The 56,504-nt window shown below is 71.3% G+C and carries 53 protein-coding genes (2 of these 53 cut by a window edge); 18 read left to right on the top strand and 35 right to left on the bottom strand.

Features of this window, described 5'->3' with window-relative positions:
* The 4 genes from KZC56_RS11895 to KZC56_RS11880 form a co-directional block, all read right to left on the bottom strand.
* A protein-coding gene (locus KZC56_RS11895; RefSeq protein WP_136036873.1) for a GNAT family N-acetyltransferase crosses the window boundary here: on the bottom strand, positions 1-463 show its 5' portion. The gene continues 155 nt to the left of window position 1, outside the view; the window shows 463 of its 618 coding nt (coding positions 1-463); the start codon lies at positions 461-463; the stop codon falls past the left edge of the window.
* 4 nt (positions 464-467) lie between these two features.
* On the bottom strand, positions 468-1,184 hold the full coding sequence (locus KZC56_RS11890; RefSeq protein WP_247638623.1) for a uracil-DNA glycosylase: 717 nt from the start codon (positions 1,182-1,184) through the stop codon (positions 468-470).
* The gene (locus KZC56_RS11885; protein ID WP_247638622.1) at positions 1,184-1,966 is read right to left on the bottom strand and encodes an SDR family oxidoreductase; all 783 of its coding nucleotides are present in this window, start codon (positions 1,964-1,966) and stop codon (positions 1,184-1,186) included. Before KZC56_RS11885 ends, KZC56_RS11890 begins: the two co-directional genes overlap by 1 nt.
* A 63-nt stretch (positions 1,967-2,029) precedes the next feature.
* Positions 2,030-2,632: a hypothetical protein gene (locus KZC56_RS11880; protein ID WP_247638621.1), complete on the bottom strand. Its 603-nt coding sequence runs from the start codon at positions 2,630-2,632 to the stop codon at positions 2,030-2,032.
* Positions 2,633-2,841: 209 nt separating this feature from the next.
* Here KZC56_RS11880 and KZC56_RS11875 point away from each other — a divergent pair, with 209 nt between their 5' ends.
* Both KZC56_RS11875 and metX read left to right on the top strand, forming a co-directional pair.
* Positions 2,842-4,164 carry a bifunctional o-acetylhomoserine/o-acetylserine sulfhydrylase gene (locus KZC56_RS11875; RefSeq protein WP_247638620.1) on the top strand — a complete coding sequence of 441 codons (1,323 nt, stop codon included), beginning with the start codon at positions 2,842-2,844 and terminating at the stop codon, positions 4,162-4,164.
* A 106-nt stretch (positions 4,165-4,270) separates the two neighbouring features.
* Positions 4,271-5,476, top strand: coding sequence for a homoserine O-acetyltransferase MetX (metX, locus tag KZC56_RS11870; RefSeq protein ID WP_136044555.1), 1,206 nt, complete (start codon positions 4,271-4,273; stop codon positions 5,474-5,476).
* Positions 5,477-5,478: 2 nt separating this feature from the next.
* Here the strand turns inward: metX and KZC56_RS11865 are convergent, their stop codons facing one another.
* Genes KZC56_RS11865 through KZC56_RS11845 form a run of 5 tightly spaced genes read right to left on the bottom strand, consistent with a single transcriptional unit; the run spans position 5,479 to position 9,741 of the window.
* Positions 5,479-6,084 carry an NUDIX hydrolase gene (locus KZC56_RS11865; protein ID WP_247638619.1) on the bottom strand — a complete coding sequence of 202 codons (606 nt, stop codon included), beginning with the start codon at positions 6,082-6,084 and terminating at the stop codon, positions 5,479-5,481.
* Between the two features lie 9 nt (positions 6,085-6,093).
* Positions 6,094-7,323, bottom strand: coding sequence for an MFS transporter (locus KZC56_RS11860; RefSeq protein WP_206251449.1), 1,230 nt, complete (start codon positions 7,321-7,323; stop codon positions 6,094-6,096).
* Between the two features lie 9 nt (positions 7,324-7,332).
* A complete protein-coding gene (locus KZC56_RS11855; protein ID WP_136036879.1) occupies positions 7,333-7,668 on the bottom strand; it encodes a thiamine-binding protein in 336 nt (111 codons plus the stop codon).
* A gap of 4 nt (positions 7,669-7,672) precedes the next feature.
* A complete protein-coding gene (locus KZC56_RS11850; RefSeq protein WP_247638618.1) occupies positions 7,673-8,911 on the bottom strand; it encodes a hypothetical protein in 1,239 nt (412 codons plus the stop codon).
* Complete coding sequence (locus KZC56_RS11845; RefSeq protein ID WP_247638617.1) at positions 8,908-9,741, bottom strand: ADP-dependent NAD(P)H-hydrate dehydratase; 834 nt, start codon at positions 9,739-9,741, stop codon at positions 8,908-8,910. Before KZC56_RS11845 ends, KZC56_RS11850 begins: the two co-directional genes overlap by 4 nt.
* A gap of 55 nt (positions 9,742-9,796) precedes the next feature.
* Here KZC56_RS11845 and KZC56_RS11840 point away from each other — a divergent pair, with 55 nt between their 5' ends.
* The gene (locus tag KZC56_RS11840; protein ID WP_206251452.1) at positions 9,797-10,864 is read left to right on the top strand and encodes an NADH:flavin oxidoreductase/NADH oxidase; all 1,068 of its coding nucleotides are present in this window, start codon (positions 9,797-9,799) and stop codon (positions 10,862-10,864) included.
* Between the two features lie 69 nt (positions 10,865-10,933).
* On the opposite strand, the gene KZC56_RS11835 is transcribed toward KZC56_RS11840, so the two are convergent.
* The 3 genes from KZC56_RS11835 to guaB1 form a co-directional block, all read right to left on the bottom strand.
* The gene (locus KZC56_RS11835; protein WP_136035230.1) at positions 10,934-11,995 is read right to left on the bottom strand and encodes a hemolysin family protein; all 1,062 of its coding nucleotides are present in this window, start codon (positions 11,993-11,995) and stop codon (positions 10,934-10,936) included.
* Positions 11,992-13,311 (bottom strand): hemolysin family protein, encoded by a 1,320-nt coding sequence (locus tag KZC56_RS11830; RefSeq protein WP_136030868.1) that lies wholly within the window; start codon positions 13,309-13,311, stop codon positions 11,992-11,994. Before KZC56_RS11830 ends, KZC56_RS11835 begins: the two co-directional genes overlap by 4 nt.
* Positions 13,312-13,422: 111 nt before the next feature.
* Positions 13,423-14,877 (bottom strand): GMP reductase, encoded by a 1,455-nt coding sequence (gene guaB1 / locus KZC56_RS11825; protein ID WP_247638616.1) that lies wholly within the window; start codon positions 14,875-14,877, stop codon positions 13,423-13,425.
* 162 nt (positions 14,878-15,039) lie between these two features.
* On the opposite strand from guaB1, the gene KZC56_RS11820 reads away from it, so the two are divergent.
* Entirely contained in the window at positions 15,040-18,732 is a 3,693-nt protein-coding gene (locus KZC56_RS11820; protein ID WP_206251454.1) for a multifunctional oxoglutarate decarboxylase/oxoglutarate dehydrogenase thiamine pyrophosphate-binding subunit/dihydrolipoyllysine-residue succinyltransferase subunit, read from the top strand.
* Between the two features lie 69 nt (positions 18,733-18,801).
* Here the strand turns inward: KZC56_RS11820 and KZC56_RS11815 are convergent, their stop codons facing one another.
* The 11 genes from KZC56_RS11815 to KZC56_RS11765 all read right to left on the bottom strand — a co-directional run bounded on the left by KZC56_RS11815 (position 18,802) and on the right by KZC56_RS11765 (position 30,030).
* Positions 18,802-19,818 (bottom strand): N-acetylglucosamine kinase, encoded by a 1,017-nt coding sequence (locus KZC56_RS11815; protein ID WP_206251455.1) that lies wholly within the window; start codon positions 19,816-19,818, stop codon positions 18,802-18,804.
* A complete protein-coding gene (locus KZC56_RS11810) occupies positions 19,815-21,071 on the bottom strand; it encodes a family 4 glycosyl hydrolase (protein ID WP_206251456.1) in 1,257 nt (418 codons plus the stop codon). The genes KZC56_RS11815 and KZC56_RS11810 overlap by 4 nt, the downstream gene beginning before the upstream one ends.
* Positions 21,072-21,106: 35 nt before the next feature.
* Positions 21,107-22,237 carry an ROK family transcriptional regulator gene (locus KZC56_RS11805; RefSeq protein WP_206251457.1) on the bottom strand — a complete coding sequence of 377 codons (1,131 nt, stop codon included), beginning with the start codon at positions 22,235-22,237 and terminating at the stop codon, positions 21,107-21,109.
* 27 nt (positions 22,238-22,264) lie between these two features.
* A complete protein-coding gene (locus KZC56_RS11800) occupies positions 22,265-23,119 on the bottom strand; it encodes an ABC transporter ATP-binding protein (protein WP_206251458.1) in 855 nt (284 codons plus the stop codon).
* On the bottom strand, positions 23,116-23,967 hold the full coding sequence (locus tag KZC56_RS11795) for an ABC transporter ATP-binding protein (protein WP_206251459.1): 852 nt from the start codon (positions 23,965-23,967) through the stop codon (positions 23,116-23,118). The genes KZC56_RS11800 and KZC56_RS11795 overlap by 4 nt, the downstream gene beginning before the upstream one ends.
* Positions 23,964-24,956, bottom strand: coding sequence for an ABC transporter permease (locus KZC56_RS11790; protein ID WP_136032931.1), 993 nt, complete (start codon positions 24,954-24,956; stop codon positions 23,964-23,966). Before KZC56_RS11790 ends, KZC56_RS11795 begins: the two co-directional genes overlap by 4 nt.
* Entirely contained in the window at positions 24,949-25,953 is a 1,005-nt protein-coding gene (locus tag KZC56_RS11785) for an ABC transporter permease (RefSeq protein WP_136032929.1), read from the bottom strand. The genes KZC56_RS11790 and KZC56_RS11785 overlap by 8 nt, the downstream gene beginning before the upstream one ends.
* 41 nt (positions 25,954-25,994) lie before the next feature.
* On the bottom strand, positions 25,995-27,659 hold the full coding sequence (locus KZC56_RS11780) for an ABC transporter substrate-binding protein (RefSeq protein ID WP_136035800.1): 1,665 nt from the start codon (positions 27,657-27,659) through the stop codon (positions 25,995-25,997).
* Positions 27,660-27,781: 122 nt separating this feature from the next.
* Complete coding sequence (locus KZC56_RS11775) at positions 27,782-29,083, bottom strand: GNAT family N-acetyltransferase (protein ID WP_247638615.1); 1,302 nt, start codon at positions 29,081-29,083, stop codon at positions 27,782-27,784.
* A gap of 42 nt (positions 29,084-29,125) precedes the next feature.
* Complete coding sequence (locus tag KZC56_RS11770; RefSeq protein ID WP_136032923.1) at positions 29,126-29,371, bottom strand: zf-HC2 domain-containing protein; 246 nt, start codon at positions 29,369-29,371, stop codon at positions 29,126-29,128.
* Positions 29,368-30,030, bottom strand: a complete 663-nt coding sequence (locus KZC56_RS11765; protein WP_136032921.1) for a sigma-70 family RNA polymerase sigma factor — start codon at positions 30,028-30,030, stop codon at positions 29,368-29,370. The genes KZC56_RS11770 and KZC56_RS11765 overlap by 4 nt, the downstream gene beginning before the upstream one ends.
* A gap of 71 nt (positions 30,031-30,101) precedes the next feature.
* Between KZC56_RS11765 and aroA the strand changes: the two genes are divergently transcribed.
* From aroA to bcp, 3 genes are read left to right on the top strand one after another with little or no spacing between them, the layout of a single operon-like run.
* Complete coding sequence (gene aroA, locus KZC56_RS11760; RefSeq protein WP_247638614.1) at positions 30,102-31,418, top strand: 3-phosphoshikimate 1-carboxyvinyltransferase; 1,317 nt, start codon at positions 30,102-30,104, stop codon at positions 31,416-31,418.
* A 2-nt stretch (positions 31,419-31,420) separates the two neighbouring features.
* Positions 31,421-32,488, top strand: coding sequence for a ribosome small subunit-dependent GTPase A (gene rsgA, locus KZC56_RS11755; protein WP_136032917.1), 1,068 nt, complete (start codon positions 31,421-31,423; stop codon positions 32,486-32,488).
* Between the two features lie 9 nt (positions 32,489-32,497).
* Positions 32,498-32,971, top strand: coding sequence for a thioredoxin-dependent thiol peroxidase (gene bcp / locus KZC56_RS11750; protein WP_136032915.1), 474 nt, complete (start codon positions 32,498-32,500; stop codon positions 32,969-32,971).
* Positions 32,972-32,989: 18 nt separating this feature from the next.
* Here the strand turns inward: bcp and KZC56_RS11745 are convergent, their stop codons facing one another.
* Positions 32,990-33,376, bottom strand: a complete 387-nt coding sequence (locus KZC56_RS11745; protein WP_136045625.1) for a hypothetical protein — start codon at positions 33,374-33,376, stop codon at positions 32,990-32,992.
* Between the two features lie 229 nt (positions 33,377-33,605).
* Here KZC56_RS11745 and KZC56_RS11740 point away from each other — a divergent pair, with 229 nt between their 5' ends.
* Positions 33,606-33,854 (top strand): WhiB family transcriptional regulator, encoded by a 249-nt coding sequence (locus KZC56_RS11740; protein WP_017203224.1) that lies wholly within the window; start codon positions 33,606-33,608, stop codon positions 33,852-33,854.
* A gap of 60 nt (positions 33,855-33,914) precedes the next feature.
* Here the strand turns inward: KZC56_RS11740 and KZC56_RS11735 are convergent, their stop codons facing one another.
* Entirely contained in the window at positions 33,915-35,399 is a 1,485-nt protein-coding gene (locus KZC56_RS11735; RefSeq protein WP_136032911.1) for a sensor histidine kinase, read from the bottom strand.
* Between the two features lie 25 nt (positions 35,400-35,424).
* Entirely contained in the window at positions 35,425-35,811 is a 387-nt protein-coding gene (locus KZC56_RS17875) for an Rv3235 family protein (protein ID WP_136032908.1), read from the bottom strand.
* A gap of 127 nt (positions 35,812-35,938) precedes the next feature.
* Here KZC56_RS17875 and KZC56_RS11725 point away from each other — a divergent pair, with 127 nt between their 5' ends.
* Positions 35,939-36,550 (top strand): hypothetical protein, encoded by a 612-nt coding sequence (locus KZC56_RS11725; protein ID WP_136032906.1) that lies wholly within the window; start codon positions 35,939-35,941, stop codon positions 36,548-36,550.
* Here KZC56_RS11725 and KZC56_RS11720 read toward each other — a convergent pair.
* Positions 36,538-36,816, bottom strand: a complete 279-nt coding sequence (locus KZC56_RS11720) for a helix-turn-helix domain-containing protein (RefSeq protein WP_136032904.1) — start codon at positions 36,814-36,816, stop codon at positions 36,538-36,540. The two genes, KZC56_RS11725 and KZC56_RS11720, sit on opposite strands and share 13 nt — an antisense overlap.
* Before the next feature lie 97 nt (positions 36,817-36,913).
* Between KZC56_RS11720 and KZC56_RS11715 the strand changes: the two genes are divergently transcribed.
* Together KZC56_RS11715 and KZC56_RS11710 are read left to right on the top strand one after the other, a co-directional pair.
* Positions 36,914-37,534, top strand: coding sequence for an SAF domain-containing protein (locus tag KZC56_RS11715; RefSeq protein WP_206251465.1), 621 nt, complete (start codon positions 36,914-36,916; stop codon positions 37,532-37,534).
* Positions 37,534-38,811, top strand: a complete 1,278-nt coding sequence (locus KZC56_RS11710; RefSeq protein WP_136045627.1) for a CpaE/TadZ family protein — start codon at positions 37,534-37,536, stop codon at positions 38,809-38,811. Before KZC56_RS11715 ends, KZC56_RS11710 begins: the two co-directional genes overlap by 1 nt.
* Here the strand turns inward: KZC56_RS11710 and KZC56_RS11705 are convergent.
* The gene (locus KZC56_RS11705) at positions 38,702-39,928 is read right to left on the bottom strand and encodes a pyridoxal phosphate-dependent aminotransferase (RefSeq protein WP_136035790.1); all 1,227 of its coding nucleotides are present in this window, start codon (positions 39,926-39,928) and stop codon (positions 38,702-38,704) included. The two genes, KZC56_RS11710 and KZC56_RS11705, sit on opposite strands and share 110 nt — an antisense overlap.
* Positions 39,929-39,997: 69 nt before the next feature.
* The gene (secA, locus tag KZC56_RS11700) at positions 39,998-42,802 is read right to left on the bottom strand and encodes a preprotein translocase subunit SecA (RefSeq protein ID WP_136032896.1); all 2,805 of its coding nucleotides are present in this window, start codon (positions 42,800-42,802) and stop codon (positions 39,998-40,000) included.
* 185 nt (positions 42,803-42,987) lie between these two features.
* Here secA and KZC56_RS11695 point away from each other — a divergent pair, with 185 nt between their 5' ends.
* Positions 42,988-43,605, top strand: coding sequence for a PadR family transcriptional regulator (locus KZC56_RS11695; RefSeq protein ID WP_136032894.1), 618 nt, complete (start codon positions 42,988-42,990; stop codon positions 43,603-43,605).
* A gap of 79 nt (positions 43,606-43,684) precedes the next feature.
* A complete protein-coding gene (locus KZC56_RS11690) occupies positions 43,685-45,013 on the top strand; it encodes a coiled-coil domain-containing protein (RefSeq protein WP_136032893.1) in 1,329 nt (442 codons plus the stop codon).
* Between the two features lie 66 nt (positions 45,014-45,079).
* Here KZC56_RS11690 and hpf read toward each other — a convergent pair whose 3' ends face one another.
* The 5 genes from hpf to mtrA all read right to left on the bottom strand — a co-directional run bounded on the left by hpf (position 45,080) and on the right by mtrA (position 50,690).
* Positions 45,080-45,736, bottom strand: a complete 657-nt coding sequence (hpf, locus tag KZC56_RS11685; protein ID WP_136032892.1) for a ribosome hibernation-promoting factor, HPF/YfiA family — start codon at positions 45,734-45,736, stop codon at positions 45,080-45,082.
* 131 nt (positions 45,737-45,867) lie between these two features.
* Positions 45,868-46,515 (bottom strand): ComF family protein, encoded by a 648-nt coding sequence (locus KZC56_RS11680; RefSeq protein ID WP_247638613.1) that lies wholly within the window; start codon positions 46,513-46,515, stop codon positions 45,868-45,870.
* Between the two features lie 92 nt (positions 46,516-46,607).
* Positions 46,608-48,326 carry an LpqB family beta-propeller domain-containing protein gene (locus KZC56_RS11675; protein ID WP_247638612.1) on the bottom strand — a complete coding sequence of 573 codons (1,719 nt, stop codon included), beginning with the start codon at positions 48,324-48,326 and terminating at the stop codon, positions 46,608-46,610.
* Positions 48,323-50,002: an MtrAB system histidine kinase MtrB gene (gene mtrB / locus KZC56_RS11670; protein ID WP_136032890.1), complete on the bottom strand. Its 1,680-nt coding sequence runs from the start codon at positions 50,000-50,002 to the stop codon at positions 48,323-48,325. Before mtrB ends, KZC56_RS11675 begins: the two co-directional genes overlap by 4 nt.
* A 7-nt stretch (positions 50,003-50,009) precedes the next feature.
* A complete protein-coding gene (gene mtrA / locus KZC56_RS11665) occupies positions 50,010-50,690 on the bottom strand; it encodes an MtrAB system response regulator MtrA (protein ID WP_136032889.1) in 681 nt (226 codons plus the stop codon).
* Between the two features lie 95 nt (positions 50,691-50,785).
* On the opposite strand from mtrA, the gene KZC56_RS11660 reads away from it, so the two are divergent.
* Genes KZC56_RS11660 through KZC56_RS11640 form a run of 5 tightly spaced genes read left to right on the top strand, consistent with a single transcriptional unit; the run spans position 50,786 to position 56,349 of the window.
* Complete coding sequence (locus KZC56_RS11660) at positions 50,786-52,195, top strand: hypothetical protein (protein WP_247638611.1); 1,410 nt, start codon at positions 50,786-50,788, stop codon at positions 52,193-52,195.
* Entirely contained in the window at positions 52,192-52,833 is a 642-nt protein-coding gene (locus tag KZC56_RS11655) for a DUF4129 domain-containing protein (RefSeq protein ID WP_247638610.1), read from the top strand. Before KZC56_RS11660 ends, KZC56_RS11655 begins: the two co-directional genes overlap by 4 nt.
* Positions 52,830-54,017 carry a DUF4350 domain-containing protein gene (locus tag KZC56_RS11650; RefSeq protein WP_247638609.1) on the top strand — a complete coding sequence of 396 codons (1,188 nt, stop codon included), beginning with the start codon at positions 52,830-52,832 and terminating at the stop codon, positions 54,015-54,017. Before KZC56_RS11655 ends, KZC56_RS11650 begins: the two co-directional genes overlap by 4 nt.
* Positions 54,018-54,069: 52 nt before the next feature.
* Complete coding sequence (locus KZC56_RS11645; protein WP_136035405.1) at positions 54,070-55,041, top strand: AAA family ATPase; 972 nt, start codon at positions 54,070-54,072, stop codon at positions 55,039-55,041.
* Positions 55,042-56,349 (top strand): DUF58 domain-containing protein, encoded by a 1,308-nt coding sequence (locus KZC56_RS11640; protein ID WP_136035404.1) that lies wholly within the window; start codon positions 55,042-55,044, stop codon positions 56,347-56,349.
* A 12-nt stretch (positions 56,350-56,361) separates the two neighbouring features.
* Here KZC56_RS11640 and KZC56_RS11635 read toward each other — a convergent pair whose 3' ends face one another.
* Positions 56,362-56,504, bottom strand: the final stretch of a protein-coding gene (locus KZC56_RS11635; protein ID WP_247638608.1) for a stage II sporulation protein M. 850 nt of this gene lie beyond the right edge of the window; the window shows 143 of its 993 coding nt (coding positions 851-993); its start codon lies beyond the right edge, outside the window; its stop codon occupies positions 56,362-56,364.

The following is a 56,504-nucleotide window of genomic DNA, read 5'->3' as shown; positions in this document are numbered from 1 at the left end:
ACGCCTCGGCCCCGCGGTCGCTGATCACCGCGACCATCTCGCGGATGCCGCGCTGCTCGCACGCCTCGATGAGCGCCTGCAGGAGCGCCGACCCCAGCCCCTTCCCGCCCGCCCCCGGGCCGAGGTAGATCGAGTCCTCGACCGTGTAGCGGTACGCGTTCTTGCCCGCCCACGGCTGCGCCACCGCGTAGCCCAGCACGGCCCCCGATGGCGACACCGCCACCAGGAACGGGAGCCCGAGACGGTCGAGCAGCGCATACTTCTCCCGCCAGGACGGGATCGTGCTGCGGCGCTCGTCGAGCGTGACCGCCGAGTTGCTCACGAAGTGGTTGTAGATCTCGCGCACGTGAGGGAGGTCGGCGGGACGCGCGGGCCGGATGGCGTACGCGAAGACCTCGGGAGCCGGTGCCGGTCGCAGATGGCGCGGCAGCACCCGGCGACGGTCCCCCGGCTCGAACTGCATGCGCTCAGCTTAGGGACGCCTCCGCCTCGCCCTCCACCCGCCAGTCCACCGGGTCGCCGCCCGCCTCCGCCAGCAGCGCGTTGGCGCGGGAGAAGGGCCGCGAACCGAAGAAGCCGCGGCTCGCCGAGAGCGGCGACGGGTGCGCGGATTCGATCACCGGCGTGTCGCCGAGCAGCGGACGGAGGTTCGCGGCGTCCCTGCCCCACAGCACGGCGACGAGCGGCTGGTCCCGGGCGACGAGCGCACGGATCGCGAGCTCTGTCACCTCCTCCCAGCCCCAGCGGCGGTGCGAGCCCGCCGCGCCCGGCTGCACGGTGAGCACCCGGTTGAGCAGCAGCACGCCCTGGTCGCTCCACGCCGTGAGGTCGCCGTGCGGCGCGGGCGGGAGACCGAGGTCGCTCTCGCGCTCCTTGTAGATGTTCGTCAGACTCCGCGGCAGCGGTCGCACGTGGCGGTCCACCGCGAACGACAGCCCGATCGGATGCCCCGGCGTGGGGTACGGGTCCTGCCCCGTGATGAGCACCCGCACCTCCGACAGCGGCCGCTGGAACGCCCGCAGCACGTTCTCGCCCGCGGGAAGGTAGCCGCGACCGGCCGCCTGTTCCGCACAGAGCCGCTCGCCGAGCGCGGTGATCCGCTCCTGCGCGGGAGCCAGAGCCTCCGCCCAGCCCGGATCGATCAGTCCGTCGCGCGCGAGCTCGGCGAGGCCGCGGCCCGCCATCACTCCGCGGTCCGCACGCGCAGCGGACCCCGCGCGAGCAGGTGCTGGGCGGACTGCGCCACCGGGCGCATCGTGATCAGGTCGAGATTGACGTGTGCGGGAGCCCCCAGCGCGTAGGCGATCACATCGGCGACGTCGTCGGCCAGGAGGGGCGCCTCCACCCCGGCGTACACCGCCTCCGCCGCGACCGCGTCGCCGCCGAGACGGTTGAGCGTGAACTCCTCCGTGTGCACCATCCCCGGCGCGACCTCCACGACCCGGATGGGCTCGCCGTTGAGCTCCTGGCGCAGGGCCCGCACCAGCATCGCCTCGGCCGCCTTCGCCGCGTTGTACCCCGCCCCGCCCGGATACGCCGTCTGCGCGGCGGTCGAGGTCACGAACACCGTGTCGGCGTGCCCGTCCACCTCGGCCGTCGCCCGCAGGAGGGGCAGGAGGCCCGCGACCAGGCGCTGCGTGGCCAGCACGTTCGCGTCGAACATCCACTGCCAGTCGTCGATCGCGGCATCCTCCACGCGGTCCGTCCCGCGCGCGCCCCCGGCGACCTGCACCAGCGCGTGCAGCGGACCCGAACGCTCGAGCTCTCCGACCAGGGCCGACACGGCGGCACCGTCGGTCAGGTCGCACGCGATCACCGAGGCCCCGGTCTCCGCCGCCAGGGCCCGCAGGCGGTCCTCCCGGCGGGCGACGCCGACCACGTCCCATCCCCGCCCCCGCAGCGCGCGCACCGTCGCCGCGCCGATCCCGGAACTCGCCCCTGTCACCACTGCACGTCTGTTCGCCATGCCCTCCACCGTACGATGTCCTCACCCGATTCCCGAGCGACGATCGCCGTGGTGCCGCGAACGTCAGAACAGCGTGGCGGTGCGCGTGTGCACGGTGCCGTCGCTGGGGCTCCCCGTCGAGGTGACCGTCACGGGGATACCCGAGTTCAGCGGCGTCGGACCGAGGATGCCGAACGTGACGTGCGTGACCCCCTGCCCCGCGACGCTGCCCACGTACGCCAGTGTGTACGTCACGGTGCCGTCGCCGTTGTCGGTCACGCCCCCCGCGGTCCAGGTCGGGTCGGTCGCCGGGAGCGCGGGAACGGACGGGCTCGACCCGCCGGCGTTCGCGATGACGACCGGTTGCAGCGCGCCGACGTCGGCTCGATTCATGGTGACGGTGACCGTGCCGCTGGTGATGTCCGCCACCGGGATCGTGGCCGCCTGCGTGTCGTCGTTGCGCAGCTGGATCGATGCGCCGTAGTACTGCGGGTCCACCCAGGTGCCGCCCTGCATGGTCTCGATCACGAATCGGCCCAGCCCTTCGGCCGACGCCGCCGCGGCCGGCGCGGCGGTCACCAGCGCGATCACCGGCACGGACCAGACCGCGCCCGCCAGCACGGTCCGGCGGGGCAGGCCCCGGGGTTCGTCATCGTGTGCGCCCGCACCGAGGTGGTCGACAGTCATGGGGGTCTCCTGTCCGCCGGCCCGTCGGCCGCGCCTGGCAGGTACGGTAACCGGCACGGCGGCCGAGCGGAAGACCTGCGTCCTCCGCTCGAGGTGAGGAGCGCTGTGTTACGTCACATTTCCCGGCCGCTGTTGACAGCGGGGGAAGTTCCGTACTCTCGCTGCAAGGGCACCAGCCATCCGACTTCCGACCGTTCCAGGGGGAACACATGTCCGCACCCGAGACCTGGCGTTTCGAGACCAAGCAGATCCACTCGGGCGCCGCACCCGACCCGGTCACGAAGGCGCGTGCGACGCCGATCTACCAGACCACGTCGTACGTGTTCGACAACGCCGACCACGCCGCGAACCTGTTCGCGCTGGCCGAGTTCGGCAACATCTACACCCGCATCCAGAACCCGACCCAGGACGTGCTCGAGCAGCGCCTCGCGGCCCTCGAAGGGGGCACCGGCGCCCTCGTCCTGTCCAGCGGCCAGGCCGCCTCGACCTTCGCGATCCTCAACATCGCCCAGGCCGGCGACCACTTCGTCGCCTCCAGCTCGATCTACGGCGGCACCTACAACCTCTTCAAGTACACGCTCGCCAAGCTCGGCATCGAGGTCACGTTCGTCGAGAACCAGGACGACCCCGAGGAGTGGCGCCGCGCCGTCCGTCCGAACACCAAGCTGTTCTTCGCCGAGACGATCGGCAACCCGCAGATCAACGTGCTCGACATCCGCACGGTCGCCGACATCGCGCACGAGAACGGGGTCCCCCTGATCGTCGACAACACGATCGCGACGCCCTACCTCATCCGCCCGTTCGAGCACGGCGCCGACATCGTCGTCCACTCGATCACCAAGTTCCTCGGCGGCCACGGCACGACCATCGGCGGCGTCGTGATCGACGGCGGCCGCTTCGCGTGGTCGGAGAACGTCGAGAAGTTCCCCGGCCTCACCGAGCCCGACCCCTCGTACCACGGCGCGAGCTACACGGCCGCGGTCGGCGACGCGCTCGCCTACATCATCAAGGCCCGCGTGCAGCTGCTGCGCGACCTCGGCTCCTCCATCGCGCCGCAGAGCGCGTGGAACCTCATCCAGGGCGTGGAGACCCTGTCGCTGCGCATCGAGCGCCACGTGCAGAACGCCCAGGAGATCGCCGAGTGGCTGGACGGCCGCGACGACGTCGCGTCGGTCAACTACTCGGGTCTGCCCTCCTCGCCGTGGTACGCCAAGGCGAACGAGTACGCGCCGAAGGGCGTCGGCGCGGTCCTGTCGTTCGAGCTCAAGGGCGGCGTGGAGGCCGGTCGCGAGTTCGTCAACAGCCTGTCGCTGTTCAGCCACCTCGCCAACATCGGCGACGTGCGCTCGCTCGTCATCCACCCCGCCTCCACGACGCACGCGCAGCTCACGCCCGAGCAGCAGCTCACGGCGGGTGTCACGCCGGGCCTCGTGCGTCTGTCGGTGGGGCTCGAGAACATCGACGATCTGAAGGCCGACCTCGACCAGGCCCTCGCCGCCGCGCGCGCCGTCTCGGAGGCCGCCCGCGCCTGAGCGGACCGTCTCGCACGGATGCCCCGGACCACGCGGTCCGGGGCATCCGTCGTCCCCGCCGCGTAACCTGCCGCCGGAGCGCCGCCCGCCAGGCGAGAATGGGGGGATGGACTGGCAGACGACCTCCGAGGACACGGTGCCGTCGGCACCCGTGACGGAGGCCGACGTCCGTCTGCTCCGTGCCCGACCGCCCGCGACCGGCGCGTGGCGCGACGGAGACCCCGTGGGCGGGCGCCGCTTCGCCGCCTTCGGGTCGTTCCGCACCGAGAGCGGGGCCGAGCTCCCCGGCATCCGGCTGGCGTACGAGACCTGGGGCGAGCTGAACGCCGCACGGGACAACGCCGTGCTCGTGCTCCACGCGCTCACCGGCGACAGCCACGTGCGCGGCGAGGCAGGGGCCGGACACCCCACGGCCGGCTGGTGGGAGGACATCGTCGGGCCGGGCGCGGCGCTCGACACCGACCGGTGGTTCGTGATCGCGCCGAACATGCTCGGCGGCTGCCAGGGCTCGACCGGACCGGCAAGCATCGCCCCCGACGGCTACGAGTGGGCGTCGCGCTTCCCCTACCTCACGATCCGCGATCAGGTGGCCGCGCAGGTGCGCCTGGCCGACGCGCTCGGCATCGACACCTGGGCGGCGGTGATCGGCGGCTCGATGGGCGGCATGCACGCGCTGGAGTGGGCGGTCACCCATCCCGCCCGCGTCGAGCGGCTCGCCGTGCTGTCCTCGCCACCGGTGACGACGGCCGACCAGATCGCCCTGAACACGGTGCAGCTCGAGACCATCCGCATGGATCCGCGCTTCCAGGGCGGCGAGTACTACGACCTCTCCGACGGCGACGGCCCCCACCGCGGCCTCGCCCTCGCCCGGCGCATGGCCCTGCTGAACTACCGCAGCCCGATCGAGCTCAACCAGCGGTTCCAGCGGTCGTGGCAGTCCGACGTGTCACCGCTCGGGCACGGCGGACGCTTCGCGGTGGAGTCGTACCTCGACTTCCACGGCAACAAGTTCACGCGCCGGTTCGACGCCAACAGCTACATCACCCTGGTCGAGGCCATGAACTCTCACGACGTGGGGCGCGGTCGCGGTGGTGTGGAGGAGGCGCTGCGCGCGGTGACGGCCACGACCCTCGTGCTCGGCATCGACAGCGACCGGCTGTTCCCCGTCGACGGCCAGCAGCGTATCGCCCGCAGCATCCCCACCGTGCTCGACGACGACGCGGTGGTGCTGGCGAGCGACTTCGGCCACGACGGCTTCCTGATCGAGACCGACGCGGTCGGCACGCAGCTGCGACGCCTCCTCGACGCCTGAGCTCACGCCGGGGCGAAGCTCCACGGACGTGCCGCGGCGTGCAGCGTGCCCTGCTCCCACGCGAAGGCCCGCCCGCCGTCGAGCACACGCGTCTGGAACAGCTCCGCCGCCCCGGCCGACGCGAGCGCCGCGGAGGCCCGGTCGTGCATCGACAGCCGGTGCAGCGTGACCCAGGTGGGCGGGAACAGCGTCCACTCCCCCGACGCGTGTCGGCCGAGGGCCTCCGCCGGGGTGACCCAGGCGAGCTCCGCGACCTCCGCCTCGGACGGCACGGCCTCGGCCCGCGGGGCCTCGGCGAGGAAGAACCAGGTGCGGATGCGGACGGGAGCCTCCGCGGGCGGCCGCCACTCCGACAGGGGCACGAGCCCGTCGATCGCGAGGCCCACCTCCTCCGCGGTCTCGCGCACCGCCGCCCGCCGCGCATCGTCCACGCGCTCGGCGCCGTCGCGGCGGTCGCCCTGCTCGACCTTGCCGCCGGGGAACACCCAGGCTCCGGCGAACGAGCCGCGCTCCGGTCGCCGCAGCAGCAGCACGCGGAAGCCCTCGTCGGCGGGTCGCAGCAGCACGGCCGTCCCCGCCAGCGGCAGCTCGTCGTCGGGGATCGTCACCCCGTCACTCTACGACGCGAGTACGACGACCGCTGGGGCGCGACGCGCCTCCACCCCGTACGACAGCAGCGCGATGAGCAGTCCGGCGACCGCGAGCGCGGCGCCGGTCCACGCGGGAGCGGTGAAGCCCCAGCCGAGTGCGATCACGACGCCGCCCAGGAACGCGCCGAGGCTGTTGCCGACGTTCAGCGCGGAGTGGTTCATGGCCGCGGCGATCGACTGGTTGTCGCCCGCGACGTCCATGAGCCGCGTCTGGATGGTGGGGCTGAGCACGGACGAGACAAAGCCGACCAGCACCACCAGCAGGCCGAGGCTCACGATCCAGAACGACAGCACCGCCAGCAGCGCGAACACGACGCCCATCGCGGCCAGGCCACCCAGCAGCGTGCGCCGGAGGTCGATGTCGGCGAGGTGCCCGCCGACCAGGTTGCCCGCGGTCATACCCAGCCCCATCAGCACCAGCACGATCGGCACCGCCCACTCGGGTGACCCCGCGACCTCGGTGACCAGCGGCGCGATGTAGCTGTAGACGGCGAAGAAGCCGCCGAAGCCGATCGCGCCGACGCCGAGCGTGAACCACACCTGTCCGATGCGGAACACCCCGAGCTCCGCGCGCATCGTGCGACCGGGGTCGCCCGGGTGCGCCGGCACGAACAGGGCGATGCAGAGCGTGGCGAGGGCGAACACCAGCGCGACGACGGCGAACGCGGCACGCCAGCCCCACTGCTGCCCGAGGAACGTGCCCAGCGGCACCCCCACGACGTTCGCCACCGTGAGCCCGGTGAGGATGAAGGCGACGCCCTTCGCGCGGTTGCCCGGCCCCATCACCTCGGCGGCCACGAGCGCGCCGATCCCGAAGTAGGCGCCGTGCGGCAGGCCCGCCAGGAACCGCGATGCACCGACCAGCTCGAACGTGGGCAGCACGACGGTCAGCGCGTTGAACACGGCGAGCGCGAGCGCCAGCACGATCATCACGCGGTGGCGCGGGAACCGGGCGACGAAACCCGCGATCGTCGGCGCGCCGATCACCACGCCGAGCGCGTAGAGCGAGATCAGCCAGCCGGCCTGGCTCAGCGCCTCCTCCTGGCTGGTCGCCCAGACGGACGGCAGCAGGTCGGCGGCGATGTTCGGGAGCAGCCCCATCACGACGAATTCGGTCATGCCGATGCCGAAGCTGCCGATGGCGAGAGAGAGGAGCGCCCTCTTCGCCGCACCCCTCGATGCGGTCGAGGGATTCACCGGTTCAGCTTAGCGGGCGTCGGCCTCGTCGATCGCCGCCTCCAGGCGCTCGACCTTCGCGTCGAGCTCGCCCGAGTACCCCGGACGGATGTCGGCCTTGAGCACGAGGGACACGCGGGAGCCGAACGGCATGACCGCCTCGGTCGCACGCTTGACCACGTCCATCACGCTGTCCCAGTCGGGGCCCTCGATCTCGGTGAACATGCTCGTCGTGCGGTGCGGGAGTCCGGAGGCCCGCACCACGCGCACGGCGGCGGCCACCGCGTCGTGGACGGAGGCGTCGGAGCGGTCGACGGCACCGTCGGCCGGTGTGCCGCTGGGGGCGACGGAGAAGGCGATCAGCATGGGTTCACTCCTTGATTCGAGGGGGACGGACGGCGGGAACACGCAGGACGGCGCGCAAGCTCACGACGGTCAGGACGATGAGCAGCACGTTGCGCAGCGTGAGCAGCAGCACGGGCACGGGCTCGGCCCGCAGCAGCGCGTCGTAGGTGAGCGGGTAGATCAGGCAGGTGACCAGGCACAGCGCCAGCACCAGCACGGCGGGCACCGTCGCGCGCGCCCTGTCCCACACGATCCAGAGGATCACGGGCGCGAGAAGCCAGGTCTGGAACTGCGGCGACCCCACCTTGTTGCCGACGATCAGCACCGTCACGAGCGCGAGCGCGAGCGGCGGGAACAACCGGCCGAACACCGCACCGCGCGTGGCCTTGACCGCCCCGAGGGCGGTGACCGCGACGACCGCCACGGCCATCAGCGGCGTGAGGACCGCGGCGACCGCATCGACGCCCGGCGCGGTGATCTGGAACGTGAGGATGTCGAAGCTGTACTCGATGCGGGCGGCACCGGCCACCGCGAGCCACAGGAACGGCGTCGCCGCGACCGCCTCGATCTGCAGGCCGCGACCGGTCTGCGCGGTGAGGAACCCGAGGATCTCCGACCGGGGACCGAGCAGCACGAGCACCCCGAGCACGACGGCCGTGACCACCAGCGCCGCCACGAGCTGCCGCCACCGCCGGCGCCCGGCCACCACCGCCGCGAGCAGCAGCGCGCCCGGCCAGATCTTGATCCACGCGCCGACCGTCAGGAGGGCAGCGGCGAGCGCGGGCCGCGACAGCAGCCACAGGCCGGCGACGACCGCGATCGGCACGGTGACCGCGTCGATCCGGTACAGCGCGATGGGTCCGAGCAGCAGGAGCGCGGCGCACCAGAACCACGCCGCGGCCGTGCGCGCCCGGCCCGGACGACGCCCGACCAGCACGGCGAACGCGACAGCGTCGAGCACGCCCACCAGCACCGCCCAGGCCACGAGGTACGCGGACGAGACGCCGAGCAGGGGCACGAGCGGGGTGGCCAGGAGCCCGGTGAGCAGCATCGGCAGCAGCGCGAGCTGGGGGTACACCCACGGTTCGGTGACGCCCACGACCGGGCCGCCGCCGAGCGCCGCCGACGACCAGGGCTCGTACACCAGCACGACGTCGCCCATCGGCTGGCTCGGGTAGATCCACCCCGCGAGCGCGGTGAGCAGATGCACCAGGAGGAACGCGGCCCACAGCGCGATCGTCCGGGCGGGCACGCGCCGGGTCACGACAGGACGTCCGCGATCGCGAGGGGCAGCGCCTCCGCCACGTCCAGCGCGACGATCGGGTGGCCCGTGCCGCCCCCACCCACCCCCGCGGCGATGCGCGCGGCGTGCCCGTGCAGCCAGGTGCCGGCCGCGGCCACCTCGGCGAGCGGAGCACCGGGGTTGGCCGCGATCACGGCCCCGAGCACGCCGGCCAGCACATCGCCCGTGCCCGCGGTCGCGAGCCACCCGGTGCCCGCGTCCACGGCGATCACCGGGCCGTCGGGTCCCGCGATCAGCGTGCGGGCCCCCTTGCGCAGCACGACGCCGTGCAGCTCCGCGGCCATCCGTCGTACCTCGGCCGCCGTGTCCTGATCCGCGTCGACCAGACCGAGGCGCTCCCGAAGCCGGGCGAACTCCCCCGCGTGCGGGGTCACCACGAACGGCGCGGTCGCGCCGGACGCCAGGTCGAGTGCGCCGGCGTCGATCACGACCGGGGCCGTGCCCGACACGATCTCGCGCAGCGCCCGCGCCTCGGCGTCCGTCCGCTCCTCGGGGTCGGTGCCGGAGCCGATGACCCACGCTCCGACCCGGGTGCGCCCGGTGTCGGGCCCGCCCACGGTCTCCGGGCGGCGGGCGAGCACGGCGTCGATCACGCGCTGCTCTCCCGCATACCGCACGAAGCCCGCGCCGGCGCGCCATGCGGCCTCGACACCGAGCACCGCGGCCCCGGGGTACGCGGGCGAACCGGTGCGCAGGGCCACCACGCCGCGCGAGTACTTGTCGTCGTCGCGCGTCGCGGCGCGGACGAACCGGGCCGTGTCGACGCGTGACCACTCGCGCGCTTCGCTCATGCCTCCACGTTAGCGGGCGGCCCCGCCGCCTCCCGAGCCCCGGTAGCGTCGAACCGTGAGCCTCCTCTTCTCCCCGTTGACCATCCGCTCGACCACGTTCCGCAACCGCCTGTGGGTCTCCCCGATGTGCATGTACAGCGCCCTCGACGGCGTCGCGCAGGAGTGGCACCACGCCCACCTGGCGCAGTTCGCCTCGGGCGGCGCCGGGCTGATCGTCGCCGAGGCCACCGCCGTGGTGCCGGAGGGTCGCATCTCGCCGCGCGACCTCGGGCTGTGGACCGACGAGCAGCGCGACGCCCTCGCCCCCGTCGTCCGGGCGATCCACGACCGGGGCTCGCTCGCCGGCATCCAGCTCGCGCACGCGGGTCGCAAGGCGTCGACATGGTGGCCGTGGGCGCCCGAGCGCGGCTCCGTGCCCGCGACCGAGGGCGGCTGGACCACCGTGGCTCCGTCCGCCGTGGCCTTCGACGGGTTCGCGGATCCGGTCGCCCTCGACGCGGCGGGCATCGACCGCGTGGTCGAGGCGTTCGCCACGTCGGCGCGGCGCGCGCTCGACGCCGGCTTCGACGTGCTGGAGCTGCACGGCGCGCACGGCTACCTGCTGCACCAGTTCCTGTCACCGCTGTCGAACCACCGCGACGACGAGTACGGCGGCTCGCTCCACAACCGTGCCCGGCTGCTGCTGCGGGTGCTCGACGCCGTGCGCGCGACCGCCGGCGACGACGTCCCGGTGTTCGTGCGGATCTCGGCGACCGACCACGCCGAGGGCGGGTTCACGCCCGACGAGGCCGCAGTGGTCGGGGCGTGGGCGACCGAGCACGGCGCCGACCTGATCGATGTGTCCAGCGGCGGGCTCGTCGCGCACCAGCGCATCGCCGTGTCGCCCGGCTACCAGGTGCCGCTCGCGGAGACCGTGCGCCAGGGCGGCCGCATCCCGGTGTCGGCGGTCGGCCTCATCACCGCCGCCGCACAGGCCGAGCAGGTGCTGGCCGACGGCGCGGCGGATGCGATCTTCGCCGGTCGGGAGTGGCTGCGCGACCCGCACTTCGCGCTGCGTGCGGCGCACGAGCTCGGTGCCGAGGTCGCGTGGCCGCCGCAGTACGAGCGCGCCCGCTGGCGCTGAACCGCCTCTCGACGACGAAGGCCGCCGCCCCATCGGGAACGGCGGCCTTCGCGCTGGACGGCTGTGGTGTCAGTGCCCGCGCACGCGCCGCGTCGCGTCCTGCACCTCACCGACGAGCTCCTCCAGGATGTCCTCCAGGAACAGCACCGCCGTCGTCTCGCCCGCCGAGTCGCGCACCTTCGCCAGATGACGGCCGGCGCGTCGCATCACGGCGAGCGCGTCCTCCAGGTCGGTGTCCTCCTGCACGGGGACCATGTGGTGGATCCGCTTGCCCGGGATCGGCTCGTGCACCTTCGTGTCCGCGTCCGGCCCCTCCGAGGCGCGCAGGATGTCCTTCAGGTGCACGTACCCGATCGGGGTGTCCTCGTCGTCGACGATCACGTAGCGCGAGAACCCGTAGCGGGCCACGGCCTTCTCGATGTCGTCCGGCGTCGTGGTCTGCGGCAGCGTCACGAGGTCGCCCAGCGGCACCGCCACGTCGCGCGCCTTCTTGTCGGTGAACTCGACGGCGGCGGTCACGGTGCCCGCGGTGTCCATCAGCACGCCCTCGCGACGGGACTGGCTCACGATCGTGGCCACCTCGTCGAGCGTGAAGGTCGAGGCCGCCTCGTTCTTCGGCTCGACGCGGAACAGCCGCAGCACGCCGTTGGCTGCCGCGTTGAGCAACCAGATCACCGGCATGAACACCTTCGAGATCCACACCAGCGGCGACGCGAGGATCAGCACCGCGCGGTCGGGCACCGAGAACGCCAGGTTCTTCGGCACCATCTCGCCGAACACCACGTGCAGGAACGAGACGACGAGCAGCGCGATCACGAACGAGACCACGTCGACCGCGCCGTCGGCCCAGCCCAGCGCGTGCATCGGCACCGCGAGCAGGTGGTGGATCGCCGGCTCCGACACGTTCAGGATCAGCAGGGAGCAGATCGTGATGCCCAGCTGCGAGGTCGCGAGCATGAGCGTGGCGTGCTCCATCGCGTACAGCGCCGTCTTCGCGGCCCGGGACCCGCGCTCGGCGCGCGGCTCGATCTGCGAGCGCCGCGCGGAGATCACCGCGAACTCCGCGCCGACGAAGAACGCGTTCGCCGCCAGCAGCACGACCAGCCAGGCGAGGCCGACCCAATCGCTCATCGCGACACCTCCTCGGCCTCGAGGGAGTCCGGTCTGGGCACGTAGCGCACCCGGTCCACCCGGCGGCCGTCCATCCGGACGACGTGCAGCGTGCCGCTCTCCAGCGGCACCTCGTCGCCGACGACCGGCACGCGCTCCAGCACGCTCATGACGTAGCCGCCCACGGTGTCGTACACGTCGCCCTCCGGCACGTCGACGCCCGCACGGCTGCGCAGCTCATCGGGGCGCAGCTCGCCGGGGAACGTGATGCCGTCGCGGTTGCGGATGATGCCGGCCCGCGTGCGGTCGTGCTCGTCGGACACCTCGCCCACGAGCTCCTCCACCAGGTCCTCCAGGGTCACGATGCCCGCCGTGCCGCCGTACTCGTCGACCACGACGGCCAGCTGGTAGCCGCGGCCGCGGAGGTCGGAGATCAGCGCGTCGACGTGGGCGGTCTCCGGCACGCGCAGCGGCTCGGTCGCCAGGGCGCCGACGGGCACCTCGGCCCGCCGCTCCCGCGGCACGGCGATCGCGGCCTTCAGGTGCACGACGCCGGTGATGTCGTCGAGGTCCTCGTCGAACACCGGGAAGCGGCTGTGGCCCGTGCGGCGCGCGAGCTGGATCACGTCGTCGACCGAGTCGCCCGCGGCGATCGCGTGCATGCTCGGACGGGCCGTCATCACGTCGGCGGCCGTGAGGCGTGAGAACGTCAGGGTGCGGTCGAGCAGCGTCGCCGTGTCGGCCTCCAGCAGCCCGGCGCTCGCGGAGCGGCGTACCAGAGACGACAGCTCCTCCGCGCTCCTGGCGCCGGACAGCTCCTCCTTGGGCTCGATGCCCATGCCGCGCAGCACGCCGTTCGCGCTGCCGTTGAGCACCACGATCGCGGGCTTGAACACGGCCGTGAACGCGGTCTGGAACGGGATCACGAGCTTCGCGGTCGCCAGGGGCAGCGCGAGCGCGAAGTTCTTCGGGACCAGCTCACCCAGGATCATCGACAGCACCGTGGCCACGAACATCGCCACGACGGTCGCGATCGGGGCGACCGCGGCCTCGGGGATGCTCCAGGCGACGAGCGTCGGGCGCAGGAGGTTCGACAGCGCCGGCTCCATCGTGTAACCGGTGAGCAGCGTGGTCAGCGTGATGCCGAGCTGCGCGGACGACAGGTGCGTCGAGGTGTGCTTGAGAGCGCTGATCGTGAGCGAGAGCCGGGATTCGCCCCGGGCCTGTCGCGCCTCCAGTTCGGCCCGGTCGAGATTGACCAGGGCGAACTCGCTCGCGACGAAGAGGCCGGTGCCGACCGTGAGCAGGAGCCCCACGCCCAACATGATGAAATCCATCAGCTATTCCTCTCCGCGGAGAGTTCGGGACGGTGGGGCGATGTTCGGCAACTGGGGGGGTCGTCCATAGTGCGCTCGATTCTACAGAACGCCGCCATGACCGCGCCCGTGCTACCAGCTCACCGGCAGCGCCTTGCCCTCCTCGTAGCCGGCCGCGGACTGCAGGCCGACCAGCGCGCGCTCGTGGAACTCCGGCACGGTCGCGGCACCCGCGTACGTGAACGACGACCGCACGCCGGACGTGATCATGTCGAGCAGGTCCTCCACACCCGGCCGCAGCGGGTCGAGGTAGATCTTCGAGGAGGAGATGCCCTCGGCGAACAGCTCCTTGCGGGCGCGCTCGTATGCGTCGAGGCGCTCGAACCGCGCCTGCACGGCCTTGGTCGACGCCATCCCCCACGACTCCTTGAACAGGCGGCCCTCCGCGTCGCGCTGCAGCTCGCCCGGCGCCTCGATCGTGCCGGCGAACCACGAGCCGATCATCACCGAGGCCGCGCCGGCTGCCAGTGCGAGAGCGACGTCGCGCGGGTAGCGCACTCCCCCGTCCGCCCACACGTGCGCTCCGGCCTCGCGGGCGGCCTGCGCCGTCTCCAGCACTGCCGAGAACTGCGGGCGCCCCACGGCGGTCATCATGCGCGTCGTGCACATCGCGCCGGGGCCGACGCCGACCTTGAGGATCGTGGCCCCCGCATCGACGAGGTCGCGCACGCCGTCGGCCGTGACGATGTTGCCCGCGACGATCGGGAGGCCGAGGCCGAGCTCGGCCACCGTGCGCAGTGCGCGGAGCATGCCCTCCTGGTGGCCGTGGGCGGTGTCGAGCACCAGCACGTCCACCCCGGCACCGGCGAGCGCGCGGGCCTTCGCGGCGACGTCGCCGTTGATGCCGACCGCCGCGGCCACCGCGAGTCGTCCGTCCGCGTCGACGGCGGGGCGGTACAGCGTGGCGCGAAGGGCGCTGCGGGCGCTCAGCGTGCCGACGAGGTGCCCGTGGTGGACCACGGTGACCATGTCGACGTCCGCCTCGGTGATCACGTCGAACGCGTGCCGCTCCGAGCCGATGTCGTCGGCGTCGATCGACGGGCTGCCGCGGTGGACCAGGTCGCCCAGCTGCGCGTCGGGGAGGGCGGTCGCGAGGCGGGTCGCCGGCAGGATGCCGAGGATCCGCTCCACGTCGATCGGGCCGGACCCCTGGGCGACCACGATCCCGTGACCGCTGGTGGCCGGCAGCAGTCGCAGCGCCTCGGCGACCGTGGCGTGCGGGGGCAGCACGATCGGCGTGTCCCACAGCACGGGCTGGCTCTTCACATCGCGGATCGCCGCGTCGAGCTCCTGCAGCGGGAGGTCCTGCGGCAGCACGCCGAGCGCACCGCGCCGGGCGAGCACCGCGGCGAGGCTGGGCCCGGTGACCGAGTTCATGTTCGCGGCCACCAGCGGCAGGGTCGCCGGGGTGCCGTCGTGCGGGGCCAGATCCACCTGGAGCCGACTGGTGACGCCCGACCGGCGCGGCACCAGGAAGACGTCCGAATAGGTCAGATCGACGGTGGGCTGCGCGCCTGAGAACTCCATGCCTCCACGGTACCGAGATCGGGACGGCGCGGGCGGGTGGCTTCGACGATTACCCGGGCGAAACAGGTTAGGCTTGGTGGTCGAGAGTGTGCGCGCCCGAACGCATTCCTGCGTCGTGCCTCCGCACCGAAGATCTTCAGCGATGAAAGAGGGCGATAGAGCGTGTCGAACCAGGTGACCGGCGTCGGTGGCGACGGGGGGTTCGGAGCCAATTCCTGGCTCGTCGAAGAGCTCTACGAGCAGTTCAAGGAGAACCGCGACTCGGTCGACAAGGAGTGGTGGCCCATCCTGGAGCAGTACCACTCCGAGGCCACGGCCGCCGGGACGAGCGCGACGGGATCCGCTCCGGCTGACACCGCAGCCGCACCCGCGCATCCGGTCACCGCGCCCATCCCCGTGATCGGTGCGCAGCCCGTCGCCCGCACGACGGCCAAGCCCGCCGCGGCCGCCCCGATCCCCGCGCAGGCGCCGAAGCCCAAGCCCGAGTCGAAGGAGCCGGTCGAGTCCTCCGAAGAGGACAAGGTCACGCCGCTGCGCGGTCTGCCCAAGACCCTCGCCGCGAACATGGACGAGTCGCTCACCGTCCCCACCGCGACCAGCGTCCGCACCGTCCCCGCCAAGCTGATGATCGACAACCGCATCGTCATCAACAACCACATGGCCCGCACGCGCGGCGGCAAGGTCAGCTTCACGCACCTCATCGGCTGGGCGCTCATCCGCACGCTCGACGAGTTCCGCAGCCAGAACGTGTTCTACGCCGAGGTCGACGGCAAGCCCTCCGTCGTCGCCCCCGCGCACGTCAACCTCGGCATCGCGATCGACCTGCCCAAGCCCGACGGCACGCGCGCCCTCATGGTGCCGAGCATCAAGCGCGCCGACACCATGACCTTCACCGAGTACCTCGCCGCGTACGAGGACCTGGTCACCCGCGCCCGCGGCAACAAGCTCACCGCCACCGACTTCCAGGGCACCACGGTGTCGCTCACCAACCCGGGCGGCATCGGCACGGTGCACTCGGTGCCGCGTCTCATGAAGGGCCAGGGCTGCATCATCGGCGCCGGCGCCCTCGAGTACCCGGCCGAGTTCCAGGGCGCGAGCGAGAAGACGCTCAACGAGCTCGCGATCGGCAAGACCATCACGCTCACCAGCACCTACGACCACCGTGTCATCCAGGGCGCAGGGTCCGGCGAGTTCCTGAAGAAGGTGCACGAGCTGCTGATCGGGCAGCGCGGGTTCTACGACGACATCTTCGCCGCGCTGCGCATCCCGTACGCGCCGATCCGCTGGAACCCCGACATCGCGGTCGACCTGGCCGAGCGCGTCGACAAGCAGTCCCGCGTGCAGGAGCTGATCAACTCCTTCCGCGTGCGCGGCCACCTGATGGCCGACATCGACCCGCTCGAGTACGTGCAGCGCTCGCACCCCGACCTGGAGATCGAGAGCCACGGGCTGACCTTCTGGGACCTCGACCGCGAGTTCGTCACGGGCGGCTTCGGCGGGCGCCGCGTGGCGAAGCTGCGCGACATCCTCGGCGTGCTGCGCGACTCGTACTGCCGCACACTCGGCATCGAGTACATGCACATCCAGGACCCGGAGCAGCGCCGCTGGTTCCAGGAGAAGGTCGAGGTCAAGTACCAGAAGCCCGGCCACGACGAGCAGCTGCGGGTGCTCCGCAAGCTGAACGAGGCCGAGGCGTTCGAGACCTTCCTGCAGACGAAGTTCGTCGGCCAGAAGCGGTTCTCGCTGGAGGGCGGCGAGTCGCTCATCCCGCTGCTCGACGAGATCCTCCAGGGCGCGGCGACCGCGGGCCTCGAGGGCGCGGCGATCGGCATGGCCCACCGCGGCCGCCTCAACGTGCTGACCAACATCGCCGGCAAGACCTACGGCCAGGTGTTCCGGGAGTTCGAGGGCACGCAGATGCCCGGCAACCAGCGCGGCTCCGGCGACGTGAAGTACCACCTCGGCACGGAGGGCACGTTCGTCGCCGACGACGGCTCCTCGCTCCCGGTGTACCTCGCCGCCAACCCCTCGCACCTCGAGACCGTCGACGGCGTGCTGGAGGGCATCGTCCGCGCCAAGCAGGACCGTAAGCCGATCGGCACGTTCGCCTGGCTGCCCATCCTCGTGCACGGCGACGCGGCCTTCGCCGGTCAGGGCGTCGTCGTGGAGACCCTGCAGATGTCGCAGCTGCGCGGCTACCGCACGGGCGGCACCATCCACGTCGTGGTCAACAACCAGGTGGGCTTCACGACCACCCCGAGCGACGCCCGCACCTCGGTGTACGCGACCGACGTGGCCAAGACGATCCAGGCGCCCATCTTCCACGTGAACGGCGACGACCCCGAGGCCGTCATCCACGTCGCGCAGCTGGCGTTCGAGTACCGCGAGCGCTTCCACCGCGACGTCGTGATCGACCTGGTCTGCTACCGCCGTCGCGGTCACAACGAGGGCGACGACCCGTCGATGACGCAGCCGCTCATGACCGACCTCATCCAGGCCAAGCGGTCGGTGCGCCGCCTGTACACGGAGTCGCTGGTCGGTCGCGGTGACATCACCGAGGAGGAGTACGACGAGGCCAAGGCCGACTTCCAGAACCGCCTGGAGATCGCTTTCGCCGAGACGCACGCCGCCGAGACGGGTGCCACGCCGATCGCGCCCGAGCTCCCGCCGGTCGAGGACCAGGTGGGCGCGCCCGAGGTCACCGGCGTCCCCGCCGAGGTCATCCAGCTAATCGGTGACGCGTTCGTGAACAAGCCCGAGGGCTTCACGGTGCACCCGAAGATCCAGCAGCTGCTGGAGAAGCGCCTCGACATGAGCCGCAACGGCAACATCGACTGGGGCTTCGGCGAGCTCCTCGCCTTCGGGTCGCTGCTGGTCGAGGGCACCCCGGTGCGGCTCGCCGGACAGGACTCGCGCCGCGGCACGTTCGTCCAGCGCCACGCCGCACTGCACGACCGGGCGAACGGCCAGGAGTGGCTGCCGCTGTCGAACCTGTCCGACGCGCAGGGCCGCTTCTTCGTCTACGACTCGCTGCTCAGCGAGTACGCCGCGCTCGGGTTCGAGTACGGCTACTCGGTCGAGGCGCCCGAAGCGCTCGTGCTGTGGGAGGCGCAGTTCGGCGACTTCGTCAACGGCGCCCAGTCGGTCATCGACGAGTACATCTCCGCCGCCGAGCAGAAGTGGGGTCAGCAGTCCAGCGTCACGCTCCTGCTCCCCCACGGCTACGAGGGCCAGGGACCGGATCACTCCTCCGCCCGCATCGAGCGGTTCCTGCAGCTGTGCGCTCAGGAGAACATGATCGTCGCGCGTCCGTCGACCCCCGCCTCGCACTTCCACCTGCTGCGCCGCCAGGCCTACGCCCGGCCGCGCAAGCCTTTGATCGTGTTCACCCCGAAGGCGATGCTGCGCCTGCGCGGTGCGACGAGCCCGGTCGAGGCCTTCACGCAGGGCCGTTTCGAGCCGGTCATCGACGACGACCGCGGTCTCGACCGTTCCGCCGTCAAGCGCGTGCTCGTGCACTCGGGCAAGGTGCACTGGGATCTGCGCGCCGAGCTGGAGAAGAACCCGAACCCCGAGGTGGCCCTGGTGCGCCTGGAGCAGCTGTACCCGACGCCGATCGACGAGCTCAAGGCCATCACCGACTCCTACCCGAACGCCGAGCTCGTGTGGGTGCAGGAGGAGCCGGAGAACCAGGGCGCCTGGCCGTTCCTCGCGCTCGCATTCGCGGATGTCCCCGGCGACCGCACGTTCCGTCCGATCTCGCGCCCGGCGTCCGCTTCGCCCGCGACCGGATCGTCGAAGGTGCACGCCGCGGAGCAGGCGACGCTGCTGCGCTCGGCCGTCACCCTCGGCTGATCGTTCGACCGCAACGGGCGCCGCGACCACTCGGTCGCGGCGCCCGTTCCCGTTGCGGCGAGGGCGGTCTCAGCGCGCCACGACGGGTTCGGCCGCGTGCCGAAGATCCGAGCTGAGGTGGTCGCGGGCGCGTACCTTCGCGGTCGCCTCCGCCCCCGCGGCGTCGAGCACGAGGAGCGCCGCCCCCAGCACAGGCGGCGCGTCCACGATCTCCAGCCGCGCTGAGGGCGCGTGCTGCGCAAGCCCCGCGTGGATGCTCGCGAGCAGCAGCGGGTCTCGGCCTCGTGCGACTCCGCCGCCGAACAGCACCGGCAGCTCGACCGCGCGCAGCCCGAGCCGGTCGACGCAGGCGCGCACGAACGCCACGACCTCGTCCGCCTGACGCCGCACCACCTGCCGTGCGACCTCGTCCCCCGCGGCCGCCGCCTCGAACAGCAGCGGTGCGAGAGCCGCGAAGGCCTGAGCCGGCCGTCGTCCGAGGTGCACGTCCTCGATGAGCGCGGCGACCGAGGAGGCGTCGACCGCGGCGAGAAGCCGCTCGACCAGCAGGGTGTGCGGTCCCCGGCCGTCCTCAGCCCGTGCGGCGTGCCATACGACCGCGTCGCCCAGTTCGGCGCCCCCGCCCCAGTCGCCCGAGAGCGGGCCCAACGCGGGGAAGCGCACCTGCGCCCCATCCGCCCGCACCCCGATGGCGTTCATGCCCGTGCCGCAGATCACGGCGACGGCGTCCTGCGCGTCGGTTCCGGCGCGCAGGAGTGCGTGCAGGTCGTTCTCCACGATCGCGCCCGGCGACCAGGGCAGCGGCGCGATGGCCGCACGGAACGCCGCGATCTCCTCCGCGAGGTCTAGTCCGGACAGGTACAGCCCCACGACGTCGAGGTCACGCGGGTCGCGGTCGCCGAGGGCGCGCCGCACGAGCCCGTCGATCACGCGGACCGACGGGGCGAGTCCGTCGATCTGCGGGCTCGACCCGGTCCCGCGCTCCCACGCGAGCACCTCTCCCGCGGTGTTGAGCAGCACCACGTCGGTCTTGGAGCCGCCGCCGTCCGCCGCGAGGACGAGCCGGTTCCGGTCGCGGCGGGTCACGCCCACTCCAGGTATCGCGCGTTGGCGGCGAGCAGCAGATCGGTCAGCTTCTCGGCGCGCTCGTGCTGCAGGACGAGCGGGTGCGCACGCATCGCCCGCAGCACGCGGTCACGCCCGCCGGCGGTCGCCGCGTCGAGCGCGAGCCGCTCGTAGCCTGCGACCGCGGAGATCAGTCCGCGGATGTCGTCGGGCAGTGCCGCCACGGGCTCGGCGAGGAAGCGACCGTCGCGATACCGGGCGGGCACCTCGATCACGTGGTCGTCGGGGAGGAACGGCAGTACCCCGTCGTTGCGGAGGTTCACCACGCGCGGCACCTCGGCGCCCCCGCGGATCGCGATCAGCAGCTCGATGGCCGCCTCGGAGTAGAACGCCCCGCCGCGCCGCTCGAGGATCTCGGGCTTGGTGTCGACGGAGGGGTCGGCGTAGAGCGCCAGCAGCTCGTGCTCGATCGCGCGCACCTCGACCGCGCGGGTCGCGTGGTGACGCTGTTCGTGCAGCACCTCGTCGTGCGCGTAGTAGTACCGCAGGTAGTACGAGGGCAGCACGCCGAGCTGCGCGAGCAGGGCGGGCGGGAGCTCGACCGTGTCGGCCAGTTCTCGCCCCCGCGTCGCGAGGGCCGCGGGGAGCTGGTCGACGCCGTCGATGTACACGCCGCGCTCCCAGGTGAGGTGGTTGAGCCCCACGTGGGCGAGGGCGACGCGGTCGGGCGCGACTCCGGCCTCCTCGGCGAAACGCCGCTGGAAGCCGATCGCCACGTTGCACAGTCCGACGGCGCGGTGCCCGTCCTCCAGCAGGGCGCGGGTGACGATGCCGACCGGGTTGGTGAAGTCCACGATCCACGCCTCGGGCTTGGCGTGGCGACGCACGACGTCGGCGATGCGCAGCACCACCGGGACCGTGCGCAGCGCCTTCGCGAGTCCGCCGGGGCCCGTGGTCTCCTGCCCGATGCAGTCGACGTCGTGCGGCCAGCTCTCGTCCTGCTCGCGGGCGTCCTGGCCGCCCACGCGGAGCTGGATGAGCACGGCGTCGGCGTCGCTCACACCCGCCGCGAGGTCGGTGGTCGTGAGCAGTCGCGCGGGATGCCCTCCCCGCGCCATCATGCGGCGGGAGATGCCGCCCACGAGCCTCAGGCGGTCGGGATCCGTGTCGACGAGCACGAGCTCCTCGATCGGCAGTTCACGCTGCAGCCGGACGAACCCGTCGATCAGCTCCGGCGTATAGGTCGATCCTCCGCCGACGATGGCGAGTTTCATCTGTCCTCCTTGTTCGGGCGGGTGCCCGGTGGGCGTCAGTCGGTGGGGATGCGGTCTTCGAGGATCGTGCGGATCTGCTCGACCAGGAGCCGGCGGGCACCGAGGAGCACGGCGCTGTCGCCCGTTCCGCTCAGGCGCACCTCCGGGGTCGGCCGTTCCTCTCCCGCGGCACGCTCGGCCACGAGCTCGGCGAGCCGCTGTCCTCCCGCGAGGTTGGTCGGCCCGCCGAGCACGATCAGGGCGGGGTCGAGCACGACCAGCACGGGCTCGATGGTCAGCGCGATGCGGTCGGCGACCATCCGCAGCACCTCCTCGTGCAGCGCGAGTGCGGCGAGGCCGTCGTCGTCGGGGGGCAGGAGGTCGAGGATCACCTGCGAGCCGAGCAGATCCGTGGTCACGGCTCCGGGCTGACCGGTGCCGGCGGCCACGGTCAGGTAGCCGATCTCCCCGGCACTGCCGTGCGCGCCGCGGTGGATGGTGCCGCCCAGGTCGACGCCGACACCGAGGCCCACACCCGCCCAGAGGAACGCGAAGCTGTCGACGTCCTGGGCCACGCCGACCGCACGCTCGGCCATCGTGGCGAGGTTGACGTCGTTCTCCAGCGTCACCGCGACACCGAGCGCGGCCTCGATCCGGGCTCTGGCGCCCGTCGCGGGCCACCCCGGCAGCGAGTCCGTGAGCGACAGGGTGTCCTGCCCCTGACCCACCGCGGCCTGCACGCCGATCGTCACGGCCTCGATCGTGTCGCGGTCGGCTCCGGCGGCGGCGCATGCGGCATCGACGGCGCGCGCGATGTCCTGCTCGGGCGAGCGTTCCTCGCCGATCACCGGAAGGTCGACCACCGGATGCTCCTGGCCGGTGGCGTCGACGAGCGTCGCCTGGATGCTGCCGTCGAGCATGCTCACCGCGACCCCCGCCACCCGGTCGGTCCGCACGCCCCAGCTCACCGCGCTCGGGCCGCGACTGCCCGCGACCTCCCCCACCGGCAGCACGAGGTCGGCGCGCTCGAGTCGCGCGATCATCTGCGTGGCGGTCGGCTTCGACATCCCGGACAGCTCGCCGAGTCGCGTGCGGGTCAGCGGGCCGTGCTCGAGGATGAGTCGCAGCGCTTCGCGATCGTTCCTGGTGCGCAGCCATGCCGAGGTGCCTGGGTCGATCTGTGCCATGGTGTGTGTTCCTTCCCCGCGACCGACTCAGGCGATGCCGAGTTCAGCGCGGACGTGGTCGCGAAGGCGGCCGAGGTTCTCGGGTTCGGGGGCGGCGCCGAGGAGGGTCTTGGTGTACTCGTGCTGCGGGTGGAGGATGACCTGGTCGGCGGGTCCGCGTTCGACGACGTCGCCCTTGTAGAGCACCATGATCTCATCGGAGAAGTGGCGGGCTGTGGCGAGGTCGTGGGTGATGTACAGCACGCCCAGGTTCTCTTCCCGCTGCAGCTCGGCCAGCAGGTTCAGGACCCCGAGCCGGATCGACACGTCCAACATGCTCACCGGCTCGTCGGCGACGATGAACCGTGCCCCTGGGGCCAGCGCCCGGGCGATCGCGACGCGCTGCCGCTGCCCGCCGGACAGCTCGTGCGGGCGGCGCTCGGCGAAGCTCTCCCCCGGGGTCAGCCGGACCCGTTCGAGCAGCTCGATCGCCCGCGCCCGTACCGCCGTCCCGGACAGCTTCGGGTGGTGCAGGCGGATCGGACGCTCCAGGTGATGCACGATCGTGTGGAACGGGTTCAACGACGCGAACGGGTCCTGGAACACCATCTGCACATCCGACCGGTACGCCTCCAACCCCCGACCCCGGGTGCCGGACTCGACACCGTCGAGGAGGATGGACCCGGAGGTGGGCGTCTCCAGCTTCATCAGCATCCGCGCGATGGTCGACTTCCCCGACCCCGACTCCCCCACCAGCGCGACCGTCTTCCCGGCCTCGATCGTGAACGACACGTCCTTCACCGCATGCAACACACTCGTGCGGAATCCGGAGCGCAGGGTGAAGTCCTTCACCAGATTCCGCGCCTCCAGCGTCCCGGCCCGGCCCGCATCGTTCGCGCTCATCGCCCCACCTCCTGGCTCATACCCGTGCGGACGAAATCGCCCCGCTCCCCGGTCAACGACGGGAAACTCGACAGCAGCCGTTTCGTGTACTCGTGCTGCGGGGTCCGGTAGATCTCCTCCGCCGTGCCCTGCTCCACGATCCGCCCCTGCAGCATCACCGCGATCCGGTCGCTGATCTCGATCAGCATCGGCAGGTCATGCGTGATGAAGATCACCGCGAACCCCAACCTCTCCCGCAACCGCATGATCTCCCGGATGATGCCCCGCTGCACCACCACATCCAACGCCGTGGTCGGCTCATCCATGATCATCACCTGCGGATCGAGCGCCAACGCCATCGCGATCATCATCCGCTGCCGCATCCCGCCCGACAGCTCATGCGGGAAACTCGTCAACCGGTTCGGATCCACCCCCACCAGCGTCAGCAACTCCTCCGCCCGCTCCTGCTTGGCCCTCTTGCTCATCCCCGGACGGTGCGTGTCGAAGATGTCGAAGATCTGCGCCCGCACACTGATCACCGGGTTGAGCGAGTTCATCGCCCCCTGGAACACCATCGAGATCTTGTCCCACCGGAACGCCCGCAACCCCTCCCCATCCAGGCCCACCACATCGATGTCGTGACCATCCCGGTCATGGAACACGATCTCGCCCTGGGTCATCAACGCCGGAGCCTTCAACAACCGGTTCATGCCATACGCGAGCGTCGTCTTCCCACACCCCGACTCCCCCGCCAACCCCAGGATCTCGCCACGGTTCAGCGTCAACGACACGTCGCGGACAGCCTTGACCGGCGGATCCACCTCGTACTCGATCGACACGTTCCTCGCCGACAGCACCGCGTCGCTCATGCGACCGCTCCTTCCCCGCCGACGCCACGACCGGCGCGACGTGCTCGGCGCTGGCGGCGCGCGGCCACCGGCGCGAGGCGCAGCTTCGGGTTCACGATCTCGTCGATCGCGAAGTTGATCAGCGACAGGGCCGTGCCTATCAGCGCGATGATCAGGCCGGGCGGCACGAACCACCACCAGGCGCCGCTTCCCACCGCCTGACCGGTCTGGGCGTCGTTGAGCACCGTGCCCAGGGTGATCGACCCGGTCGGTCCGAGGCCGAGGTACGACAGCCCCGCTTCGCCGAGCACCGCGAAGATCACCCCGAAGATCAGCTGCGCGGCGAGCAGCGGCACCAGGTTCGGGAGGATCTCGACGAAGATCACCCGCAGCGGTCGCTCGCCCGCGACGACCGCCGCGGCGACGTAGTCCCTCGTGCGCAGCGACCGCGCCGTCCCGCGGAGCACCACCGCCGACCCCGCCCAGCCGGTGATCCCGAGCACCAGCGCCACCAGCAGAGAGCTGCGGGCCAGGTCGCCCAGGCCCTCCGTGTGCTGCACGTAGGCGGCGATCACCATGACGAGCGGGAGCCCGGGGATCACGAGCATGATGTTGGTCGCGAGCATCAGGGTCTCGTCGAGCGCTCCGCCGAAATAGCCGGCGAGCACGCCGAACACCAACGCGAGGAACAGCGCCACGACGCCCGCGACCGCACCGACGAAGAGCGAGCCCTGCGTGCCGGTCGCGACCTGCGCGAGCACGTCGAAGCCCAGCTTGGTGGTGCCGAACGGGTGCTCGGGGCTCGGCGGCAGCAGCGGCTCGAAGCTCGCGTCACGCGGATCGCCGAGCAGGAGCGGGCCGATCAGCCCGAACAGCACGATCGCGGCGAGCACGATCATCCCGACGAGGAGCTTGCCCGACAGGCGCGGGAGTCCGCGGCGCAGGCGCGCCGACCGGGCGACGGCCACGGCGTGCGTGGACTCGGACGGGGAGACGATCAGATCAGCCATCGCGGCGCACCCTCGGGTCGATGAAGCCGTACAGGAGGTCGATCAGGAAGTTGGCCGCCAGCACGGTCAGCGTGATGACGAGGAACACCCCCTGCATCAGGGCGTAGTCGAGTCCCTGGACGGACTGGATCATGAGCTTGCCGAGTCCGGGGTAGCTGAACACCTGCTCCGTCACGATCGAGCCTGCAACGACGAAGCCCAGCGCGATGCCGAAGCCGGCGAGGCTCGGGATCGACGCGTTGCGGGCCGCATAGGCCCGGCGGATCCGGGAGGGCCGCAGCCCCTTCGCCTCCGCCGTGAGCACGTAGTCCTCCGACATCGTCTGCACCATCATGTTCCGCATCCCGAGCAGCCAGCCGCCGACCGAGGAGATCACGATCGTGGCCGCCGGCAACAGGGCGTGCACGAACGCACTCGCGAAGAACGCGGGTGTCCACTCCGGACCCGCCGGGAACTCGAACACGTCGTAGCCGCCGATGATCGGCAACAACCCCAGTTGCACCGAGAACACCGCGACGAGCACCAGCGCGAGCCAGAAGTACGGGATGGACTGCAGGAACGTGGTCACCGGCACCAGCTGGTCGACCCAGGTCCCGCGGAGCCATCCGACCCAGGCGCCCGCGAGGATCCCGAGCACGAACGAGATGATGGTGGCTGCTCCGACGAGCGTCACCGTCCACGGCAGAGCCGCGGCGATGAGCTCGCCTACCGGGGCCGGGTATCGGGTCGACGAGACCCCGAGATCACCGTGCAGCAGCCGACCCCAGTAGGCGAGGTATTGATCCCACAGCGTCGATCCCTTCTCCGCGCCGAGGATGGAGGTGATCGCCGCGATCGTCTCCTCGGACAGCGGTCGTCCACCGTTCGCGCGCCGGAGCTTGCCCAGCATGATTGCGGCGGGGTCGCCGGGCAGCAGCCGCGGCAGCAGGAAGTTGAGGGAGATCGCGGCCCAGAGCGTGATGATGTAGAACGCGATGCGGCGCATCCAGAACTTCACGAGCCTCTCCTCTCGTCGGATCGAGCCATGGGTGCTGTGCCTTACTTCTTCGCCGGGCGCAGGTGCGTGAGGATGACCGCGGAGGCCGTCGACAGGTACGGCAGTGGTGCCGCGTACATGTCGTCCTCAGTCGGCCAGCCCGTGAAGTCGGCCGTGTTGAAGAACGACTGCGAGGCGTTCAGCACGACCGGGATGTAGGGCAGGTCACGCGCGATCTCGGCCTGCACCGCGGCGTACGCCTCCTTCTTGATCGCCTCGTCCTGCGTCGCGCCGGCCTGCTTCACCGCGGCGTCGACGACGGGGTTGGTGTAGCGGGCGTAGTTCTGTCCCTTGGTGGGCTCCTCGCCGACCTTGGCGCTGGCGGCCGTGGTGAAGTACTGGTCGTAGTTGGAGTACGGGTCGGCGACCAGCGACTGCGTGATGCCGTAGAGGGCGAGCTGGAAGTCGCCGGTCGAGATCGGCGTCCAGTACTCGGCCTCCGACACCGTGCGCGCGTTCACGCGGATGCCGGCCTCCGCGGCCTGTGCGCTGATGAGCTTGGCGGCGTCGTTGTAGTCGGTCCAGCCGTCGGGCGAGAACAGGTCGAGCTCGATCGCGGTGCCGTCCTTGCCGTAGAAGCCGTCGGAGCCCTTGGTGTAGCCGGCGCCTTCCAGGATGCCCTCGGCGGTCGCCGCGTCGGGCTCCTGGGGGCTGACCGCCAGGGACGGATCGCTCAGCCACTTCTCGTCGCGCGGCAGCAGGGCGAAGCTGGGCGACGCCTCGCCGGACAGCCCGGCGAACGCCTTGCTGCTGATGGCCGCTCGGTCGATCGCGAGGTTGAGCGCCTGGCGCACGGCCGGGTCGGTCTGGGCACCCGCGCAGCCCATCGACGCGTCGGCGCAGGTGACGATCACGGTCGGGTCCTGCTGCTGATTCATCGTGCTGATGCGGCCGTTGGAGGTCACACCGTCCGGGTTGGCGATGAACTGGCCGACCCAGTCGAGCTTGCCGGTCTTGAGCAGATCCTCAGAGGACTGGTTGGAGTCGATGCCGATGTCCTGCACCTCGGTGATCTCGGGCGGGCCGTCGCGGAAGAGCGGGTTCGCCTCGAGCGTGTAGGCGGCGTCGGTGAACGACTTGAGCATGTAGGGGCCGGACCCGACCGGCTCGGGGTTCGTCTCGGTCATGTAGTCGTCGATGTCCGACCAGATGTGCTTCGGGATGATCCAGGTCGAGCCGAGGATGAGCGGGGTCGCGGTGAACTTCGCGGAGGAGTACGTCACGACGACCGTGGTGTCGTCCGTGGCCTCGGCGGACACCATGTCGGGGTCGAGGTTCGATCCGTAGCCCAGGCTGAACGCGACATCCTCGGCGGTGAGGTCCTCGCCGTCGCTCCACTTCAGGTCGGGCTTGATCGTGATGGTGAGGACGGTGCCGTCGTCACTGAACTCGTACGTGTCGCCGAGCATCCCGACCGGCGGGTCGGCGGACAGCTGGTTGAAGAAGAACAGCGGCTCGTAGATCGCGCCGAACGTCATGTGTGTCGCGGTGTCCACCGCGAACGGGTTGAAGTTGTTGGTGATCGGCGTCATCGACCCTGACCACATGCGCAGCGGGCGATCTGTGCCGGATGCGCTGCCACCGGGCGTGCAGCCGGCCAGTGCCAGCGCGAGGGCGGCGGCACCGGCGACGAGAGGAAGGGTCTTCCTCCAGCGGTTGACGTGCATGGAAACCTCGTCTCAAGAGCTTCGTTGCGGAAGTCGAGCAGAGCGGACAGGCATCCGCTCTGAGGCGAGGTTATAGTAAAGGCTCTTTCCAGTAAAGAGGTTTCTAGTTATTCGATTCGAGGTCAGTACCAGATGTCGAGCGACGGGGCGGGGAATGCGGCCAGGGCCCGGTCGAGCGCCCCCACGGCCTCCGGGGAGCCGCTGATGCGGCCGGCACCCGCCAGCGAGGCCGCGCGCACGCTGCCCGCGTACAACGACGACAGCGCCGACACCGAGAGCGTGACGTCCGCCTCCTCGCCCGAGGCCGACTCGACCTCGGCACGCCCCGCGCCGTCCACCCGCATGCGCCACTCCCCCTCGGAGAAGCCCAGCGGGTCGTCCACCCGGATCACGACGTCGAGCGGAGACGAGTACCGGCGCCCCGTGAGGGCGGCAGGCACATCGAGGATGCGCAGCCAGCCGTGGTCGTGCACGATCTGGGTGACGCCGCGCGGGTCGGCGACCAGCCACGGCAGCGCATCATCGAGCGGGCGCAGGTCGGCGGTCACCTCGTCCACCAGGTCGTGCTGCAGCGCGAACCGCCACAGCATCGCGATCGACTCCGGAGTCTCGGCGACCAGCAGTCGCACGTGCAGGGCGAACCGGAACGACTCGCCCTTCTCGCTGACCGCGTACGCCATCACGCCGCGGACCACGCCGTCGGCGTCGACGTGTCGCACGCCCCGCACGCGGTCACGGTCGGTGTCCGACGACTGCAGACCGGCGAGGCCCGTCCAGCGCGCACGCCACCCCGGCACCTGTCCCGACCGCGCACCGCGCGAGCGCTCGTGCACCACGCCGAGCTCCTGCGCGAGCTGCTCACGATCCAGGTACTCGATGCGCCCCTGCGGTGCGGGGCCGTCCCAGCCCGCGCGCCGCGTATCGACCGTGAACCGCGCGACCGGCACGGCAGACCCGAATCCGTAGCGGCCGTAGATCGTCGCCTCCGATGCCGTGAGCCCGGCGACCGCGACCCCGGCGTCTGCGGCGGCGCGCAGCTCGCCCTCCAGCAGGGCGCGGGCGATACCGCGGCGCCGGTGCGTCCCGGAGACCGTGACCCCGCTGATCGCCCACAGGCCGATCTCGCCGCCGGGCACCGTCATGGGCGTCACCCAGGAGTCGATCGTGGCGACGGGGTGCGGCGCGGTCGCCACGTCGCGCTCATAGACCCCGATGTTGCGGCGGCCGCGCACGGTGGGCAGCCCGTCCGCAAGAGTCTCGGCGGTGGGTTCCGCGCCCAGGAAGCCACGGGCCAGCGCGCGCTGGAACGCTTCGACCGCCGCGGCGTCATCCAGGTCGAGCACCCGGTAGTCGAGCCCCTCCCCTGCCAGACGGTCGACGGAGGTCTGATCGGCGGGGATCCCGCGTGCATCGATGAGGGCCATGCGACCAGCCTATTGGCCGCCGCCGACGCGCGAGCGGGCCAGTCAGTGCTGCGCGGCCTGCACCTCGCGCAGGCGCGCGAACACCTGGTCGCGCAGCTCCTCGGGAGCGGTCTCCTTGCAGGCGCGCGCCACGACCTCGGTGAGGGTGGTGGCCACGAGCGCCTCGTCCCGGCAGGACGGGCAGTTCTCGAGATGCTCGCGGATCTCGGCGTGCTCGGTCTTGCACACCTCGTTGCGGAGGTACTCCTCCAGATCCTGACGGGCCTTGTCGCAGCCGCAGTCGCTCATTTCGTGCTCCTCGGTTCAGCCGCGGCGATGCCTCGCTCGGCGGCATAGTCGGCCAGCAGCTCCCGCAGCATCCGCCTGCCACGGTGCAGACGGCTCATCACGGTGCCGATGGGGGTCTTCATGATGTCGGCGATCTCCTGATACGCGAAGCCCTCGACATCCGCCAGATACACCGCCAGCCGGAAGTCCTCCGGGACGGCCTGCAGCGCATCCTTCACGACCGAGGCCGGCATGCGGTCGATCGCCTCGGCTTCGGCGGAGCGACTGTGCGAGGCGGTGGTCGACTCGGCACCGCCGAGCTGCCAGTCCTCGAGCTCGTCGATGGTGCCCTGGAACGGCTCGCGCTGACGCTTGCGGTAGATGTTGATGTACGTGTTCGTCAGGATGCGGTACAGCCAGGCCTTGAGGTTCGTGCCCTGGGAGAAGGTCGACCACGACCCGTACGCCTTCACGAAGGTCTCCTGCACCAGGTCGGCGGCGTCCGCCGGGTTCCTGGTCATGCGCATGGCCGCCGCGTACAGCTGGTCCATGAAGGGGAGCGCCTGCTCCTCGAACTCGCGTCGAGGGTCGCCGACGGTGTCTGCGGTTGCGGTGTCATCCATCACCGGCCAGTCTAGGCCGCGGAGGTCGATCACCTCGCGCTCCAACGTCGCGGGCATGCCCATCCCTTCCTGCCTCGGGTGCGCCGCTTCTCACGATGACGGCGTCCTGTTTACTAAGGTGAGAACCGATGAGCGCCAAAAGGTATTCCCCCTCCCGTGTGCAGGGCGCCTATCCCGCGCCCACCACCGACGCGCCGGTGCGCGCCGAGCTCACGATCCCCGGATCGAAGTCTCTGACGAACCGTGAGCTCATCATCGCGGCGATCGCCGACGGTCCGGGGCGTCTGATCGCCCCGCTCCACAGCGACGACTCCCAGCGCATGATCGAGGCCCTGCGCGCCCTCGGCGTCGGCGTGGAGGAGGTCGACGGCGGTCACGAGTTCGGTCCCGATCTCGTCGTCACCCCGGCGAAGCTGCACGGCGGTGTCACCATCGACTGCGGTCAGGCGGGCACGGTCATGCGTTTCATCTCCCCGCTCGCGGGTCTCGCCGAGAACGACGTGCACCTCACGGCCCACGAGACCGCGCTGCATCGTCCGATGGGCGGCCTGATCAGCGCCCTGCGCGACCTCGGGGTCGACATCGACGACGAGGGCACCTGGGCGCTGCCGTTCACCATCCGCGGGCACGGCCGGATCCGCGGCGGCCGGGTCGAGATCGACGCCTCCGCCTCCAGCCAGTTCGTGTCGGGCCTGCTGCTCGCCGCCCCGCGCTTCGATGTCGGCCTGCACCTCGTGCACACGGGCGAGCGGCTGCCGAGCCTGCCCCACATCGACATGACGATCGAGGCGCTGAGCCGCCGCGGCATCCGCATCGAGCGACCGGCCGTCGGCGAGTGGCTGGTCGAGGCCGGCGTGCCGCGTGCGAAGGAGATCGCGATCGAGCCGGATCTGTCGAACGCCGCGCCGTTCCTCGCCGCCGCGCTCGTCACCGGCGGAGCGGTGTCGATCACCGGCTGGCCGGCGCACTCGACGCAGCCCGGCGCGCTCCTGCCGGAGATCCTGCAGAGCGCCGGCGCCCACGTGTCCCGCCACGGTGGCACCCTCACGGTGCGCGCGGGCACGAGCATCCGCGGCCTCGACATCGACCTCTCCGCGGCGAGCGAGCTCACGCCCACGCTGGTCGGTCTCGCGGCATTCGCAGAGTCCCCGACCACGATCCGCGGCATCGGGCACATCCGCCTGCACGAGACCGACCGCATCGCGGCGCTCGTGGGGAACCTGCGCGCGCTGGGCGGCACCGCCGAGGAGCTTCCCGACGGCCTGCGGATCGTGCCCTCCCCCCTGCGCGGGGGTAAATGGCCCGCGCACCACGATCACCGTATGGCGACGACGGGGGCCCTCATCGGACTGCGGGTGCCCGGCGTCGAGATCGATGACATCGGCACGACCGCGAAGACCCTCCCGGAGTTCACGATGCTCTGGGAGCGGATGCTGCGAGGCTGACGGTGAGCTGGCTCGACGACACCGACCTCGACGACGACTTCGAGGAGTACGACGAGAGCGCGATCCGCACGCGTCCGAACCCGAAGGCGAACCGTCCGCGCACCAAGCGCCGACCAGCGCACGAGGACGCCCAGATCGGCCGCGTGCTCGGCGTCGATCGTGGACGCTATTCCGTCCTCCTCGACGAGGGCACGGCCGAGGAGCACACGATCACGGCCGCGCGCGCTCGCGAACTGCGGCGCACGCCGATCGTGACCGGCGATCAGGCTCGCGTCGTGGGCGACACCTCGGGCGCCGAGGGCACGCTCGGGCGGATCGTGGGCATCCTCGACCGCACGTCCCTGCTGCGCCGCAGCGCCGACGACACCGACCAGGTCGAGCGCGTGATCGTGGCCAACGCCGACCAGATGCTCGTGGTCGTCGCCGCCGCCGACCCGGAGCCGAGGGCCCGCCTGGTCGACCGCTACCTCGTCGCGGCGCTCGACGCGGGCATCCGCCCGCTGCTGGTCGTGACGAAGACCGACCTCGCCGACCCCGCGGAGTTCCTCGCCCACTTCGACGGCCTCGACCTGCGCGTCTTCACCAGCGCACGCGACGAGATGCCCGTCGCGGAGATCGGCGAGGCGCTGGTCGGCCACTCGACCGTCTTCGTCGGTCACTCCGGCGTCGGGAAGTCGACGCTCGTCAACGCGCTGGTCCCGTCCGCCGGCCGCGCGACCGGCCACGTCAACCAGGTCACCGGCCGTGGGCGCCACACCTCCTCGTCGACCGTGTCGCTGCGCTACGAGGGTCCGGACGGCACGGGCTGGGTCATCGACACTCCCGGCGTGCGCTCGTTCGGCCTCGGACACGTCGATCCCGCCAACATCCTGGCGGCGTTCACGGAACTCGCCGTGATCGCGGAGAACTGCCCCCGAGGCTGCACCCACCTGCCCGATGCGCCGGACTGCGCCCTCATCGAGGCCGCGGAGCGCGGAGAGCTGAGCGAGACGGGCCGCGCGCGCCTCGACTCGCTGCAGCGCCTCCTGCAGACGTTCGCCGACAAGGCGGAGCAGACTCCCGGCCGATAAAGTGGACGGGTGACTGAGCGCCTGGAACCCGGTACTGCCGCCCCTGACTTCTCCCTCCTCGACCAGGACGGGAACCCCGTCTCCCTGGCCGACCTGCGCGGCCGCAAGACCGTGCTCTACTTCTACCCCGCTGCGATGACCCCCGGGTGCACGACCGAGGCCTGCGACTTCCGCGACAGCATCTCGTCGCTGCAGGGTGCCGGCTACCAGGTCGTCGGGGTCTCTCGCGACGACCCCGCCACCCTGACCACCTTCCGCGAACGCGACGCTCTCACGTTCCCGCTGCTCAGCGACCCCGACCACGCGGTCCACGAGGCGTACGGCGCCTGGGGCGAGAAGATGAACTACGGCAAGGTGGTCGAGGGCGTGATCCGTTCGACCTTCGTGCTCGACGAGGAGGGCGTGATCACGCTCGCGCAGTACAACGTGAAGGCCACGGGCCACGTGGCGCGACTGCGCAAGCAGCTCGGCATCGACGCGTGAGCGTGGCGCCGTGGGGCGTCACTCCGCCCCGCGGCGCTCGCCTTCGCGTCGCGCGCTGGAGATGAGCAGCGCGAAGCCGACGACTCCCGGAACCGCGAGTCCCAGCACGAACGCCCACGGCACCGGCTGCACCGTGAGCGATCCCAGCGCCAGGGCGACCGCGAGCACCTGAGCCACCACCCCGCCGGAGCGCGCCCACGACCGCCCGGAACGCGTCCCCACGGCGAACGCGACGAGGGCCGCTGCGCCGATCAGGGTCAGCACGATGAGCGCGATCGCCGTCGTCGACGACGCCGCGTCCCCCGCACCGAGACCGGCCACCTCGATCGCCGCGAACACGACGAGCGCGGCGGCTTCCAGAGCGAGCACCGCGGACGCGGCGAGGGCGATTCCCGGTGCGCGCACGGGGTCCTCCTGGGGGTGCAAAGCAGAGAAAACCCTTGATTTCAGGGTATCCATGTAACAGAATAGAGAAAGTCATGTGCTCCCACAGCGGCGTGGGGCGAACGTTCGCGTTCGCATCACAATCGGCGGGCATCCGCCCGCATCTCAACAGGGTAGCGGAACCCGAACCGCCGCCCGAATCGAGAAGTCGCATCGCGACATCTCATGAAATCCACACCGAGGAGCCCCCATGGACTGGCGCGATAAGGCCGCCTGCCTGACCGTCGACCCCGAGCTTTTCTTTCCCGTCGGCAACACCGGACCGGCCGTCGACCAGATCGAGAAGGCCAAGACGGTCTGCGCCACGTGCACCGTCACCGAGATCTGCCTGCAGTACGCCCTGGAGACCAGCCAGGACTCGGGCGTCTGGGGCGGCCTGTCCGAGGACGAGCGCCGCGCACTCAAGCGCCGCGCCGCCCGCGCCCGCCGCGCCTCCTGACGACTTCGAAGCGGCCTGAGATCAGATCTCAGGCCGCTTCCGTCTGTCCGGTGTCCGCGTTCAGCGCTCCAGCCATCGCAGCGGGATGTCGATGACCACCTCGGTGCCCTCACCCTCGCTGCCACGCCACTCGATCGACCCGCCGAGCTCCCCCTGGATGAGCGTGCGGATGATCTGCGTGCCGAGGCCCTGACCGACGCGCCCCTCCGGCAACCCGTGGCCGGTGTCGCGCACGGTGACGCGGAGGTTGTCCTCGGTGCGCTGGGCGTCGATGGTCACCGAGCCCTCCTGACCCGCGAGCCCGTGCTCCACTGCGTTCGTGACGACCTCCGTCAGCGCGAGGGCGAGCGGCGTGGCGTACTCGCTCGGCAGCACCCCGAAGCGCCCCGTCGACTGCGTACGAGCCCGGGTGTTCGGCGCGGACGCCACCTCTGCGACCAGCTTGAGGACCCGATCGAACACCTCGTCGAAGTCCACCTTCTGGGTGAGTCCCTGGGCCAGCGTGTCGTGCACGACGGCGATCGCGTCGACCCGGCGCATGGCCTGCGTGAGCGCGTCTCGGGCCTCGTCGGAGTGCGTGCGACGCGCCTGGATCCGTAGCAGCGACGCCACGGTCTGCAGGTTGTTCTTCACCCGGTGGTGGATCTCCCGGATGGTCGCGTCCTTCGTGATCAGCTCCTGCTCCTGATGCCGCAGTTCCGAGACATCGCGGCAGAGCACGATCGCGCCGATGCGGGTGCCGTGGTCCTTCAGCGGGATCGCGCGCAACGAGACGGTCACACCGCGCGCCTCGATGTCGGTGCGCCACGGTGCGCGGCCGGTGACGACGACCGGCAGCGACTCGTCGACCTGCCGCGAGGGCGGTACCAGCCGGGTCGTGACCTCCGCGAGCGATTCCCCCTCGAGCTCGTCGTCGAATCCCATGCGGTTGAACGCCGAGAGCGCGTTCGGGCTCGCGAAGGTGGTGATCCCGTCGACGTCGATGCGGATCAGGCCGTCGGACGCACGCGGCGCTCCGCGACGGGGTGAGGTCGGTGCGGCCGGGTCGGGGAAGCTGCCGTCCGCGATCATGCGGAACAGGTCGTTCGCGCACTCGTCGAACGTGATCTGCTGCCGCGACGGCGTGCGGACCTCGCCGAGGTTGGTGTGGCGGGTCACGACCCCGATGACGGAGGGCGCCACGTCGTCGCCGCGGCGGGTGATCACGATCGGAACCGCCCGCACGCGCGTGGGCGTCTCCTCGAACCAATCCGGCGAGGAGGAGTCCACGATCTCCGCCGACTCGAAAGCGCCCTGGACCTGCGTGCGCCACTGCGGACGAACACGCTCGCCGACGATGTCCCGGTAGAACAGCGTCGCCGCGCCGCTCGGACGGGCGTGGGCGACGGCGATGAAGGACCCGTCCTCCGTCTGGATCCACAGCACGATGTCCGCGGAGGCCAGGTCGGCGAGAAGCTGACCGTCACCGGCAAGACGGTGCAGCCACTCGATGTCGTCGTCGGTCAGAAGGCCCTGGGTCTGGGCGAGGTCGCTGAGGGTTGACACCTACCCAGCCTAGGGCCGCACCGCCTCAGAGGATGGCCAGCGACGTCGCCCGCCATCGTCGATCGAGCCCTTCGAGTCGCACCGCGACCGCCCTGGTCCGCCCGGGACCTGCCACGACGACGACCGCTTCGATCACGCCGTCGACCGGCTCCGTGACCCGGAGCGAACGGATCACGAACGTCGGTCGCGCCGGCGGCACACCCCGCGCGCTCCTCGCCCGTGCCGCCAGGTTCGAACGCACGACCAGACTCCGGTACGCGTCCTCGCTGAACCATCGCGCGAGCTGATCGATCTCCCGCACACCGGCGAGCACTTCCAGGACGCCGTGCGTGAGACGGCGCAGCAGCGGTGCGGGATCGGGAAGCTGACGCGTGGGCGTCGGCTGCGGGGCGAAGTACTCGTGAAGCATCATGGCGAACTCTCCGGTCGGCGGACGAACGGCGACAGTCGAGCACGCGCGAGCACCCGCGCGGGGGCGATCAGCGGAACTATGTGGATAACTCGTACATCCGACCCGCGCTCCCCCTACGCTCTGTCGGGTGCACTGGGACCGCCTCTTCGACGACCTCGAGAGCCAGCTCGCCTCGGAGTGGGAGGCGGAGCGCGCCGCGCTGGATGCGGAGTCCGAGCGGCTCCGCATCTCCCGACTCGACCTGCACTCGCGTCTCCGGCAGCTCTGCGCCGCCGACGCCGACGCGGTCGTCGACCTGGCGGACGGCCACCGGCTTCCGGTGACGCTCCGATCCCTCGGCGTCGACTGGATCGCAGCGGTCTCGCGGGTACCGCAGGAGGCGAGGGCTGCCGCGTCGGCCCTGCTGATTCCCCTCCCCGCGATCACGGGTCTCGCCGTCGACCACGGCGCCATGCTCTCCAGCCTCGACGAGCATCGGCCCGCCGAGCGCACCCTCCGCGAGCGTATGCCGATCGGCTTCGTGCTGCGCGACCTCGCGCGACGACGCGTACCCGTCCACCTGACCACACGACACGGAGACGACGTGCACGGCACGATCGATCGCGCCGCCGCCGATCACCTCGATCTGGCGCTGCACGACACCGGGGAGTCGCGGCGAGCCGCTGCGGTGCGCGGGTTCCGCATCGTCCCGTACGCGGCGCTCGTCGTCGTGCGCTTCTCCGGCGATCAGCGCGTGTGAGCCGCGGACGTTCCCCACACCTCGGGGAAGCTCGCGGTCTGCGACTGACGCCACAGCGCCATCCTGCGTGCCTCTTCCGACTGCTCGGCGAGGTACCCCTCGATGCTGGCCTCCTCCACGCGCCAGCGCGCGGGCGAACCCAGTTGCGCGCCGCGCAGTCGCCCCTCGTGGATGAGGCCGATCACCTCGGCCACGTCGATACTCAGGAGCTCCGCGACCTGCGCGGGAGCGAGGAACTGCGGTGCGGGGGTCGGAGCGGGTGTCATACCCACATTCTGGTCGAGGGGCCACCGACGGAGGCGGGTGTCCCGCGTATGTGGATAACTCCGCGAGCCCTCTCCGCGGTTCTGTGACGATATCGCCATGGCTTCCCACTCGCGTCCGCGCCCGGCTTTCCGCGCCGACCTGCGCTTCCTGGTCGGCATCGCCCTCGTCGTCATCTCGATCGCCGGGGTATGGCTGCTCGTCGCGGCATCCGACCGGACCGAACCGCTCCTGCAGGCGCGGCGGACCATCGCGCGCGGCGAGGTTCTCACCGCTGACGACTTCGAGGTGGCCCAGGTCAGCATCGGCGCACTCACGGATCGGTACGTGGGTCCAGGTCGGCTCGAGCCGGGGCAGATCGCGCGGCGCACCCTCACGAAGGGCGAGCTGCTCCCCCGGTCCGCGGTGGCCGACGAGAAGGACGACCGCACCACCACCGTCGTGATCGAGACCACGACCGCGATCCCCGATTCGATCGGCCCCGGCGCCGACGTCGAGGTGTGGCAGGCACCCGCGAGAGACGACGGCAGGACGTTCGACGCCCCGCGCGTCCTCGTCGGCGACGCGGTGGTGCGGACGGTCCTCGAAGACGACGGCATGCTGGCGGAGAGCGGCACGAAGGTGGAGATCGTCGTCGACCGGACCGACGTCGCCGACGTGCTCGCGGCCGCCACCGGGGGCGCCGCGCTCTCCGTGATCCCTGTCGGTGCCGGATCGTGATGGTCCTGGTCGCGCTCCCGAAGGATCGGGCGGACCAGCTCGCGGCCGAGCTCCTCCTGGAAGGAGTGGACGCGGTCGCCATCGATGGTCCGTCGAGCGTTCGCGAGCATCTTCACGCCGGCGTGGATGCGGTGATCGTTCCCGCCTCGCGCGACGCGCTGACTCCGGACCTGATCGCCGCATGTGACCGGGCGGGTGTCCGTATCGTGGCGCTCGGCGATTCCGACAGTCGTCTCCTGGCACGACTCGGCCTTCCGTCGGCGCTGCGCACGGATGCCCCCGGCTGGGAGGTGGCGGCAGCGCTCCACGCGGAGGCCTCGCCCGCCGTCGCCGAGACGCCTCGGAGCGCCTCCCCGAGGATCATCGCGGTCTGGGGGCCCCAGGGAGCTCCCGGCCGCTCGACGGTCGCGATCCAGTTGGCCGTGGAGCTGGCGCGCACGGGCCGCCGCACAGCGCTGCTGGATGCGGACACGGTCGCTCCCTCGCTCGCGCTTCTCCTCGGGCTCGGCGACGACGCCCCGGGAATCGCCGCTGCCTGCCGCCGCGCGGAGACCGGGGCACTCGACAGCGCCGAGCTCGCCAGGCTGGCGGCACGCGTCGGCGCGGGCGGTGTGGAGTTCGACGTGCTGTGCGGCATCAATCGTCCGACTCGCTGGCCCGAACTCTCGGCGCATCGACTCCACGTCCTCCTCGCGGCCTGCCGGGAGTGGGCGGAGGAGACGGTGGTCGACGTGGCAGCCGCGGTCGACGCCGACGACGAGGCGACCTACGATCTGGTCGGCCCTCGCCGCCACGCGGCAACCGCGGCGACCCTCGCCGAAGCCGACCGGATCGTGGCCGTCGCGGCCGCCGACCCGGTCGGCATCAGCCGCTTCCTCCGAGACCACGCCGAGGTCCGCCGACTCGTCGGCTCCACGCCCATCACGGTGGTGGTCAACGCCGTACGCCCCGGGCCGCTCGGCATCGATGCCCGGGGACAGGTCCGCCGGACTCTCGAACGGTTCGCCGGGATCACCGACATCGTCTTCCTGCCGTTCGACCAGCGCGCGGCAGACGCGGCCCTGCTGCATGCGCGGCCCATGGCCGACCTCACACCGCGTTCCGCCCTCGTCGCGGGGGTGCGTCGACTCGCGCTGTCGCTCTCCCCCGCGCCCGCCGTCGCCGCGCCTACTGGCGGTAGCTCGAGAGGAAGTTCCCCAGTCGCTCGACGGCTTCGCTCAGCACTCGCGGCTCTGGCAGGGTCACCAACCGCAGGTGATCGGGGTTCGGCCAGTTGAATCCGGTGCCCTGCACGACCAGGATGTGCTCCGACACCAGCAGGTCGTACACCAGCTTCGCGTCGTCACGGATCTCATGCACCTCGGGGTCGAGACGCGGGAAGGCGTACAGCGCCCCCTGGGGCTTCACGCACGTCACCCCCGGGATCGCCTCCAGGCCTTCCCATGCGATGTCCCGCTGCTCGTGCAGGCGACCGGTCGGCGCGATCAGCGCATCGATCGACTGCACCCCGGAGAGCGCCGCCTGCACGGCGTGCTGCGCGGGCACGTTCGGGCACAGCCGGGTCGACGCCAGCAGTGTGATGCCCTCGATGAAGCCCTTCGCATGGTCCTGCGGCCCCGTGATCACCATCCACCCCGAGCGGTAGCCCGCCACGCGATACGTCTTCGAGAGCCCGTTGAACGTGAGGCACAGCAGGTCGGGCGCGAGGGTCGCCGTGGGGATGTGCACCGCATCGTCGAACAGGATGCGGTCGTAGATCTCGTCCGACAGAATGAGCAGCTGATGCTCCCTGGCGATCTGCACCAGGCCCTCCAGCACCGCGCGCGAGTACACGACACCGGTCGGGTTGTTCGGGTTGATGATGACCATGGCTTTGGTCCGCGGCGTGATCTTGGACCGGAGATCTTCCAGATCGGGCTGCCAGCCGTCGTTCTCATCGCACACGTAGTGCACCGGCGTGCCACCCGCGAGGCTGGTCATGGCGGTCCACAGCGGATAGTCGGGCGTCGGGATCAGCACCTCGTCGCCCTCGTCGAGCAGCGCCTGCATGGTCATGGTGATGAGCTCGGACACGCCGTTGCCGAGGTACACGTCGTCGGGGTCGAACCGCGGGAAGCCCTCGACCTGCTCGTACCGGCTCACCACGGCGCGTCGCGCGGAGATGATGCCCTTGCTGTCGCTGTAGCCGTGCGCCGTGGGAAGGGCTGCCAGCATGTCGTGCACGATCTGATGCGGGGCGTCGAAGCCGAAGATCGCGGGGTTGCCCGTGTTCAGCTTGAGGATCCGGTGGCCCTCTGCCTCCAGTCGCGCCGCCTCGACGAGGGCGTTTCCGCGAATCTCGTACAGGACGTTCTTGAGCTTCGACGACTGGTCGAAGGTGCGCGATGGTGTCATCGATCAAGCCTACAGGGACGAAAGGAGGGCCAATCCGCACGGACTGGCCCTCCTCTCACCCTGCTCGGGTCACTTCTTCTTCTTGCCCTGCGCCCGACGCTGCTCGCGGTTGCCGGCGGCCGGTGCGGGGGCCTCGGTGCGCTGGCCGAACGCGCCGCGCGGCGCCTCCTCCTCGGGGGCGGACGGGGGTGTCTGCGCCCGTGCGGCCGCCTGACGCAGACGGTCGGTCGCCGCCTGCTGCACCTGCCCGCGGTCGTTGCGCACCTCGACCTCGCCGGCGTCGTTCGCGGCGGAGTACTCCAGTCGCTGCTCGCCCCCGTCGGTGGCGAGGCCCTTCGCCTCGACCTCCGCGGTCTGCGCATCGCCGACGCGGCGCACCTCGACCTCGAGGTTGTAGAGGTAGCCGACGGACTCCTCCTTGATCTGCCCCATCATCGACTGGAACATCGCGTACCCCTCGCGCTGGTACTCGATGAGCGGGTCGCGCTGGGCCATGGCGCGCAGGCCAATGCCGTCCTTCAGGTAGTCCATCTCGTAGAGGTGGTCGCGCCAGCGGCGGTCGAGCACCTGCAGCACCACACGGCGCTCCAGCTCACGCGTGGCGGCCTCGCCCAGCGACTCCTCGCGCTTCTCGTACGCGATCTTCGCGTCGGACAGCAGCTCGCGCGTGAGACCCTCCGCGGTGATCCCGCCCTTGCGGCCCGCAGCCTCCGACACGACCTCGTCGATGGTCACTCCGACCGGATAGAGCGTCTTGAGCTCGGTCCACAGCGCGTCGAAGTCCCAGCTCTCGTTGTGACCCTCGCCGGTGTGGTCGCGCACGACGCCGCTGATCGCGTCCTCGATGAAGTGCTGCACCCGGTCGGCGATGTCGTCGCCCTGCAGGATGTGGCGACGGTCGGCGTAGATCGCCTCGCGCTGCCGGTTCAGCACGTCGTCGTACTTGAGGACGTTCTTGCGCATCTCGGCGTTGCGCGCCTCGACCTGCGACTGGGCGCTGCGGATCGCGCGGGAGACCAGGCCGGACTCGATCGGCACGTCGTCGGGGAAGTTGGTGCGGGCCAAGATCGCCTCGGCGGCGCCGGACTGGAACAGGCGCATGAGGTCGTCGGTCAGGCTGAGGTAGAACCGGCTCTCGCCCGGGTCGCCCTGACGACCGGAACGACCGCGGAGCTGGTTGTCGATACGACGGGACTCATGCCGCTCCGTGCCGAGGACGTACAGTCCCCCGGCCTCGATGACCTTGGTGGCCTCCTCCGCGACCACGGCCTTCATGGCCTCGTAGGTCTCGTCCCACGCGACCTCGTACTCGTCGGGGGTCTCGACCGGGTCGAGGCCCTTGGACTTCAGTTCCTGCACCGCGAGGAACTCGGCGTTGCCGCCGAGCATGATGTCGGTACCGCGACCGGCCATGTTCGTGGCGACGGTGACGGCCCCCAGGCGGCCGGCGCGCGCGACGATCTCGGCCTCACGCGCGTGGTTCTTCGCGTTCAGGACCTCGTGCTTGATGCCCTTCTTGGCCAGCAGCCGCGAGAGGTACTCGCTCTTCTCGACGCTGACCGTGCCGACGAGCACGGGCTGGCCGGCGGCGTGCCGCTCCGCGATGTCCTCGACGACCTGGGCGAACTTCGCCGTCTCGTTCTTGTAGACGAGGTCGGACTGGTCCTTACGGATCATCGGCCGGTTGGTCGGGATCGGGATGACGCCGAGCTTGTAGGTGGACATGAACTCCGCGGCCTCGGTCTCGGCCGTACCGGTCATGCCGGCCAGCTTCTCGTAGAGGCGGAAGTAGTTCTGCAGGGTGACCGTCGCGAGCGTCTGGTTCTCGGCCTTGACGGGCACGCCCTCCTTGGCCTCGATCGCCTGGTGGATGCCCTCGTTGTAACGGCGGCCGACGAGGATGCGTCCGGTGTGCTCGTCGACGATCATGACCTCGTCGTTCATCACGACGTAGTCGGTGTCGCGCTTGAACAGGGCGAGCGCCTTGATCGAGTTGTTGAGGAACGAGATCAACGGGGTGTTCGCCGACTCGTAGAGGTTGTCGATGCCGAGGTAGTCCTCGACCTTCTCGATGCCCGGCTCGAGCACACCGACCGTGCGCTTCTTCTCGTCGACCTCGTAGTCCACACCGGCCTCGAGCGTGCGGGCGATCTTGGCGAACTCCGCGAACCAGCGGTTCGCCTCCCCCGAGGAGGGTCCGGAGATGATGAGCGGCGTCCGGGCCTCGTCGATGAGGATCGAGTCGACCTCGTCGACGATCGCGAAGAAGTGCTCGCGCTGGACGAGGTCTTCCTTGCGCCAGGCCATGTTGTCGCGCAGATAGTCGAAGCCGAACTCGTTGTTCGTGCCGTAGGTGATGTCGGCGGCGTACTGCTCGCGACGCACCGCCGGAGTCTGCCCGGAGACGATGATGCCGGTGGTCATGCCGAGGGCGCGGTAAACGCGTCCCATCAGCTCGGCCTGGTAGTTCGCGAGGAAGTCGTTCACGGTGATCACGTGCACGCCCTTGCCGGCGATGGCGTTGAGGTAGGCCGGGAAGGTCGCAACCAGGGTCTTGCCCTCACCGGTCTTCATCTCGGCGATGTTGCCGAGGTGGAGCGCCGCGCCACCCATGATCTGCACGTCGTAGGCGCGCATGCCCAGGGTCCGCTTGGCCGCCTCGCGCACTGCCGCGAAGGCCTCCGGCATGAGCTGGTCGAGGGTCTCCCCCTTCTCGTACCGCGCGCGGAGCTCCGCCGTCTCGTTGCGGAGCTCGTCGTCCGTGAGCTCCGAGATGTCGTCTTCCAGGGCGTTCACGGCCTTGACCACCTGATTGAGGCGACGGATGATGCGTCCTTCACCGGCGCGCAGCAGCTTCTCAAGAGGATTGGCCACGGATGTCTCTCCCTGTCATTGGGTCCTTGCCGGCCGCCGAGAGGCGATCGCCAGGCATACTTTGCCATGTTACCGGTCTGTGACCTGCGCGTCGCCTGCACGGCATATCGTGCCGCGCCGCGGCGGTGTTGCCGAGTATGCATATACTCGGCATGCTTCCGTCCGTCACGCAGAGGAGTCCGGCCATGTCCGTCCGCCACAGCCTGCTCGCCATCCTCGATCAGGGCGCCTGCTACGGGTACCAGCTCCGTCACGAGTTCGCCCGTCGAACGGGGTCGACCTGGACCCTGAACGTGGGACAGATCTACAACACGCTCGAACGACTCGAGCGCGACGGCATGGTGCAGCGGGGCGACGCCGACGAGCACGGCCACGTGTACTGGCGGATCACGCCGGACGGATCGGCCGAGGTGGCCCGCTGGCTGTCCGACCCCGTCGAGCGGATCCAACCGGCGCGCGAAGAGCTCGCCGTCAAGGTCGCGATGGCGGCGACGCTCCCCGGGGTCGACGCCGCCGACGTCATCCGCGCGCAGCGCGCGTCCTCTGAGCGCCGACTCGCGGCTCTGCGCGACGCCGCCTTCACCGGTCACGACGCCGACAGCGCGGAGGCTCTGGCCTGGTCGCTCGTGACCGACTCCATGATCTTCGCGGCCGAGGCCGAGGTGCGGTGGCTGGAGCACACCGAGCGCCGTCTCGCCGCACACCCGCATCCTCAGCTCGCGCTCGGTCTCGCGACCGAGCGGCCCAAGCGCGGCCGCCCCGCCGGAGCCGCGCAGCAGCGTCGGCCCGAACCCGTCGCCTGAGACCGCCGCGGTCGTACGGCACGTTCGCCTGGAGCGGATGCTCAGCCCGCGCGGTCACCGGGGAAACTAGGATCGCCTCATGGCTGGATTTTGGGGTAGACGCAAACGCGAACAGGAAGAACTCGCCGCTCAGGACGCCGACCTCGCACGGCGCGCCGAGCAGGCCCTCGTCGGAGCCGACGAGCGCATCCGCACCACCGCCGATGAGCTCGTGTTCGCCGAGGCCGAGCTGGGCGAGTCCCTGACCGCCGACCTCAAGGCCGCCCTGACCTCCGTGCGCACGCACCTGCGCGAGGCGTTCCAGCTTCATCAGCTCAACCACGACGAGATCCCCGACACCGCCGAGGAGCTGCGCACCCGCAACGCGCGCATCCTGCAGCTGTGCGACTGGGCCGAAGACCTCCTGGACGAGAAGACGACCGTCCTCGCGGAGTCGGTCGCGAAGGTGCGCCGCGCACCCCAGATCATCGCCCAGGTGCGCGCCGACGCCGAGGCCCTCGCCGCGCGGATCCCCCAGACGGACGAGACGGTCTCCCGTCTCTCCGCGCGCTACGCCGACTCGGCGATGCACCAGATCACGGCGAGCGCCGCCGAGGCGCAGCAGCTGATCCGCTTCGCCACCCACAGCGCCGACATCTCCGAGCGACGCCGCGAGGCCAAGCAGAACGAGGAAGCCAACCTCGCCCTCGAGACCGCGACCGAGGCGACACGGCGAGCCGCCGCACTGCTGGACGCGGTCGAGGACTTCGAGATCGAAGCTCTCCGCGCCGAGTCCACCCTCGCCGAGGTCATCGCCGACTCCCGCGGCGACCTGATCGCCGCCCGCAACGCCCCCGCGGTGCCCGCGGTCGCCGAGGCGGTGGCGGCGCTGCAGGCCGCGCTCGCCTCGCTGACCCCGGCCGGCCAGCCGAATGATCCGTTCGCCGAGCTGTCGCGACTGCGCGAGGCCAACTCGGCGCTCGACGACGCCATCGCCAAGGCCAGGCACCGCGCCGAGAATCCGCTGCCGTCGCTCGCCCAGGTACAGCACGCGATCGACGACGCGGACCGTCAGCTGGGCGTGGCACGCGGCCTGATCGCCGGACACCGCGGCTGGATCGGGGCGGATGCGCGCACACGACTCGCCGAGGCCGAGCGCCTGCGCGTCGACCTGAGCGACCTCCTGCCGGCGGAGGACACCAGAGAGGCCGCGCTCGTGCAGGCGCGGCGGGTCGCGCACCTCGCCGCCGAGGCGCTGCAGCTCGCGCAGCGCGACATCGACTCCTCGCGCCCGCAGGACCAGGACTGGGGCGGCGGCGGCTGGGGCGGCGGTCCGCGCCGGGGTGGTGGCATGGGCGGCGGCGACCTCGCCTCCGGCATCCTCGGCGGACTCGTCATCGGCAGCATCCTCGACGGCATCTTCGACTGACGCACCCCTGACCACGCGAAACGGCCCGATCCGCGATGGATCGGGCCGTTCGTGCGTCTGCCGAGCTCAGGAGGCGAGTGCCTCCGCCGGCGGTGCCTGCGTGCTCAGCGCGATCACGCCGTAGTCCCAGCCCTTGCGGCGATACACCACGCTGGGATGGTCGGTGCGGGCATCGACGAAGAGGAAGAAGTCGTGCCCGACGAGCTCCATCCGGTCGACCGCCTCCTCCACGGTCATCCACTCCGCATCGAAGCTCTTGGTGCGGATGACGACGGGCGAGTACTCCTCTTCCTCGTCGTTCTGCACGGGGATGCTGCCGGTCGCGACGGCGTGCAGGACCTCGACCGAGGCCGGCTGCACGTCGATGCCCTCGAGCGATCCGCTGCCCTTCTCGAAGTGCGGGCCGCGCGGGTGCTGGCGTCCGTCGACGCGCTTCTCCTTCGCGCGGCGCAACTGCTCCGTCATCTTGTCGACCGCGAGATCCAGCGCGACGAACTTGTCGCCGTCGACCGCCTCGGCCCGGACCACGGGACCCTTGCCGATGAGCGTCAGCTCGACCGTCTCATCGGGAACGCGCCCGTTTCGATACACGCGGTGGGTGACCTTGACGTCCAGACGTTGCGCCTTGGCTGCGAGAGTCTCGATCTTGGCGATCTTCTCTTCGACGACGGTGCGGAAGCGATCGGTGATACCCACCCCGACGCCGACGATACTCGTTTCCATTGCTGCCTCCTTGTCCCGGTCCTCCCGGCCAAGGGCGGACCGTGGTCGCCTTGTGACACCCCACCGTAGTCCGACCGGCGACGGAAGTCACGGGTGTCGGCCCTGTGTCCCCGGTGAGTCTCCGATGAACCTCATCCGGATACCGCGTTCGTCGGCGTGGCGGCGAGCGCGACCAGCGCGATCACCTCATACCCGGCCTCCTCGAGCGCCCGCGCGGCCTCGTCCAGGGTCGCTCCGGTGGTGACCACGTCGTCCACCACGACGACCGCCGCGCCGCGCCCGTCCGCGACGGCACGCATCGCGGCGCGGACGTTGTCGCGCCGCTCCATCGCGCCGAGGCTGCGCTGGTCGTGCGCCGCCCTGGTCCAGCGCAACGCCCGCGTGGGGCTCGCCCCGGCCCGCCGCACCAGCAGATCGGGCACCCGGAAGCCGCGGCGCCGGAACGCACGGCGCGACGTCGGCACCGGCACGACGAGGGCTCCGTGGCTCACCGCGGGCCCGAGCACGGCAGCCAGCGCGGACCCCAGCGGGCGCGCGAGGAGGGTCTCGCCCTCGTCTTTGAGGCGGCGCAGGCATCGCGCCGCCACGCCCTGATAGGTCAGCGCCACGTGGACGTTCCGACCCTCGGGCGTGCGCACCGCCCGCGGGTCGGGGATCAGCTCGGCTCGACAGACGTCGCACAGCAGCGTGCCGGGCAGGCCGCACCCGCCGCAGACCGCCGACAGCAGCAGCGCGGCCGCCTCGAGCACGACGGAACGGAGGGCGGAGGGCACGGGCATGCCTTCATGGTGTCTCCGGGCCCGCTCCGCGGCGGTCGTCGCGAGCACGACCCGCGGGCCGCACCGCGAGATCCGTCACCGTGGAGGAGAGGTCACTCCCCCGCCCGGGTCGCCAGGACCGTGATGCCCTCCGTGACCTCGCGCCACGCCGATCCCGCGTGCGCGTACAACTGACCGGCGGCACCGAGGATCCGCACACCAGCGGGCGTGCGCGCGCCGGAGATCGAGATCGCATCGACCGGCGCCGTCTCGGACGACCCCGGCCCGCCCACGGCCTGCAGCACAAGCCGCGGACTGCTGGGAGAGGCCAGCACGGCGAGCCGGTCGGGCCCGAGCCACACGAGCCCGGTGGACGGCTCCGGGAGCTGGAACAGCTGCACGAGGTCGCCGAGCTCGGTCGGCACGCCCGCCGAGTCGCGCACGATCGCCGCCACCACGACCCACCGCTGCCCGCCGACCACGATCACCGCGGCGACCCGGGCACCGTCCGCCGACACGCGCAGGTCGGAGATGGAGGAGGCGCTCGGCCAGGCGTTCGCCACGGCGTGCGGGGCCGCATCACTCCCCGAGGCCTGCACCGCCTGGGGATCACCCTCCGGGACGGACCACGCGTAGCCGAAGGGGTCGAGAGACGGCTCGACCAGACCGGCGCGCGCGTCCAACTCATCGCGTCCGGACTTCGCCACCCGGTACACGTGACCGTCGTCGAGCTGCACGACCGCGTAGGAGTCGTCGATGCCGACGTCGATCGCCAGGATCGGCTGCGGGATCGCGACGATCTGCTCGCTGATGTCCGGGATCGGGGAGATCTCGTCGCCGACGATCCGCCCGAACTCGCCGTTCCGCAGGACGAGCGTCCCGACGTCCGCCGGGGTGCCTGCGAGCTCGACCACCCCCGCGTCGAGGGACCTGCCGTCGACGCTGAAGCGCACCTGCGTGACGTTCACCCCGGCGGCCTTCAGCGTGGACTGCAACTGCGTGCGCATGCGGGCAAGCGTGGTCTGGTCCAGTCCGGACGCCGGACGCGTCAGAGCGACCTGAGCCACCTGTCCCGTGATCGGCACCGCGTCCTGCGCCAACTGCACGTCGGCGGCGAACGCGGTCTGCACGGCCGGGTCCAGCCACTCCGACGGCGTTCCGCTCACGAGCGCCTGCGTGACGGTCGTCGCCGGGCTCTGGCGTCGGGGGAACCACCGCATGTCCGGCACGAGGCGCGACCACGAGGAGTCGAACCACTGCAGCGGATACCCCTCGAACACCTTCGGGAACCGCGCCTCATCGATCACGATGCCGTCGGGCGCCTGGGTGATGCGCCACTCGCCGTCGTCCATGCGCTCCAGCGCGAAGGGGACGCTGGAGTCGCCGGGCGCGCCGCTGTAGGCACCCGCCCCGTCGACGCTCGCCACCAGGTCGAGCTGCACCTGCACCTCGGCGGTGTCCGCCTGTTCCACCTCGTCCTCCGGCACCGTGGACGACAGCGTCCGCGCCTCGGGGCCGACGTCGATCGACACGCCCGCCGACGGTGCCCAGCTGCGCTGCAGCGCCGGGGCGAGGAACTCGCGCGCCGTGTCCCAGTTGTCCGACGTCGTGATCCCGGCCTCCAGGAAGCCCTCGACGATCTCCTCCGGACCGGCTCCGGCGATGGGACCGGAGGCGACGGGGAGGACGTCCACATCCTGCGGCGACTCGCCGAGCTTGAGACCCACCGCGACATCGCCGCTCGTGGGCAGACCGGCGCAGGCGGGGAGGAGCAGCGCCACGATGCCCAGGGCGGCGGCGAGCGCGAGACGTCGCGACCTGCGTGCACTCACGGTTCCTCCCTCCCCTCGAGCAGCTCCGAGTACATCTCCGCGATCGAGATCGGCTGCGTCGCGTCGCCCAGTTCCGCCAGCGGCTCCTGAGGCTCCACCGGGACCGGGCTCGGCCCGTCGAGAACACCGTCGTGGCGAGGGATGGTCAGCACGAAGTTCGACCCGACGCCCAACTCGGACCACACCGCGAGCGTACCGCCGTGCAGGGTGGCGTCGCCCAAAGCGATCGACAGTCCGAGCCCCGTGCCACCGATCGTGCGCTGCCGGGAGGGATCGGCGCGCCAGAACCGGTCGAACACGCGCTCGGCGTCGGCCGGGTCCATGCCGAGGCCGAAATCGCGTACACCCGCCGCCACCGCGTGCTGATTGCTGTCGACGGTGACCACGATCGGCCGGCCCTCGCCGTGCTCGATCGCGTTGCCGACCAGGTTGCGCAGCACTCGACGCACCCGGCGCGGATCCATGTCCACCGGCGAGTAGCCGCCCGGTGCGACGAGCCGCAGCTCCGAGCCGCGGCCGTCGGCGAGCGGCCGCATCTGCTCGATGACGTCTTCCGCGAGGTGCGCGAGGCTCGTCGCCTCGAGCTCCAGCTGCACGGACCCCGCGTCGTACCGGCTGATCTCCAGCAGGTCGGACAGCAGAGTCTCGAAGCGCTGCACCTGCGCGTGCAGCAGTTCGGTCGCCCTGGCGGTGGTCGCGTCGAACTCGTCACGGTGGTCGTTGAGCATGTCGGCGGCGAGACGGATCGTCGTCAGCGGCGTGCGGAGCTCGTGGGAGACGTCCGACACGAAGCGCTGCTGCACCATCGACAGCTCCCCGAGCTCCTTGATCTGCGCCTCGATGCTGTCGGCCATGGCGTTGAACGACCGGCCGAGGGTCGCGAGCTCATCCTCGCCGTGCACCTCCAGCCGCACGCCGAGGTCGCCCGCGGCGAGGCGCGCGCTGGTCTCCGCGGCCTGCACGATCGGCGTCGACACCGTCCGCAGCACGATCCACGAGATCGCGGCGACGATCGCCACCAGGCCGATCCCGGCGATCCACAGCGTGCGCTGCACGAACACCAGCGTCTGATCGGCATCGGCCAGGTCGTACGCGAAGTAGATCGCGAACGGGCCGGCCTCCGGCACCTGGAGCTGCTGCCCCACGATGATGCCGGGAACCTCTCCCCCGTCCTCGACCGGCAGCGCGACCGACTGCCACGCCTGGACGTAGTCGAGCTCCTCCACCCTCGTCTTCAGCTCGGGGCTGAGGAGGTTGGCGGTGAGGCCGGCCGTGAAGCCGTTCAGTCGCACCCCTCCCGGCTCATCCTCGATCTTGAACCCGGCCAGCTGATCGGCGCTGGACGTGCGCGCCAGCGTGTCGGGGATGCTGTTCCACAGGTCGGTGAGCGCCGCGGGGTCGTCGCCCACCTCGGCCACGTCGAGGATGCTCTGCGCCTGGTCGACCGCGCGGCGCGCGTCCTCCAGAGCGACGTTCTTGCGGGAGACGAACAGGTCGTTCTGGATCACGAGCGCCATGGTGACGCACGTGATGAAGATCGCCAGCGAGGTCGCGACCAGGGTGATCGCCAGGGTGCGGAACCGCAGCGACCGCCGCCACAGCGCCGAGATCACGGCCGGCCAGCCACGCCAGTCGCGCAGCACAGCGACGGCCGTGGTCGCTGTCGTCGCGGCCATCGTGCGCCTAGGCGACGCTGCCGGCGCGGTAGCCCACACCGCGCACGGTCATCACGATCTTCGGGTTGTCCGGGTCGAGCTCGACCTTCGCGCGCAGCCGCTGCACGTGCACGTTCACCAGTCTGGTGTCGGCCTTGTAGTGGTAGCCCCACACCTGCTCGAGCAGCATCTCGCGCGAGAACACCTGCTGCGGCTTGGAGGCGAGGGCCACGAGCAGCTGGAACTCCAGCGGCGTCAGGGCGATGGGCGTGGTTCCCCGGCGGACCTCGTGCGCGTCGACGTCGACCGTGAGGTCTCCGATGCGCAGCTGTTCGCTGGTGGTCTGCGGGGTCGGGCGCAGCCGGGTGCGGATGCGGGCGACCAGTTCCTTCGGGTTGAACGGCTTGACCATGTAGTCGTCTGCGCCCACTTCGAGGCCACGCACCACGTCCGCGGTGTCGCTGCGCGCCGTGAGCATGATGATCGGCACCCCGGACTCCGCCCGGATCCGCGTGCAGATCTCGATGCCGTCCATACCGGGGAGCATGAGGTCCAGCAGCACCAGGTCGGGACGCTGTGCGCGCCACTCGTCGACCGCGCGCGCGCCGTCCGCGCAGAAGACCGGCTCGAAGCCCTCCGTGCGCAGCACGATGCCGATCATCTCGGCGAGCGCCGTGTCGTCGTCGACCACGAGGATGCGTGAGGTCATAACTGTTACCTTATGGCACCGAGTACCGCCCTCCGCAGGTCTGCGCCTCACCGCGAGGATATGACACGATGGGAGCGCACGACGGAGGGAGGCCCGTGAGCGGCCAGACGTGGACCCCAGCCCCCAAGAAGGGGATCATCCCCCTTCATCCGCTGACGTTCGGCATGCTGCTCGGCAAGGCCTTCGCGGCGCTCCGCCACAACCCGAAGGTGCTGTTCGGGTTCGCCGTCGTGATCCAGTTCGTCGTCGTCATCGCGACCGCCGGTGTCATGGGTGTCGTGCTGTTCACCACCTTCACCCGCCTCGAGACGGTGTCTCCCTCGTCGCCCGACTTCGAGGCCGTGCTCGCCGGCACGATCGCCATCAACGTGATCGCCGGGCTGATCGTCGGGCTCGCGTCGATCGCCTTCACCGCGATGATGCAGGGCGTGGTGGCCGCCGACATCGGGTACGCCGCCGTCGGGCGGAAGGCCTCGCTGCGCATGCTCTGGCGCCGCATGCTCCCCGCGTTCTGGCGGCTCGCCGGCTTCGCATCGCTCTCGGTGCTCGCGATGTTCGGCGGCATCGCGATCGTCGTCGCCATCATCGGCGCACTCACCGCCGGCGGTCTGGGCGGCACGCCGGAGCTGATCGGCATCGTGATCATCGTGGTGGTCCTGCTGGCGATCGCCGCGATCCCCCTGACCATCTGGCTGACCACCAAGCTGCTTCTCGTCCCGTCGATCCTGGTGCTGGAGCGCGCGCGCTTCCGCGACGCGTTCGTGCGGTCGTGGCGTCTGACGCGCGGCCGGTTCTGGGTCGCGTTCGGAGTGACGTTCCTGATCAGCCTCATCATGGGGCTGGCGATGCAGGTGGTGAGCATCCCCACGGCGCTGGTGTCGTCGTTCCTCGGAACCGTGATCGCGCCGACCGGCGCCAGCGAGCCGAGTGCGGTGATCGGCTACGTCTTCGCCCTCCTCGCCCCGCAGGTGCTCCTGCTGATCCTGCAGGCGATCACGATCGTGGTGCAGAGCACGGGCGGTGTGCTGGTCTACCTCGACTGCCGCATGCGCTACGAGGGCCTGGACCAGACGCTCCTCTCCTATGTGGAGCGCCTCGACCTCGGTGCGAGTGAGGACCAGCTCGGCGACCCGTTCGTGGTGGACACCGCCCGCGCCGTCACCTCCGCCCCGCCGCCGCGTCAGGTTCCGGAGCACGTGATGATGACACAGGGGTACGGGTACCCCCAGGCCGCGCCGCAGCCGTATCCCTACGGTCCACCGCCGGCCGGGACGGCCCCGGGGTTCGGCGACGCGCCCTCCCCCGCGTACCCGCCGGCACCCGCGCCTGCGTCTCAGCCCGTGCCCGGGTTCCCGCCGGCACCCGCGTACCCGCCGGCACCCGCGCCGGCCTTCGCCCCCGCGCCCCCGCCCGCCCCGGCCCCGCGTCCCGCGGCTCCGGCGACGCCCGCTTCCGCGCCCGAGGGCGACGGCACGGCTCCCGGTGGCGGTGACCGCTCCGTATGATGCTCCGGTTCGACGAGGTCTTCATCCCCGACGGCGATGAAGCGCGCCGGTGGGCCGAGGAGGAGCTCGCCAACCCGCGCTACGCCGACGCCAAGCCGACCTGGTTCGATCTGCTCGCCCGCGACGTCGGACGGTTCCTCGCCGATCTGTTCAGCTCCGGCAACGGTCAGAGCGTCGGCCCCGTCGCACTCATCGCCGTGGTCCTGCTGATCGGGGCCGCCCTGATCACGGCCCTGCTCGTGTGGGGGCGCCCCCGGCGGTCCCGCGCGGTACGTCGCGGCCACGCGCACCTGCTGGGCGCCGACGACGACCGCACCGCCGCGCAGCTGCGCACCGATGCCGAGCGCAGCGCGCGCGACGGCGACTGGGACACGGCCGTGGTGCTGCGCTACCGGGCCATCGCGCGCAGCCTCCTCGAACGCGACCTCATCGACCCCGCGCCCGGCGCGACCGCGCAGGCCATCGCACGATCGGCGAGCCTCGTGTTCGCCGAGGAGTCCGACGCGATGCGCCGCGCCGCCGCCGCCTTCGACGATGTGCGCTACCTGCGCCACCCCGCCTCCGAGGAGACCTACCGCGAGCTCGCCGCGACCGACGACCGCCTGCGCGCGCGGCGACCGGAGGCGGTACCCGCATGACCCTCGTCACCCCGCAGGACGCCACGACGGCCGAGCGGCGCCCTCGCCGCACTGGCGCGATCGTGGGCTGGGCGCTCATCGGCATCCTCGTACTCGTCGTGGCCTATGCCGCCTCGCAGTTCGCCGCCAGCAGCCCCGGCGCTCGCGGTGCCCTCGACCCGGAGAGCCGCAGCGACACGGGGGCGCTCGCCCTCGCCGAGATCCTCCGCGACCGGGGCGTCGAGGTCGAGGTCGCCCGCAGCCGCGCCGAGGTCCGCGCGGCACTGGACGACGATGCCACGCTGGCCATGACCAACCCGTACACCCTGAGCGACGACGCGATCGCCGACCTCATCGCGCCGGCCGCACGCGTGGTCTTCCTCTCCACCGGCACGCACCTGCTCGGGGAACTGCGGATCGGCGAGCCCGCGCCGGGCAGCGTCTCCACCGCCGCGGCCGACTGCGCCGTGCCCGAGTTCGCCGAAGTGGGCACGATCCGGCCCGACCGCCTGTTCTCGCCCGCGAGCGGCGTCGACGCCTGCTTCGGCGACGACAGCGACGCGGCCGTGCTCGTGGACGACCGCGACGGCAACCGTCGCACGATCGTCGACGGCACCAAGCTGTTCAGCAACGCCTTCCTCGCCGAGAACGGCAACGCCGCCCTCGGCCTCGCGCTGCTCGGCCAGTCCGACCGCCTCGTCTGGTACGTCCCCTCCTTCCAGGACTCCGACGTCGAGGGCACCGCCGCACCGGACACGCTCGGCAGCCTCACGCCGGGCTGGGTCACCCCGGCCATCCTCCTGCTCCTCGCCGCCGGACTCGCGGTGGCGGTGGCGAGAGGGCGGCGCTTCGGCCCGCTCGTCGCCGAGACGCTGCCGGTCACCGTCCGGGCCTCGGAGACGATGCTCGGACGCGCCCGGCTCACCGCCAAGGCCGCCGACGCCCAGCACGCGGCCGAAGCGCTGCGCGAAGGGACCCGCCGACGGCTCGCCGTCCGGCTCGGGCTCGCCGTCCAGGCCGGAGCCGACGAGGTCGCCGACGCCGCCGCCGACCGGCTGCGGATCCCCCGCGGCACCCTGCAGGCGCTGCTCGCCGGAGCGCCACCCGCCGACGACGCCGCCCTGATCGCCCTCGCGCGCCAGCTCGACGAGCTCGAGACCGCCGTCGAGGACACGGCCCGCACCGCGCGGAGCGACGACGGATGACGCCCCGCCGCCCCGACCGACCCCCGCTCACCCCGGAATCCGAGGAGACCCCGTGACCGACGACAACCGTCCCATCGACGACGCCGCGCTGCGCCAGGCCATGCACCGCGTCCGCACCGAGGTCGACAAGGCCGTGGTCGGTCAGGCGGGCACCGTCACCGGTCTGCTGGTGTCGCTGCTCGCCCGCGGTCACGTGCTCCTGGAGGGCGTGCCCGGCGTCGCGAAGACGCTGGTCGTGCGGTCGTTCGCCAGGGCCCTGGGGCTCGACACCAAGCGCGTGCAGTTCACGCCCGACCTCATGCCCGGCGACGTGACCGGCTCACTCGTGTACGACGCCAGGACGGGCGAGTTCGACTTCCGCGCCGGCCCCGTGTTCACGCACATCCTGCTGGCGGACGAGATCAACCGCACGCCGCCGAAGACGCAGGCCGCGCTCCTGGAGGCCATGGAGGAGCGTCAGGTGTCGGCCGACGGCGTGAGCCGCACGCTGCCCGATCCGTTCCTGGTCGCCGCGACCCAGAACCCGATCGAGCACGAGGGCACGTACTCGCTCCCCGAGGCGCAGCTCGACCGGTTCCTGATGAAGCTCGTCGTCGGCATGCCGGAGCGCGACGCCGAGGTGTCGGTGCTGCGGCGCCACGCGCAGGGCTTCTCGCCGCGCGAGCTCACGGGCGTCGAAGCCGTGGTGTCCGCCGAGGAGATCCGCGCCGCCCAGCACGCGGCCGCCGCCGTCGAGGTCACGGACGACGTGCTCGGCTACGTCGTCGACCTGGCACGGGCCACCCGCCAGTCCCCCTCCGTGGAGCTCGGCGCGAGCCCGCGCGCCTCGACCGGACTCCTCGCTGCCGCCAAGGCCTGGGCCTGGCTCAACGCGTCGACGGCCGTGACGCCCGACCACGTGCAGACCATGCTCGTCCCCGTCTGGCGCCACCGGCTGCAGCTGCGGCCCGACGCGCAGATGGAGGGCGTGTCCGCCGACGCGGTGCTCACCTCCGTGGTGCAGCAGACCAGGGTGCCGATCTAGGTGTTCGTCACCGGACGCCTCGCCGTCGCCCTCGCCGTCGGCATCGTCCCGCTGGTCCTAACCGGTCTCGCGGGGGTGCCGCCGTACGCCGTGCTCGGAGGCTGGCTCGCGCTGTGCGCCCTGCTCGTGGTGTTCGACGTGGTGCGGGCGGCGAGTCCCCGCGCGGTGACCGTCACCCGCCGGCTGCCCGCGCGGGCGCGCCTCGGCGAACCCGTGCCGGTCAGCGTCGCCCTGCACAACCACGGAACGCGGACGCTCGACGCCGTGATCCGCGACGCCTGGCAGCCCACCGCCGGTGCGCCCCTGGAGCGCCAGCGCCTGCGCATCGCGTCGGGTGAGCGCGGACGGGTCGAGCTGCCGCTGCATCCTCGCCGTCGCGGCGAGCTGGTGAGCGAGTTCGTCGTGATCCGCTCGCGCGGGCCCCTCGGCATCGCGGGACGGCAGGCGCGCCACCTCGTCCGCGGCGCCATCCGCGTGCTGCCCGCGTTCAGCTCCCGCAAGCACCTCCCCTCCCGGCTCGCCCGGCTGCGGGAGCTCGACGGCAACACGAGCATCCAGGTGCGCGGTCAGGGCACCGAGTTCGACTCGTTGCGCGAGTATGTCCGGGGCGACGACGTGCGCTCGATCGACTGGCGCGCGACCGCCAGGGCCGGGACCACGATGCTGCGGACCTGGCGCCCGGAACGCGACCGCCACGTCGTCATCCTCGTCGACACGGGTCGCACGGCAGCGGCCCGCGTGGGCGACGGCACCCGCCTGGATGCGAGCCTCGAGGCCGCGCTCCTGCTCGCGGCCCTCGCCTCCCGCGCGGGCGACCACGTGCACCTGCTGATGTTCGACCGGGTCGTCCGGGCCAGGGTCACCGGCGTCGACGGCACCGCGCTCCTTCCCGCGCTCACCGATGCCATGGCCCCCGTGCACGCACGACTGGTGGACACCGACTGGCAGAGCGCGTTCGCGGCGGTGCGCACCCTGACCACGCGCCCCTCGCTGATCGTCGCGCTCACGGCGCAGGACGCGGCGGAGTCCGCACGCGGCTTCCTCGGCGCATTCCCGACCGCGTCGCGGGCGACGACCGTGCTGGTCGGCTCGGTCACCGACGACGGGATCGCCGCACTGGCGCGCGCCAGGGGCTCGCGCGAGGAGGTGTACGTCGCCGCAGCGGCCGAGCGGACGCTCCGCGACGCGGAGAACGTGGCCGACGCGATCCGGCGGGCGGGCGGCGAGGCCATCGCCGCCGACCCCGAGGCGCTCCCACCCCGGATTGCCGACCGCTACCTGGAGCTCAAGGCCGCCGGACGGCTGTGACCGGGGCCGTCGTCAGCCGGCGACGAGCCGCGGCGTGCCGGCCTCGTACTCGACCAGGTCGCCGCTCTCCCCGCGGCGATACGCCCGTCCGCCGATGGCGAGCATGTAGACGAGGAACACGGCGAGCGCCGCGGCCCCGATGCCGATCTTGACCG

The sequence above is a fragment of the Microbacterium sufflavum genome (assembly GCF_023091155.1).
In the GTDB taxonomy this organism is placed as follows: domain Bacteria; phylum Actinomycetota; class Actinomycetes; order Actinomycetales; family Microbacteriaceae; genus Microbacterium; species Microbacterium sufflavum.
Note: the sequence above shows the minus strand (reverse complement) of the source record. Positions and strands in the feature narration are given on the sequence as shown.

Coding starts and splice junctions, on each gene's coding strand:
- KZC56_RS11890 (WP_247638623.1), bottom strand. CDS start 1,184: ATGGCGGGCCGCGGCCTCGCCGAGCTCGCGCGCGACGGACTGATCGAT.
- KZC56_RS11885 (WP_247638622.1), bottom strand. CDS start 1,966: ATGGCGAACAGACGTGCAGTGGTGACAGGGGCGAGTTCCGGGATCGGC.
- KZC56_RS11880 (WP_247638621.1), bottom strand. CDS start 2,632: ATGACTGTCGACCACCTCGGTGCGGGCGCACACGATGACGAACCCCGG.
- KZC56_RS11875 (WP_247638620.1), top strand. CDS start 2,842: ATGTCCGCACCCGAGACCTGGCGTTTCGAGACCAAGCAGATCCACTCG.
- metX (WP_136044555.1), top strand. CDS start 4,271: ATGGACTGGCAGACGACCTCCGAGGACACGGTGCCGTCGGCACCCGTG.
- KZC56_RS11855 (WP_136036879.1), bottom strand. CDS start 7,668: ATGCTGATCGCCTTCTCCGTCGCCCCCAGCGGCACACCGGCCGACGGT.
- KZC56_RS11845 (WP_247638617.1), bottom strand. CDS start 9,741: ATGAGCGAAGCGCGCGAGTGGTCACGCGTCGACACGGCCCGGTTCGTC.
- KZC56_RS11835 (WP_136035230.1), bottom strand. CDS start 11,995: ATGAGCGATTGGGTCGGCCTCGCCTGGCTGGTCGTGCTGCTGGCGGCG.
- KZC56_RS11830 (WP_136030868.1), bottom strand. CDS start 13,311: ATGGATTTCATCATGTTGGGCGTGGGGCTCCTGCTCACGGTCGGCACC.
- guaB1 (WP_247638616.1), bottom strand. CDS start 14,877: ATGGAGTTCTCAGGCGCGCAGCCCACCGTCGATCTGACCTATTCGGAC.
- KZC56_RS11810 (WP_206251456.1), bottom strand. CDS start 21,071: ATGAAACTCGCCATCGTCGGCGGAGGATCGACCTATACGCCGGAGCTG.
- KZC56_RS11805 (WP_206251457.1), bottom strand. CDS start 22,237: ATGGCACAGATCGACCCAGGCACCTCGGCATGGCTGCGCACCAGGAAC.
- KZC56_RS11800 (WP_206251458.1), bottom strand. CDS start 23,119: ATGAGCGCGAACGATGCGGGCCGGGCCGGGACGCTGGAGGCGCGGAAT.
- KZC56_RS11795 (WP_206251459.1), bottom strand. CDS start 23,967: ATGAGCGACGCGGTGCTGTCGGCGAGGAACGTGTCGATCGAGTACGAG.
- KZC56_RS11790 (WP_136032931.1), bottom strand. CDS start 24,956: ATGGCTGATCTGATCGTCTCCCCGTCCGAGTCCACGCACGCCGTGGCC.
- KZC56_RS11780 (WP_136035800.1), bottom strand. CDS start 27,659: ATGCACGTCAACCGCTGGAGGAAGACCCTTCCTCTCGTCGCCGGTGCC.
- KZC56_RS11775 (WP_247638615.1), bottom strand. CDS start 29,083: ATGGCCCTCATCGATGCACGCGGGATCCCCGCCGATCAGACCTCCGTC.
- KZC56_RS11770 (WP_136032923.1), bottom strand. CDS start 29,371: ATGAGCGACTGCGGCTGCGACAAGGCCCGTCAGGATCTGGAGGAGTAC.
- KZC56_RS11765 (WP_136032921.1), bottom strand. CDS start 30,030: ATGCCCGCGACGTTGGAGCGCGAGGTGATCGACCTCCGCGGCCTAGAC.
- aroA (WP_247638614.1), top strand. CDS start 30,102: ATGAGCGCCAAAAGGTATTCCCCCTCCCGTGTGCAGGGCGCCTATCCC.
- KZC56_RS11740 (WP_017203224.1), top strand. CDS start 33,606: ATGGACTGGCGCGATAAGGCCGCCTGCCTGACCGTCGACCCCGAGCTT.
- KZC56_RS17875 (WP_136032908.1), bottom strand. CDS start 35,811: ATGATGCTTCACGAGTACTTCGCCCCGCAGCCGACGCCCACGCGTCAG.
- KZC56_RS11720 (WP_136032904.1), bottom strand. CDS start 36,816: ATGACACCCGCTCCGACCCCCGCACCGCAGTTCCTCGCTCCCGCGCAG.
- KZC56_RS11715 (WP_206251465.1), top strand. CDS start 36,914: ATGGCTTCCCACTCGCGTCCGCGCCCGGCTTTCCGCGCCGACCTGCGC.
- KZC56_RS11710 (WP_136045627.1), top strand. CDS start 37,534: ATGGTCCTGGTCGCGCTCCCGAAGGATCGGGCGGACCAGCTCGCGGCC.
- KZC56_RS11705 (WP_136035790.1), bottom strand. CDS start 39,928: ATGACACCATCGCGCACCTTCGACCAGTCGTCGAAGCTCAAGAACGTC.
- KZC56_RS11695 (WP_136032894.1), top strand. CDS start 42,988: ATGTCCGTCCGCCACAGCCTGCTCGCCATCCTCGATCAGGGCGCCTGC.
- KZC56_RS11690 (WP_136032893.1), top strand. CDS start 43,685: ATGGCTGGATTTTGGGGTAGACGCAAACGCGAACAGGAAGAACTCGCC.
- hpf (WP_136032892.1), bottom strand. CDS start 45,736: ATGGAAACGAGTATCGTCGGCGTCGGGGTGGGTATCACCGATCGCTTC.
- KZC56_RS11680 (WP_247638613.1), bottom strand. CDS start 46,515: ATGCCCGTGCCCTCCGCCCTCCGTTCCGTCGTGCTCGAGGCGGCCGCG.
- mtrB (WP_136032890.1), bottom strand. CDS start 50,002: ATGGCCGCGACGACAGCGACCACGGCCGTCGCTGTGCTGCGCGACTGG.
- mtrA (WP_136032889.1), bottom strand. CDS start 50,690: ATGACCTCACGCATCCTCGTGGTCGACGACGACACGGCGCTCGCCGAG.
- KZC56_RS11655 (WP_247638610.1), top strand. CDS start 52,192: ATGATGCTCCGGTTCGACGAGGTCTTCATCCCCGACGGCGATGAAGCG.
- KZC56_RS11650 (WP_247638609.1), top strand. CDS start 52,830: ATGACCCTCGTCACCCCGCAGGACGCCACGACGGCCGAGCGGCGCCCT.